55 protein-coding genes and 1 pseudogene (1 of these 56 cut by a window edge) are annotated in these 57,355 nt (G+C 67.5%); 44 read left to right on the top strand and 12 right to left on the bottom strand.

What is annotated here, in order from left to right:
• The 3 genes in view from RR49_RS04855 to RR49_RS04845 are tightly spaced (each overlapping or abutting the next) and all read left to right on the top strand, a layout consistent with a single transcriptional unit that may run on beyond the window.
• Positions 1-1,096: the 3' portion of an AAA family ATPase gene (locus RR49_RS04855; RefSeq protein WP_045246935.1), read on the top strand. 83 nt of this gene lie to the left of the window's left edge; 1,096 of the gene's 1,179 nt are visible here — the last part of the coding sequence; its start codon lies beyond the left edge, outside the window; its stop codon occupies positions 1,094-1,096.
• Positions 1,096-3,510, top strand: coding sequence for a TniQ family protein (locus tag RR49_RS04850; protein WP_048809251.1), 2,415 nt, complete (start codon positions 1,096-1,098; stop codon positions 3,508-3,510). Before RR49_RS04855 ends, RR49_RS04850 begins: the two co-directional genes overlap by 1 nt.
• Positions 3,507-3,704 (top strand): hypothetical protein, encoded by a 198-nt coding sequence (locus RR49_RS04845; protein ID WP_045246933.1) that lies wholly within the window; start codon positions 3,507-3,509, stop codon positions 3,702-3,704. Before RR49_RS04850 ends, RR49_RS04845 begins: the two co-directional genes overlap by 4 nt.
• Before the next feature lie 393 nt (positions 3,705-4,097).
• On the opposite strand, the gene RR49_RS04840 is transcribed toward RR49_RS04845, so the two are convergent.
• Together RR49_RS04840 and RR49_RS04835 are read right to left on the bottom strand one after the other, a co-directional pair.
• Positions 4,098-4,775 (bottom strand): hypothetical protein, encoded by a 678-nt coding sequence (locus tag RR49_RS04840; protein WP_052672001.1) that lies wholly within the window; start codon positions 4,773-4,775, stop codon positions 4,098-4,100.
• Between the two features lie 182 nt (positions 4,776-4,957).
• Entirely contained in the window at positions 4,958-5,473 is a 516-nt protein-coding gene (locus RR49_RS04835; protein ID WP_245610955.1) for a zinc ABC transporter ATPase, read from the bottom strand.
• A gap of 406 nt (positions 5,474-5,879) precedes the next feature.
• On the opposite strand from RR49_RS04835, the gene RR49_RS04830 reads away from it, so the two are divergent.
• The 6 genes from RR49_RS04830 to RR49_RS04805 are packed head-to-tail and all read left to right on the top strand — an operon-like array spanning position 5,880 to position 13,633.
• Complete coding sequence (locus RR49_RS04830) at positions 5,880-6,635, top strand: SDR family NAD(P)-dependent oxidoreductase (protein WP_045246931.1); 756 nt, start codon at positions 5,880-5,882, stop codon at positions 6,633-6,635.
• A gap of 41 nt (positions 6,636-6,676) precedes the next feature.
• Positions 6,677-7,447 (top strand): glucose 1-dehydrogenase, encoded by a 771-nt coding sequence (locus RR49_RS04825; protein ID WP_045246930.1) that lies wholly within the window; start codon positions 6,677-6,679, stop codon positions 7,445-7,447.
• Between the two features lie 18 nt (positions 7,448-7,465).
• Positions 7,466-9,052: a class I adenylate-forming enzyme family protein gene (locus RR49_RS04820; RefSeq protein ID WP_084603808.1), complete on the top strand. Its 1,587-nt coding sequence runs from the start codon at positions 7,466-7,468 to the stop codon at positions 9,050-9,052.
• 44 nt (positions 9,053-9,096) lie between these two features.
• Positions 9,097-10,932, top strand: coding sequence for a DUF3556 domain-containing protein (locus RR49_RS04815; protein ID WP_048809247.1), 1,836 nt, complete (start codon positions 9,097-9,099; stop codon positions 10,930-10,932).
• Entirely contained in the window at positions 10,929-12,362 is a 1,434-nt protein-coding gene (locus tag RR49_RS04810) for a phytoene desaturase family protein (protein ID WP_045246929.1), read from the top strand. Before RR49_RS04815 ends, RR49_RS04810 begins: the two co-directional genes overlap by 4 nt.
• Entirely contained in the window at positions 12,359-13,633 is a 1,275-nt protein-coding gene (locus tag RR49_RS04805) for a PucR family transcriptional regulator (RefSeq protein ID WP_045246928.1), read from the top strand. The genes RR49_RS04810 and RR49_RS04805 overlap by 4 nt, the downstream gene beginning before the upstream one ends.
• 171 nt (positions 13,634-13,804) lie before the next feature.
• Here the strand turns inward: RR49_RS04805 and RR49_RS04800 are convergent, their stop codons facing one another.
• From RR49_RS04800 to RR49_RS04790, 3 genes are all read right to left on the bottom strand, one after another.
• The gene (locus RR49_RS04800; RefSeq protein ID WP_045246927.1) at positions 13,805-14,341 is read right to left on the bottom strand and encodes a GNAT family N-acetyltransferase; all 537 of its coding nucleotides are present in this window, start codon (positions 14,339-14,341) and stop codon (positions 13,805-13,807) included.
• A gap of 71 nt (positions 14,342-14,412) precedes the next feature.
• The gene (locus RR49_RS04795) at positions 14,413-15,321 is read right to left on the bottom strand and encodes a Mom family adenine methylcarbamoylation protein (protein ID WP_048809245.1); all 909 of its coding nucleotides are present in this window, start codon (positions 15,319-15,321) and stop codon (positions 14,413-14,415) included.
• A gap of 54 nt (positions 15,322-15,375) precedes the next feature.
• On the bottom strand, positions 15,376-15,579 hold the full coding sequence (locus RR49_RS04790) for a hypothetical protein (protein WP_045246926.1): 204 nt from the start codon (positions 15,577-15,579) through the stop codon (positions 15,376-15,378).
• A gap of 70 nt (positions 15,580-15,649) precedes the next feature.
• Between RR49_RS04790 and RR49_RS04785 the strand changes: the two genes are divergently transcribed.
• The 3 genes from RR49_RS04785 to RR49_RS04775 all read left to right on the top strand — a co-directional run bounded on the left by RR49_RS04785 (position 15,650) and on the right by RR49_RS04775 (position 17,130).
• Entirely contained in the window at positions 15,650-15,877 is a 228-nt protein-coding gene (locus RR49_RS04785) for an alpha/beta fold hydrolase (RefSeq protein ID WP_211255140.1), read from the top strand.
• Positions 15,878-15,928: 51 nt separating this feature from the next.
• A complete protein-coding gene (locus RR49_RS04780) occupies positions 15,929-16,876 on the top strand; it encodes a 3-carboxyethylcatechol 2,3-dioxygenase (RefSeq protein WP_045246924.1) in 948 nt (315 codons plus the stop codon).
• Between the two features lie 62 nt (positions 16,877-16,938).
• Positions 16,939-17,130, top strand: a complete 192-nt coding sequence (locus tag RR49_RS04775; protein ID WP_048809244.1) for a hypothetical protein — start codon at positions 16,939-16,941, stop codon at positions 17,128-17,130.
• Positions 17,131-17,152: 22 nt separating this feature from the next.
• On the opposite strand, the pseudogene RR49_RS16095 reads toward RR49_RS04775, so the two are convergent.
• From RR49_RS16095 to istA, 3 genes and pseudogenes are all read right to left on the bottom strand, one after another.
• Positions 17,153-17,651: pseudogene (locus RR49_RS16095) on the bottom strand (hypothetical protein); the annotation flags it as partial.
• Positions 17,652-17,966: 315 nt separating this feature from the next.
• Positions 17,967-18,713, bottom strand: a complete 747-nt coding sequence (locus RR49_RS04765; protein WP_045246922.1) for an ATP-binding protein — start codon at positions 18,711-18,713, stop codon at positions 17,967-17,969.
• Positions 18,710-20,275 carry an IS21 family transposase gene (gene istA, locus RR49_RS04760; RefSeq protein WP_045246921.1) on the bottom strand — a complete coding sequence of 522 codons (1,566 nt, stop codon included), beginning with the start codon at positions 20,273-20,275 and terminating at the stop codon, positions 18,710-18,712. The genes RR49_RS04765 and istA overlap by 4 nt, the downstream gene beginning before the upstream one ends.
• A 493-nt stretch (positions 20,276-20,768) precedes the next feature.
• On the opposite strand from istA, the gene RR49_RS04755 reads away from it, so the two are divergent.
• The 10 genes from RR49_RS04755 (at position 20,769) to RR49_RS04710 (ending at position 31,339) form a co-directional block, all read left to right on the top strand.
• Positions 20,769-22,268 (top strand): APC family permease, encoded by a 1,500-nt coding sequence (locus RR49_RS04755; RefSeq protein WP_245610953.1) that lies wholly within the window; start codon positions 20,769-20,771, stop codon positions 22,266-22,268.
• A 107-nt stretch (positions 22,269-22,375) separates the two neighbouring features.
• Positions 22,376-23,758, top strand: coding sequence for a flavin monoamine oxidase family protein (locus RR49_RS04745; protein ID WP_048809242.1), 1,383 nt, complete (start codon positions 22,376-22,378; stop codon positions 23,756-23,758).
• A 74-nt stretch (positions 23,759-23,832) separates the two neighbouring features.
• On the top strand, positions 23,833-24,198 hold the full coding sequence (locus RR49_RS04740; protein WP_045246918.1) for a RidA family protein: 366 nt from the start codon (positions 23,833-23,835) through the stop codon (positions 24,196-24,198).
• Between the two features lie 82 nt (positions 24,199-24,280).
• Positions 24,281-24,865 carry an Lrp/AsnC family transcriptional regulator gene (locus tag RR49_RS04735; protein ID WP_045246941.1) on the top strand — a complete coding sequence of 195 codons (585 nt, stop codon included), beginning with the start codon at positions 24,281-24,283 and terminating at the stop codon, positions 24,863-24,865.
• A 223-nt stretch (positions 24,866-25,088) separates the two neighbouring features.
• Positions 25,089-25,277, top strand: coding sequence for an acyl-CoA dehydrogenase family protein (locus RR49_RS16215; RefSeq protein WP_245610952.1), 189 nt, complete (start codon positions 25,089-25,091; stop codon positions 25,275-25,277).
• Between the two features lie 78 nt (positions 25,278-25,355).
• Positions 25,356-25,991 (top strand): acyl-CoA dehydrogenase family protein, encoded by a 636-nt coding sequence (locus RR49_RS04730; protein WP_245610951.1) that lies wholly within the window; start codon positions 25,356-25,358, stop codon positions 25,989-25,991.
• A gap of 490 nt (positions 25,992-26,481) precedes the next feature.
• A complete protein-coding gene (locus RR49_RS04725) occupies positions 26,482-27,393 on the top strand; it encodes an alpha/beta hydrolase (protein ID WP_045246917.1) in 912 nt (303 codons plus the stop codon).
• 41 nt (positions 27,394-27,434) lie between these two features.
• Complete coding sequence (locus RR49_RS04720) at positions 27,435-29,048, top strand: flavin-containing monooxygenase (RefSeq protein WP_045246916.1); 1,614 nt, start codon at positions 27,435-27,437, stop codon at positions 29,046-29,048.
• 50 nt (positions 29,049-29,098) lie between these two features.
• Positions 29,099-29,554, top strand: a complete 456-nt coding sequence (locus RR49_RS04715) for an acyl-CoA thioesterase (RefSeq protein WP_230005328.1) — start codon at positions 29,099-29,101, stop codon at positions 29,552-29,554.
• Positions 29,555-29,623: 69 nt separating this feature from the next.
• Entirely contained in the window at positions 29,624-31,339 is a 1,716-nt protein-coding gene (locus tag RR49_RS04710) for a sigma-54-dependent Fis family transcriptional regulator (RefSeq protein ID WP_045246915.1), read from the top strand.
• An 82-nt stretch (positions 31,340-31,421) separates the two neighbouring features.
• Here the strand turns inward: RR49_RS04710 and RR49_RS04705 are convergent, their stop codons facing one another.
• Complete coding sequence (locus RR49_RS04705) at positions 31,422-32,792, bottom strand: NAD-dependent succinate-semialdehyde dehydrogenase (RefSeq protein ID WP_045246914.1); 1,371 nt, start codon at positions 32,790-32,792, stop codon at positions 31,422-31,424.
• Between the two features lie 212 nt (positions 32,793-33,004).
• Between RR49_RS04705 and RR49_RS04700 the strand changes: the two genes are divergently transcribed.
• Positions 33,005-33,757 carry an enoyl-CoA hydratase/isomerase family protein gene (locus RR49_RS04700; RefSeq protein WP_005054989.1) on the top strand — a complete coding sequence of 251 codons (753 nt, stop codon included), beginning with the start codon at positions 33,005-33,007 and terminating at the stop codon, positions 33,755-33,757.
• A complete protein-coding gene (locus RR49_RS04695; RefSeq protein ID WP_005054991.1) occupies positions 33,754-34,602 on the top strand; it encodes a 3-hydroxyacyl-CoA dehydrogenase family protein in 849 nt (282 codons plus the stop codon). The genes RR49_RS04700 and RR49_RS04695 overlap by 4 nt, the downstream gene beginning before the upstream one ends.
• A 28-nt stretch (positions 34,603-34,630) precedes the next feature.
• Here the strand turns inward: RR49_RS04695 and RR49_RS04690 are convergent, their stop codons facing one another.
• The 3 genes from RR49_RS04690 to RR49_RS04680 form a co-directional block, all read right to left on the bottom strand.
• Positions 34,631-35,644, bottom strand: a complete 1,014-nt coding sequence (locus RR49_RS04690) for an alcohol dehydrogenase (protein WP_245610949.1) — start codon at positions 35,642-35,644, stop codon at positions 34,631-34,633.
• A gap of 148 nt (positions 35,645-35,792) precedes the next feature.
• Positions 35,793-36,770, bottom strand: coding sequence for a LysR family transcriptional regulator (locus RR49_RS04685; RefSeq protein WP_245610948.1), 978 nt, complete (start codon positions 36,768-36,770; stop codon positions 35,793-35,795).
• Between the two features lie 22 nt (positions 36,771-36,792).
• The gene (locus tag RR49_RS04680) at positions 36,793-37,548 is read right to left on the bottom strand and encodes an SDR family NAD(P)-dependent oxidoreductase (protein ID WP_045246912.1); all 756 of its coding nucleotides are present in this window, start codon (positions 37,546-37,548) and stop codon (positions 36,793-36,795) included.
• Positions 37,549-37,701: 153 nt separating this feature from the next.
• Between RR49_RS04680 and RR49_RS04675 the strand changes: the two genes are divergently transcribed.
• The 20 genes from RR49_RS04675 to RR49_RS04580 all read left to right on the top strand — a co-directional run bounded on the left by RR49_RS04675 (position 37,702) and on the right by RR49_RS04580 (position 57,225).
• Positions 37,702-39,027 (top strand): CaiB/BaiF CoA transferase family protein, encoded by a 1,326-nt coding sequence (locus tag RR49_RS04675; RefSeq protein ID WP_245610947.1) that lies wholly within the window; start codon positions 37,702-37,704, stop codon positions 39,025-39,027.
• 1 nt (position 39,028) lies between these two features.
• On the top strand, positions 39,029-40,231 hold the full coding sequence (locus tag RR49_RS04670; protein WP_045246911.1) for an acyl-CoA dehydrogenase family protein: 1,203 nt from the start codon (positions 39,029-39,031) through the stop codon (positions 40,229-40,231).
• A 29-nt stretch (positions 40,232-40,260) separates the two neighbouring features.
• Positions 40,261-41,436, top strand: a complete 1,176-nt coding sequence (locus tag RR49_RS04665) for a thiolase family protein (RefSeq protein ID WP_045246910.1) — start codon at positions 40,261-40,263, stop codon at positions 41,434-41,436.
• A 673-nt stretch (positions 41,437-42,109) separates the two neighbouring features.
• Positions 42,110-43,054, top strand: coding sequence for a bile acid:sodium symporter (locus tag RR49_RS04660; RefSeq protein WP_425411854.1), 945 nt, complete (start codon positions 42,110-42,112; stop codon positions 43,052-43,054).
• Positions 43,055-43,061: 7 nt separating this feature from the next.
• Positions 43,062-43,397, top strand: a complete 336-nt coding sequence (cmtR, locus tag RR49_RS04655) for a Cd(II)/Pb(II)-sensing metalloregulatory transcriptional regulator CmtR (RefSeq protein ID WP_045246908.1) — start codon at positions 43,062-43,064, stop codon at positions 43,395-43,397.
• Positions 43,394-43,738 (top strand): hypothetical protein, encoded by a 345-nt coding sequence (locus tag RR49_RS04650; RefSeq protein ID WP_048809235.1) that lies wholly within the window; start codon positions 43,394-43,396, stop codon positions 43,736-43,738. Before cmtR ends, RR49_RS04650 begins: the two co-directional genes overlap by 4 nt.
• Positions 43,735-45,840: a heavy metal translocating P-type ATPase gene (locus RR49_RS04645; protein ID WP_048809234.1), complete on the top strand. Its 2,106-nt coding sequence runs from the start codon at positions 43,735-43,737 to the stop codon at positions 45,838-45,840. Before RR49_RS04650 ends, RR49_RS04645 begins: the two co-directional genes overlap by 4 nt.
• 215 nt (positions 45,841-46,055) lie before the next feature.
• Positions 46,056-46,508 (top strand): hypothetical protein, encoded by a 453-nt coding sequence (locus RR49_RS04640; RefSeq protein WP_045246905.1) that lies wholly within the window; start codon positions 46,056-46,058, stop codon positions 46,506-46,508.
• A 91-nt stretch (positions 46,509-46,599) separates the two neighbouring features.
• Complete coding sequence (locus RR49_RS04635; RefSeq protein WP_045246904.1) at positions 46,600-47,268, top strand: DsbA family protein; 669 nt, start codon at positions 46,600-46,602, stop codon at positions 47,266-47,268.
• The gene (locus tag RR49_RS04630) at positions 47,268-48,287 is read left to right on the top strand and encodes an NAD(P)-binding domain-containing protein (RefSeq protein ID WP_045246903.1); all 1,020 of its coding nucleotides are present in this window, start codon (positions 47,268-47,270) and stop codon (positions 48,285-48,287) included. Before RR49_RS04635 ends, RR49_RS04630 begins: the two co-directional genes overlap by 1 nt.
• 13 nt (positions 48,288-48,300) lie before the next feature.
• Positions 48,301-49,017: a copper resistance CopC family protein gene (locus tag RR49_RS04625; protein WP_048809232.1), complete on the top strand. Its 717-nt coding sequence runs from the start codon at positions 48,301-48,303 to the stop codon at positions 49,015-49,017.
• The gene (locus RR49_RS04620; RefSeq protein WP_045246902.1) at positions 49,014-49,289 is read left to right on the top strand and encodes a TFIIB-type zinc ribbon-containing protein; all 276 of its coding nucleotides are present in this window, start codon (positions 49,014-49,016) and stop codon (positions 49,287-49,289) included. Before RR49_RS04625 ends, RR49_RS04620 begins: the two co-directional genes overlap by 4 nt.
• A 77-nt stretch (positions 49,290-49,366) precedes the next feature.
• A complete protein-coding gene (locus RR49_RS04615) occupies positions 49,367-49,900 on the top strand; it encodes a signal peptidase II (protein WP_045246901.1) in 534 nt (177 codons plus the stop codon).
• The gene (locus RR49_RS04610; protein ID WP_045246900.1) at positions 49,897-50,232 is read left to right on the top strand and encodes a DUF6804 family protein; all 336 of its coding nucleotides are present in this window, start codon (positions 49,897-49,899) and stop codon (positions 50,230-50,232) included. The genes RR49_RS04615 and RR49_RS04610 overlap by 4 nt, the downstream gene beginning before the upstream one ends.
• A complete protein-coding gene (locus tag RR49_RS04605) occupies positions 50,229-50,828 on the top strand; it encodes a TlpA family protein disulfide reductase (protein WP_045246899.1) in 600 nt (199 codons plus the stop codon). The genes RR49_RS04610 and RR49_RS04605 overlap by 4 nt, the downstream gene beginning before the upstream one ends.
• The gene (locus RR49_RS04600; protein WP_045246898.1) at positions 50,825-51,592 is read left to right on the top strand and encodes a cytochrome c biogenesis CcdA family protein; all 768 of its coding nucleotides are present in this window, start codon (positions 50,825-50,827) and stop codon (positions 51,590-51,592) included. Before RR49_RS04605 ends, RR49_RS04600 begins: the two co-directional genes overlap by 4 nt.
• The gene (resB, locus tag RR49_RS04595; RefSeq protein WP_045246897.1) at positions 51,573-53,261 is read left to right on the top strand and encodes a cytochrome c biogenesis protein ResB; all 1,689 of its coding nucleotides are present in this window, start codon (positions 51,573-51,575) and stop codon (positions 53,259-53,261) included. Before RR49_RS04600 ends, resB begins: the two co-directional genes overlap by 20 nt.
• Positions 53,258-54,199, top strand: coding sequence for a cytochrome c oxidase assembly protein (locus RR49_RS04590; protein ID WP_045246896.1), 942 nt, complete (start codon positions 53,258-53,260; stop codon positions 54,197-54,199). The genes resB and RR49_RS04590 overlap by 4 nt, the downstream gene beginning before the upstream one ends.
• Before the next feature lie 3 nt (positions 54,200-54,202).
• Complete coding sequence (gene lnt / locus RR49_RS04585; protein WP_048809231.1) at positions 54,203-55,822, top strand: apolipoprotein N-acyltransferase; 1,620 nt, start codon at positions 54,203-54,205, stop codon at positions 55,820-55,822.
• Positions 55,819-57,225: a M23 family metallopeptidase gene (locus tag RR49_RS04580; RefSeq protein ID WP_048809230.1), complete on the top strand. Its 1,407-nt coding sequence runs from the start codon at positions 55,819-55,821 to the stop codon at positions 57,223-57,225. The genes lnt and RR49_RS04580 overlap by 4 nt, the downstream gene beginning before the upstream one ends.
• Positions 57,226-57,355: the final 130 nt, after the last annotated feature.

Below are 57,355 nucleotides of genomic sequence, written 5' to 3'. Positions count from 1 at the left end.
CGAGCGCCCCCCGCGCGAGAAGCCCGCGCTGCTCACCCCGGAGCAGCTCGGAGCGCTCGATCCGGATGCGTTCGCGCGGTACAACGCGGAGCGTCGGGCGTGGCACGCGAACATCCTGCTGCGGACCCGGCAGGTGCACGGTGTGCACCTGCAACTGGGTGACATTCTGGACAGTAACCTGCAGGACTCCGACCGGGTCAAATCCGCTGCTGCCCTCGACGCCCCGCCGGCTCTCGGGAAATCGACGGTCGTGAATACGTTTGGGCGCGACTTCCACCGTCAGCGGATCGCAGAGGTGGGTGAGTACCTCGACGAGGATCGCGACGTCCTCCACCTCCCGGTCTGTCACATCACCGTCCCAGGGCGGCTCACGATCAAGGGTCTGCACATGATGATCCTTGGGTTCTACGCGCACCCGGCGACCGCGGGGATCCTGCACCGTTCGATGGCTGGCCGGGATCTGGCGCGGGCGGCCGCGGACTGTATCGAACGGCACGACACTCGTCTGGTGATCATCGACGATCTGCACTTCATCCAGATGCGCACCCGTGACGGTGTCGAGGTCGCGAATCAGTTGAAGTGGCTGTCCAACGAGTACAGCGCCACGTTCCTGTTCGCCGGTGTCGCGCTCCGCGAACGGGGTCTCGTCGGTGAGGGCGCGACGGGGAAGGAGGCGGCGATGGCGCAGACGTTCCGGCGTTGGACCGTGCTCAGCCTCGACTCGTACAGTTTGCGCACCAAGCAGACCCGCCAGGAGTGGGACAGCCTGCTGTGGCACATCGAACAGGCCCTCGTGCTCGCGGATGCGCACGAGGGGATGCTCGTCGACATGTCGCGGTACCTGTTCGCCCGCACCACGGGCAACATCGGATCGCTCATGGACCTCATCCGTCGCGGCGCGTCCCGCGCCATCCGCACAGGCGTCGAGCGGATCGACCGGCAGCTCCTCGATGACATCCGCATCGACGAGGGAGCCGAAACGGAGCGCCCCGAGCTGCAGGCCAAGCACGACCGGGAGGATCGGGCCCGCCGTGAGCGGCGTCGGCGTCGCCTGAAGAGCGACGGCGCCGAAGAGACCGGTGAGGAGGCGGCCTGATGAGCGAGACGTCCGGTGCCGTGCGTGTCCTCCCGTTTCGGGTCCGCCCCTTGCCGGATGAGCCGTTCGACTCCTGGTTGGAGGCTTCGGCGGCCGCTACCCGTGCGACTGTCGCGGAGATGGCGTGTGCGCTCGGTCTAGTGGAGCAGGAGGGTGGCAGGGCGGTGTCGGCGACGTCGTGGATGGCCGCGCAGTGGGCGACCGAGCTCACGGACGCTCAGGCGGCACGGCTGGAGCGGTCCACGGGAATTCCGGCGGAGCAGTTCCAAGAGATGACGCGAATGCGGTTCGCACGGCACGCGATCCGCTACACCCGGCAGGGGAGGATCAGCTTCCGCTGCCCCGTCGGCGGGATGGCGGGACGGTACTGCCCCGAATGCCTCGCTGACTCCGGCGGCAGGTGGCGGATGTCGTGGCAGTTCCCGTTCACGTTCGCGTGCGTCAGGCACCGCCGCATTCTCGCCGACGAATGTCCGGTGTGCCGCCGCCCGCCGCGGCGCACCGGGCATCCGCTCGCCGGGATCCCGAACCCCGGGCACTGCCACAGTCCCGTCGCCGGTGCCGGGACAGGGCCGATCGCGAGCCGCTGCCGCGGCGACCTCACCGCGCACCCCGAACGCATCGCCGCACCCGACGCGGCGCTGCACGCGCAGCGCCGAATGATGCAGATCCTCTCCACCGGCGAGGGCCGGTTCGGGATCTACGCGGACGCCCCGCAACCTGCGATCACCGTCCTCGAAGACATCCGCCTCCTCACCCGCGCCGCAGGTGTCGCGCTCAGCGATGGCGGCGACCTCGAGATGCCGGAGCTGGGAACGAGACTCCTGGCGGTGGTGCCTCGGGATAAGCATGCGTGGACGTGGGCGGGACCGCCGACCGCGGCGGGCGGCGCGGTCGGTACGACGATCGCGATCGCCGCCCTCGAAGACCCCGACCGTGCCGTTCGGCTGTTGGCTGGGCGCCTCGCGGTGAGCACGTCGTACACCGGTCAGACGCCGCAGCTGCAGCGACTGATCGCCGCGTCCCTGGGCCGCACCCGACGTCCGACGCTTTTCCTGCAAGCTGCGCCCGCCTCGGACGTGGACCCCGAGGAGCGGGCGCGGAAGGTGCCGGCGCAACTCTGGGAGGAGTGGACGAACGCGCTCACCCCACGCCGCATCAACAGCGACGTCGCCGCGTCCGCGCTGGCCGCGGCCGTCGTGTTCACCGGCACACGGCTGACCCACTCCGCTGCCCTCGCCCTCTTGGACTCGACGGCACCCATCCGTCAGGTCACTCATGTGATGCGCGAGTTCGGGAGGCCGGGCGCGGAGACGCCTGCCCTCGCGGCGATCCTCAATCTCGCCGCCTACCTCGACGCGCACGAGACCCCGATCGATTACGCACGTCGCCGCAGACTCAACTGCACCGATCTCCTTCCCGACGAGGAATGGCATCGCATCTGCGCCCGGGTGAATGTCCAACCTGGCGCCGGCGCCAGGCATCGCCAGGCGCGCGCCCACCTCTACCGGGCCATCACAGGCAACTCGATTCGACGCGCGCCGGAAGGATGGGATGCCGCCGGACTGTCCCCGCGGACGGTGACGACCTTCACGATGGCGCTGCCGGACTCTGTGCGCCGTGAGCTGACCGAAGTCGGTCGTGCCTTCCTGCTCAGCCGAGGAATCGACGAGCCGCTCAGCTGGGCGCCGCCGCTGGCGACGCACATCGAACCCGCCGTCCGCAGCGACACCATCGGTGAGTGGGCGACGGCCAGACCCGCGCGGGGCGCACTCGACACCCCATCTCGCAGCCGCGAACTGATCGCCCAGTACCGTGACGGCGCAACCACCTATGAGCTCGCACGACGGACGGGAGTATCCCGGCAGACGGTGTCGCGTGTGCTCGCCGACGGCCACAGCACCCTCCGCCGCGGACGGCCCACCACGTTCGTCATCGACGAGGACTGGCTACGTGAGCGATACGAGAAAGAAGGGATGACGCTGCGACAGATCGCTGTGCTCGTCGGCTGCAGCGCCCCCACGATCGCGCACCGCATCCAAGCGGCAGGCATCGCGATGCGACCCGGCCCACACGACCGCACCCCTCATCCGCTGGCAGGCCGGTCACGACTCCTCCAGCGCGCCCTCATCGGCCGGAACCCCATCGAACGCGCGCGCCGATTCCTCATCGCCACACAGCACGCCAACGTGCGCGCCGCCGCGGCGACCATCCGCACGACCCAGAGCTCACTGAGCGCCCAGCTCGCCAGCCTCGGCGCCGACGTCGGCGGAGACCTGTTCGTCCCCGCGGCACGCAACAGGCCGATGCGTCTCACCCCACTCGGCGAACGGCTCGCTCGCGAACTCCACCGCGCCCTCGCCACTGACACTCATGCCCAAGCCACATCACGGACCGAAGAGGAGAAGTCATGATGACCGAGAAGAAGCGCACCTCCAGCCGTCTGCAACGAGCAGCGCGGGAGCGCATGAAGCTGACCGGGGAGAAGTACACGGCGGCGCTGATGGCCGTGATGGAGGACGCCGGGTCACAGACTGAGACCAGTTCGCCGCCGACCACGCCCGCCGGTTCACTGGGCGGGTCCGTCGACCGCGAGACGCGGCGGTGATCCCCAACGCTCCCGAGTACGGCGATCCGGTCCTCCAAAACGGCACGATGCAGTGGAACAACTCCGGGTGGACCGACAAACCGTGGTCGGCACCCCACCTGGCGCCGCTGTTCACCGAGCTCACGTCAGCGAAGACCGCTCCGAGCTGGGCGCGTCGTGCGGTGAAGATCATCCACCGGCACACGCGTGAGCACGGCGAGCCGCCGACGTTCCGCGAGCTGTTCACCGAACTCGCCACCCAAGACCCCCACTTCGATGACCACGCCGAGGCGTGGTCGTCACGAGCGATCCGGGGCCTCGTTATAGTGCATTGGCGCAGGCAAGGATGGATGCGCTACCGCACCGAGATCCGCACCCTCCGGTCCGGCCCTACCGCGAACGCCCTCTTCCCGACTACCCGTTCGGCTCGTCGTGAGGGAGCGCGTCGAGAAGCTCCTCGAGAACGATGACGAGCTCGTTGTATCCCTGCATGTAGAACAGCGCATCCGATCCCGGCGCTTCACCGCCGACGACATCGGCGAGCACCGCGCGCGCTTCCCGGCTCGCGGCCTGCAGTCGCGTCTCGATCCCCGGCAGGCTGCGGATCCATTCGTCGATGACCGCGAAGCGGATGGGCGCGAAGTCGTGCGCGTCGACGCCGACGTGGAACTCGTGGCCGTGGGGGCCGTGATCAAGGGCATGCGTGTGACCGTGCAGCAGCGGAACACCCTCGTCCCCGCGCGGCCGGTGCGTCGTGTGCCGGTCGGTGCCGTGTGAGTCGCCGCTGTAGAGGTAGTGGGATGCCAGGATCCTGTACCCGCCGCGGGTGCCCTCGATGACCTCGGGGAGGATGCTCCACCCGGCCGCCTCGTACAGCGGGGCGAACCGTTCGATCGCGCGCCTTGACTGTGTTGCCGGCGAAATCCGGTCGTGGTTGCCGGGCACGAGGAACCGTCGCCCATTCAGCTGCGCGGTCAGCCCGACGGATTCCTCGATCGGACCGAGCGCGAGATCACCGAGATGGAGGACGGTGTCGTCCGTCCCCACCGCCTCGTTCCACCGTCGCACCAGCTCCGCGTTCATCTCTTCCACGGACGTGAACGGACGCTCAGCGAGTTCGCTGATCCGTGCGTGACTGAATGCGTGTCCGAGGTGACGAAGTCCACCTGGTCGAAGTCGAACCATGGATACTGGCTCACTGCGGCCTCCTTCGATAAGCGGCCCTCGAGAAACCTAGGGATATCTATCGTTTCGCTAGACGGGTGTAGATGTTCCTAGAGATCATCGAGGTCGACCCCGAAGCGCGCAGTCGTATTCTCGAGCGGTTCACTGCTCATGCCGTCGCGCTCACGCAGGACGCGCTCGACCTCACGGTCGTTGATCGCTTCGACCAGCTCCTTGAGCACCCGGTCGATGTCGCCACCGTTCGCGGCTGCGAGTCTCGCCAGTTCCCTTGCCGCGTCGGCGAGCGTGTAGAGACGCTCCCACGGGTGGTCTCCGTGACGGGCGATCGCGACGGTCTTACGAGTGTAGGAGCGGTCGTCCCCGGCGACGAGCCAGCGTTCCTCGCCCTCAGCGGTGATGAAGAAGTCGACCACACACTCACCGCACGGCATCTTGTAGACGCCCGGTTCGGTGGGCGCCGTCTCCGTCGCACGCGCGATCATCTCGCGGATGACGCCTTCCCAATCGACCGCCGGTTCATCGTCGCCCATGCTGACCTCCCGAAGCAGAACAGAGAAGTCTCTCATCACAAGGAAGCAGAGTCCACAGGAGCTATTGAGGGGCACCCCTAACTCCCTGTTCAGGGTTATCTTGATTCAAGCTGGAGCAGCACGGCATGCAACGAACACCCCGAGGGATTGCGGGCCTCCTGCGCTAGAGGCGCTTTGGGTGGGAACCTACATCAGCCCGGCGGGGGTGGCTGAACTCGAGAACGAGATTCGATACGGGCGCGATCACGAGCACCTTCGCTTCTTCGTGAGCTCGCCACCGTTGTCGCCGTCTGCGGAGACAAGAATCGCGGCGTGGCGGTCAGACGCCGTTGGCCCGGTCACCGCCTCGTGCCTCGATCTCGAACAGTGGGCGGTGTGCACCATCTGGCCGTGGCGATGGTGCACACCGTCACTGAGTTCGGGCTCTTCACGCGTCTAGCGTTTCCCAGGTCGGCAACGAGGCCGATCTGAAAGGGAGCCCATGTCTGATCTGAACGGCAAACGAGTATTCATCACAGGATCGGGGCAGGGGATCGGCGCAGCCATCGCCGAGCTTGCGATCGCGCGCGGCGCCTCCGTCATCATCAGCGACATCGACACCGAGCTGGCGGCAGAGACGGCCGCGCGCCTGGGTGCCGCAGGCACTGCCAATGCAGATGTCACCGATGAGGGCAGCATCACCTCCGCGATTCAGAGCGCCATCGAGCAGCTCGGCGGACTCGATGTCCTCGTCAACAATGCGGGAATCGAGGTCGCCTCGCCGCTCCTGCTGCAGTCCACCGAGAGCTTCGATCAGATCTTCGCCGTCAACGTGCGGGGCACGTTCCTCGGGATGAAGGCGGCCGCACCTGCGCTCGTCGCGAGCGGCGGAAACATCGTGAACATAGCTTCCATCGCCGGTATCGGAGGCAGCCCGCTGCTCGGGTCGTACTGCGCTACGAAGGCCGCAGTGATCCAACTCACCCGGGTCGCTGCAGTCGAGATGCGCGCCCAGGGCGTCCGCGTGAATGCGGTCTGCCCTGGGTTCGCCGACACGTCGATGGTCGATCGCTTGCGTCCGGACTTCGAGGCTGCGACCCAGGTGCCGTTCAGCGATCTGGTTGCGCAGAAGCAGGGTCGACTGGGAACCCCCGAGGACATCGCCGAGGTGGCGCTGTTCCTCGCTTCCGACCGGGCCTCGTGGGTGACGGGGAGCGCGTACGTTCTCGACGGCGGCCTCACCGCATCGCTCGTCTGAGCACCCCCGATATCCATCACCATTCGAAAGAGAAGCCACTCATGAACATTTCCCTCGCACCGAAGGTCGCCATCGTGACGGGCGCGGGCGCCGGGATCGGCGAAGCCATCGCGCGCGCACTCGCAGAGGCGGGCGCGACGGTCGTCGTTTCGGACATCGATGCCGGCGCCGCTGAGCGTGTCGCGGCATCGATCCCCGGTTCGCTCGCCGTCGCCGCCGATGTCACCGACGAGGCGGCGGTGCAGAACCTCATCGCACGGACCGTCGAGACGTTCGGGCATCTGGATGTCGTGGTTCCCAACGCGGGAATCGCGGTCACTTCGCCCCTCGCAGCGACGTCCTTCGAGGACTGGCGCAAGGTCCTCGCCGTCAACCTGGACGGCGTGTTCCTCACGATCCGTCACGCTCTCCCCGCTCTCGTCAGCAGTGGCGGCGGGGCGATCGTCAACATCTCCTCCATCACCTCGCTGCGAGGTTCGGCGCTCATCGCCAGCTATGCCGCGGCGAAGGCGGCCGTGACGAACCTGACGGCGACGGTCGCCGCCGAGATGCGCGGATATGGGATCAGAGCGAACGCCGTGCAACCGGGCTTCATCGACACGACCCTCGTGACGAGCCATCAGGGCGACTTCGAGGCGGCGTTGGGTCTCGAGCCTGGCGGCTTCGATGACCTCATCGCGGCGAAGCAGACCCGCTATGGGACGGTCGAGGAGGTCGCCGCGGCCGTCACCTTCCTCGCCAGCGACGCCTCGAGCTGGTGCAACGGCTCGACGCTCGTCCTCGACGGCGGCTTCACGTCGTCTCTGCTCTGACTGCTCATGTGGGACGTGATGGTGCAGATCGCGCCATCACGTCCCGCCGGTGGTGCGGATCGAACCGTATGCCCGAGGCGGCCCCTGCATAGCCTGACGCTGTCTTCACCCGAGACCTTCGATGAGGAAGGAAAGAATGTGACCGAGTCGCCTTCGCTCCCCCACCTGCCGTGGAACAGCCCGAGCGCCAGGTCGGACCGCCCGTGCGTTCAGGACGTGTCGCGCGCTCTCTCGTACGCGGAGCTCGAAGCGCAGTCGCGCGCGTTCGCCGAGCAGCTCGACGACCTCGGCATCCAGCGTGGCGACGTGATCGCGATCATGCTCCCGAACTCGGTGGAGCTGATCGTCGCGATGCTCGGCGCATGGATCGCCGGCGTCGTCGCGACCCCTGTGAATCCTACGCTGACGGCACGCGAGGTCACGTACCAGCTGGAAGACTCCCGCGCTCGACTGCTCGTCGGGAACGCCGTCGAGGGTGTGGAAGTGCCCGCGTTGGGTGCGGACGAGATGCGCAGGACGCCGGCAGCACCGACCACTCGGTCGATCGCCATCGACCCGAGCCGGCTCGCCCTGCTCGTCTATACGAGCGGCTCGACGGGCGCCCCCAAGGGCGTCATGCTCGACCATCGCAACCTCGAGGCCATGGCTACAGGGATGGCTCAGCACTTCGAGCTCACGGAGAACGACCATGCGCTGCTCGTCCTGCCCCTGTTCCACGTCAATTCGATCTGCGTCACCTTCCTTGCCCCGATGAGCGTGGGTGCGCGGGTGACGGTTCTGGAGCGTTTTGCGCCTCGGACGTTCGTGGATGCCATGGCGCGCTTCCGCCCCACCTATTTCTCGGCGGTCCCGGCGATCTTCGCCCATCTGGCTGCCCTCCCCGACGACGAAGCGATCGACACCGGCAGCCTCCGGTTCGCCGTCTGCGGCGCCGCCCCGGTCTCACCCGAACTGCTCGCGCGCTGCGAAACCCGATTCGGCATGTCGATCACGGAGGGCTACGGGCTGACCGAGGCCACCTGCGCGTCCGCGTGCAACCCCGTGTCGGGTGTCCGCAAGCCCGGCACTGTCGGTCCGGCGCTTCCCGGTCAGCGTATCCGCATCGTCGATGTTCGCGGGGAGGACGTCGCGTCGGGCGAGCGCGGCGAGATCGTGATTTCCGGTCCCACGGTCATGCGCGGGTACCTCAACCGCATCGAGGCGACCGCCGAGACGATCGAGGACGGATGGCTGCACACCGGCGACGTCGGGATCTTGGACGCGGATGGCTATCTGCGTGTCGTCGATCGCATCAAGGACATGATCATCCGCGGCGGCGAGAACATCTATCCGAAGGAGATCGAGGGTGTCCTGGCGACGCATCCCGCGGTTCTGGAGGCGGCCGTCGTCGGCCGGCCAGACCCGGTGCTGGGCGAAGTGCCCGTCGCGTTCGTCGTTCTCGCTCCCGGGTTCGAGACGGATGCCGAGGAGCTGATCGCGCACTGCCGCGTCGGCCTGGCCAAGATCAAGGTGCCCGTCGCCCTCGACATCATCGACGCGCTGCCGCGCAACCCCGTCGGCAAGATCGACAAACCCGCGCTGCGACACGCTCTCGCCGCAGCCTGACCCGTCCACCCGCCACCGTTCCATCCCGCACCGAAGGAGTTGTCATGGGATTCAAGACAGGGGACTTCCCGCCCGTCGATCTGGAGACGTTCCTCCACCAACCGTTGCGCGACCGCATCCGTGCGCTCTCGCTGCACTGGGTCGAGTACGGTTTCGGTTCGCCGCGCCTGATCGCGACCACCTACATCGTGAAGGTGGTCGTGCTGTGGCTGTTCATCGGCACGGTCATCATCACCGCGACGAGCGGGGTGGGCTGGTTCTGGCAGGTGGACCTGTGGTGGAACGAGCCGATCGTTTATCAGAAGGCCATCGTCTGGACGATGCTGCTCGAAGCGATCGGCGTCGCGGGATCGTGGGGCGCGATCGCCGGCAAGTTCAAGCCGATGATCGGCGGCATCCTGTTCTGGGCCCGCCCGGGCACGATCCGTCTGCGCCCGTGGAAGTGGGTGCCCGGCACCGCCGGCGACACGCGCACGGTGTTCGACGTCGTCCTCTACCTCGGATTCCTCCTCGCGCTGACCGCCGCGCTCGTGCTGCCCGGACGGGCCACCCCCTCGCTCACGGCGGCGCTGCCCGACAGCGTCGGCGGGCTCATCCAGCCCGCCCCGGTGATCGCGGCCATCGTGCTGATCGTCCTCGTGGGTGTCCGTGACAAGACGATCGCGCTCGCCGCCCGCATCGAGCAGTACCTCCCGGCGCTCGTGTTCTTCGTGGCGCTGCCGTTCGTCGACATGATCATCGCGCTCAAGATGCTGATCGTGCTCGTCTGGGCCGGCGCCGCTCTCTCGAAGATCGGCCGCCACTTCCCCTTCGTCATCCCGGCGATGATCTCGAACACACCCTTCTGGCCTCCGATGTGGCTGAAGCGGTCGATGTACCGGAACTTCCCCGAAGACATCCGCCCCTCGCGGTTCGCGCACTTCATGGCGCACGGCATGGGTGCGGGCGTCGAACTCGTGGTGCCGCTGATCCTGCTGTTCTCGACGAACCAGTGGGTCACGATCGCGGCGGTCGTCATCATGGTGGGCTACTGCCTGTTCATCGTGTCGACGTTCCCCCTCGCCGTTCCGCTCGAGTGGAACCTGCTGTTCGCGTTCGGTGCGATCACGCTCTTCCTCGGCTTCCCGTCGTGGCAGGGGTTCAGCGTGCTCGACTTCTCGAACGCCTGGGTCGGGATCGGCATCGCGGTCGCGCTGCTGTTCTTCCCGGTGCTGGGCAACATCCGACCCGACAAGGTGTCGTTCCTGCCGTCGCTGCGTCAGTACGCCGGTAACTGGGCTTCGGCGATCTGGACCTTCACTCCGGGTGCGGAGAAGAAGCTGGATGCCGTCATCCGGCCCACGTCGAACCAGGTCGACCAGCTGCAGCAGATGGGCTACCCGTTCGTCGCGGCGGAGATCACGATGCAGCAGACGATCGCCTGGCGGTCGATGCACAGTCAGGGTCGCGGTCTGTTCTCGCTCGCGTACCGCACGTTACCTGACATCGACACCCGAACCGTCCGCGAGGGCGAGTTCGCGTGCAACTCGGTGATCGGGTTCAACTTCGGAGACGGCCACCTGCACAACGCTGACCTCATTCGAGCGCTGCAGACGCGTTGCCACTTCCTGCCGGGTGAGTTCGTCGTATTCTGGGTCGAATCGCAACCCGTCACCCGGGGTACGCAGTCGTACCAGATCATCGACGCCGCGCTCGGTGTGATCGAGAGAGGAACGTGGAAGGTGGCCGACGCCGTCAAGGAGCAGCCGTGGCTGCCGAACGGTCCCATCCCCATCAACGTGACCTGGCGCGCCGACGTGCAACCGCCGACCTCCGCGACGAACACGGTGCATGTGCCCGGGGAGACCTCGGTGTCGGCGCCGGTGAAAGAGGAGGCGTGACCAGAGCAGTCGTGGTCGGCAGCGGGCCCAATGGACTCGCTGCCGCCACCGTGCTCGCGCGCGCGGGCGTGGACGTCACGGTCTTCGAGGCGCACGCTGAGCTCGGCGGAGGCGCCCGCACCATCCACAGTCCTCTCCCGGGGCTGATCCAAGACCATTGCGCGGCGGTGCATCCCATGGCCGCCGGATCCGAGTACATGGCGTCGTGGGGGTTGGAGTCGCGGGGCGTGCGGTGGCGGCGCGCCCCGATCGACGCTGCCCATCCTCTCGATGACGGCACGATTGCGCTGCTGCATCAGAGCATCGACGAGACCGCCGATGGACTCGGGAAAGACGGATGGCGGTGGCGGGAGATGTTCGGGCCCGCTGCGCGGCGCTTCGCCGCTCTGAGCGACGACATCTTCCAGCCGATGCTGCGGATGCCGCGGCATCCCCTCCTCCTCGCCAGATTCGGTCTCGTGGCCGGGCCCCCGCCGACGTGGACCCGCGCACTCCTGCGCACCCCGCAGGGGCGCGCCCTGTTCTCCGGGGTCGCCGCCCATGCGATCAACCGGATCGATAGGCCGCTCGTCGGAGGTATCGGGGCAGGGATCATCGCCGCCGGCCATGCCGTGGGGTGGCCCGTCGTCGAAGGCGGAACCGGCCGGCTCACGGACGCCATCGTGGCCGGATTGCGCGACCTCGGAGTGCGGTTCGAAACGTCGACGCCGATCCGAATGCGGCGAGAACTCCCTCCGCACGACATCGCCATGCTCGATCTGCATCCGCGCAACGTCGTGCCGCTCTACGGCGACGTCCTGCCGCGCCGGATCCGCGACGCGCTCGCCCGGTTCCGCTCGGGGCCGGCCGCGTTCAAGCTGGATCTCGCCGTTGAAGGAGGGATACCGTGGCGGAACCCGGAGGCGGCGTCCGCGGGGACCGTGCACCTCGGCGGCGGAGCTGAGGAGATCGCCGCTACGGAGCGTGGCATCTCCCTCGGCCGGATGCCGGAGCGTCCCTTCGTCCTCGTCGGTCAGCAGTACGTCGCCGACCCCTCCCGAGCAGATGGCGAGATCAAACCCGTCTACGCCTACGCGCATGTCCCGGCGGGGTACGCGGGGGATGCCTCGGGGGCGATCCTGGCGCAGCTGGAGCGGTTCGCCCCCGGCACGCGGGAACGGATCGTCGCTCAGGCTGCGCAGTCGCCGCGCGACCTCGCGGCGACCAACGCCAACTTCATCGGCGGTGACATCCTTACCGGCGCGAAGTCGCCGATCCAGTTCATGTTCGGCCCGCGGGTGACATCCGATCCGTACCACCTCGGTCTGCCGGGGGTGTACCTGTGTTCGGCTGCGACCGCCCCGGGACCAGGCATTCACGGACAGAGCGGCGTGAATGCTGCGCACCGTGCTCTGCGCGCGCTCCGTCGAGGCCGAGCGAGCGCGTCGTGAGCGTCGACACCGCCTCGCCCCTTGAGCCTGCAGCCAAGCGTCGGCTGCTCGTCGACGTGGCGCGGGCGCTCGACACCCGTCTCACCGAGATCGTCGACGAGATGACCGATCTCCTCGCGGAGAGCATCCGTGAGTTGCGCCCGGACCCGCAGATGATCGAAATGCTGCGCGCGAGCGTCGAAGGAAACGTCGCCACGATCTGCCACATCCTCGCGAACGACATCGCACTGTCGAACCTGCAGCCCACCACCGCTGCGGTCGAGTACGCGCAGCGTCTCGCACAGCGCGACGTGCCGATCAGTGCACTGACTCGCGCGTATTACCTCGGGCAGAGCATGTTCCTGCGACTGGGGATCGATGCCGTCGAGGGGATGGCGGTGCGGGAGGAAGAGCGGATCGAGCTGGTCCGCGCTGTTGCAGATGTCGTCCACCGCTACATCGACTGGATCCTCCAGTACGTCTCGGAAGTACACGAGCTCGAACGACGCCGCTGGAACGGCGGCCGGGGCGCCGTTCTCGCGAACACCGTCGACCGCCTCCTTCGTGGAGAGAGCCGCGACCCCGCAAGATTCGAATCCGACACGGGGTTCTCGCTCGGCTCGGCTCCGTTCGTCGCGCTCGTGGTCTGGAGCGAAGAGGCCGCGGGGAGCACGGCGGCGGCCGTCAGATCACTGGCACAACGGTTGGCGACACGCTGGCGCGCCCCCCGGCCTCCCCTCATCGTCGCGGAGGATTCGTCGACGACATGGGTGTGGGTGCCCACCGCGCCCGGAGTTGCACCGTCCGCCGCCGACGTCGACGCCGAGATCGACGTCGACGGCGAACTCCGCGTCTCGCTCGGCGATGTCGGCGTCGGCGTCGAAGGGTTCCGCACGTCGCACGCGCAGGCGTTGGACGCGCGAATGGTCGCGCTCGTCTCCTTGCAGCATCAAGGGCGAACGGTCGTGGGGTACACGGAGCCGGCCGTCTCACTGCTCGCGATGTTCGCTCGTGACCTACCCGCCACGCAACGCTGGGTGCGCAGCGTGCTGGGCCCCCTCGCGCGCACGGACGAGCACGCCCACACCCTACGGGCCACGTTCCGCGCTTACTACGCCGCCGGCTCCAACATCACGCAGACGGCCAGCGATCTCGGCATCCACCGCAACACCGTCCGCCGCCGCGTCGCCTCCGCGAATCCGAACCAGCAACCGCGCGACGCCCTCGAGATGTCGATGGCGCTTCGCCTCTACGACGCATTCGGAGCGGGAACGCCTCCTCGACCGCTGTAGCCGGAACCGACGTCGCGGGGAATCCGCCATTTCGCGTGGAATCCTGCCCCCGAAACCGCTGCCAAATAACGTGGAATCCCGGCATCCTCCGCCATCTCGAGCGAGAACCTACACGGATCTCAGATTGGGGATCTCGGGCGAGCATCGAACAGGGGATGCCTGCCCGGAATGTCACCGGAGGGTGCGGATGAACCAACAGGGGTAGTGCCTGTTGGACGATTTGAGGTTGAGTCCGTCGCCGAGGTTGAAGGGGAGCGATTCTCCGGCCTGCAGCACGTCATAGCCGCCGCGCTGGTAGAACGCTGCAGCGTCGGCAGCGCACCCGCCGTAGATGAACTTGATCCCGGTGGCGAAGCCGGGCACCATCCCGAGCAGGACGGTTCCCAGGCCGCGGCCCTCCCAGGTCGGGGTCACGGCGAGCGCGGTCACTCGGACGGCGATTCCGTCGCCGGGGACTTCGATTCCTTCGAGCACGACGACGCCGGCGAGCTCTCCGTTCAGCGTGGCCTTGATGCCGCCTGCCGCGGCCGCCAGGGTGAAGGGGTTGTCACTGGTGATCCTTCCGTTCAGCAGCTGCTCGATCTCTGGGCGAGCCTCCGCTGCGAAAGCGCGGAACTCGAGGCCGGCGGCGACGGCTGCCTGCGCGTGCTCGAGGTATCTGTCTCGCACGCGGCTCTCGGGCCATCCCTTCCTCAGCAGCTGGGGCATCGTGTGGTTCCTTTCGTCGATCGCTCGAGGTCTGTCCTCGTGTCGTGGTGTCGGTGGCCAGCATCGCGCACTCAGAGAGTGAGCAGCTGTGTCGCGGCTTTGGGGTATGGGGTCCGCTCGAGCGCGATCGCTTGGCGGCTGCGCTGCCGGACACTGCCGAGGGGCCAGGCGTAGCGGTGATTGCCGGGGTGGCGGATCTTGCGCACGCCGATCTCCTCGAGCGCGTCGCGCAGCCACGACCGCGGCTCCTCACCCGCACGTCTGGCGCGCGCACCGAGAGCGATCAGGTGCCGCTCTCCGGCATCGGCGCCTTGTTCGCCGGTGCGGATCTTCGACAATGTGCGCTCCGAGAGGACGATGCCGGCCGAGGGGACGTAGTTCAGCGTCCGTGCCGTCGACCGGCCGAGCGCGATCGCGTTGGTGGCCTGATAGATCACTCCGACATGGCCGGGCGTGATTGTCTCGGTGCGCGTGCTCAGCTGCCCGAGCTCGTCGACGTCGGTGACCGTTCTCTGTCGCGGCATCGGGTCGGCGAAAGAGACGACGCCACGGATGCCGGCCGCTGCCGCTTGCCTCCAGACCTGGCCGAGGAACCATGACTCGGCATTGGCCGGCACAGCGTCGACGAGCACGAAGCGGCCGAGCTCGAGCGATTCGGTGAACGGGTCGAGCTCGGGGAAGACGTTCGTCAGCACTGCTGCACTCATGGGCACCGACAGGACGGCGACGCCGACGAGACCAACTCCGTCGACGATGAGCCGAGGGTCATCGGTGAACAGCCCCCAGGCGAAACGCGCTGCGGGGTATGAGGCCGCGTAGTGATGCGTGCAGACGAACGCTCTGGCCTGGGCCTCGGGGATCTGATCGACGTGGAACCTGCGGGCATCGAAGCCGCCTTCGGAGACCCGCCGCCAGGATGAGCGGCCGAGCGTCCACCGCTGGCAAGCGGTGGACGCCGGCGTGAGTGTGGAGCTCGTCATCCGCGGGTCAGCTGTCGGATGCTGTCGGCGAGATCCTCGTCGACGTCCACGAACTCACCCGTGGAGGCCTGGAAGCCGATGAGAGAGCATCGGCAACGCGCCCGTCGAGGCGAGCACGCCTCCTCGACTGATGGCAAGCACGCGGTGGCGGGCGGTGCCGTCCGCGAACCGGGCCAGCAGCGCCTGCAACTCCAGCGGTGCGGTGTTCAGGAGCGCGTCCTGGAGGTCACGAGCGGCCTGCTTCGCGATCGCGAGCATCGCGGGATGGGATGCCCCGACTGGAGAGGCGAGGGCGAGCGAGCCGATGACCCGCTGCGATCGTTCCCAGTTGCCGCTGGACCTCGAGGTCCTCGCGAAGCTCGACCTGCCGGTGCTGCTCATCCACGGGACCCAGGATGTCGTCATCCCGGTATCCCGCACATGGGAGCTGCTGAACGTGATCCCGAACGCGGATGCGCACGTCTTCAGCCAGTGCGGACACTGGTCCCAGGTCGAGCGGGCCACCGAGTTCAACCGGCTCATCACCGAATACCTCCGCGCACGCGGAGTCGCCTAACCCGTAACGTCGCGCAGGGGCCGACCCCTCGCACACGCAAAGGAGCAGATCATGCCGGTAGCACTCGTGACGATGTCGCACAGTCCTCTGTTGGACTACGTCGACCCTCCCGCCGACGTCAAGGAAGAAGTCGATGCTGCCTTCGCGGCGGTCTGTCAGTTCGTCAGCGACTTCAACCCCGACGTGATCGTGAACTTCGCCCCTGATCACTACAACGGCTTCTTCTACGAGCTGATGCCGCCGTTCTGCATCGGCTACGCGGCCGAGTCGATCGGTGATTACGGCAGCCAAGCCGGACTTCTCGACGTGCCGGCCGACCTCGCAAAAGAGATGGCCGAGTACGTTCTGAGTCAAGGCGTCGGCTCGGCGATCTCGCTGCGAATGGAGGTCGACCACGGCGCCGTGCAGCCGATGGAAGTCATCTACGGCGATATCACCGCGAAACCCGTCATCCCAGTGTTCATCAACTCCGTCGCCCCCCCATTCGTCCCCCTGCGCAGCATCCGCGAGCTCGGCCGGGCGATCGGCGAGTTTTTCCGCGACCGCGACGAGCGGGTGCTCTTCATCTCCTCCGGCGGACTCTCCCACGACCCTCCTGTTCCCCGCATCGCCACCGCCACACCCGATCAGCGTCAAGCGCTCCTCGGCGGAGGCCGCCACCTCACCCCCGAGGCGCGCGACGCCCGGCAGCAACGCGTCATCAACACCGCGAAGGCGTTTGTACTCGGCGAGGCCGAGATCATGGAACTCGCCCCCGAATGGGACCAGGAACTGATGGCCATCCTCGCCTCCGGTGACCTGAGCCCACTGGACGCCTGGACATCCGACTGGATGACGGAGATAGCCGGGAACAGCTCACACGAGGTGCGCACCTGGATTGCCGGGTACGAGGCACTCGCCGCGTCTGGTGATTACAGCGTGGGGTACTCGTTCTACAAGCCGATCAAAGAGTACATCGCCGGCTTCGGCGTGACCACGGCACGCCCGACCGGCCGCTGATCACACCTCGTCGGGACTGCCTGATCACGGTGGATCTGGTGTCCTGACCGAGAGGAAAGGCGATGACGGATGTCATAGGAATGATTGATCCTGTGACGGGAGAGATCATCAACGAGCAGCAGCTTGCGGAGCAGCTTCTGAAGCAATCGAAGGAACACGGTGTTGACCTCATCGGCTCCGACGGGCTGCCGAACGGGTCGACTAGCGTCGACCTCTCGATGCATTCCGGACGAAAGCACGGGCTACTCTTCTAGGCCGGTCACCGCGACTGCGGTGACCGGCCTCGGGCTCGATGACGACGTGCGCTTTGAATCCGTCCCGGCGGTGCTCGACGGTCTTGTCCGCGTGCCGCGTGTGGGGGTCGACGGTGGAGATCACCCGGTCCGCAGTGACCTTCTGGGCGACCTTCCACCGCCCGTCGGTGCCGTCCGACCCGTCCGCGGGCTCCACGTCCTAACCGGCAACCAGGGCCAGCAACGCGATCGCGTTCGCCGGCTTGCCTTCGGCAGCAGTGAGCGCCTCGACCTCCAGCACGCCCAGCATAGCGATCGCGTCACCGACCAGCGCGGAGACCAGCAGCACGCTCGTGGCAACATCACCCGGCAGCGATGGACGCCCCCGCCCCGACGGGATCAAGTCCGCGAACATGTCATCCGGGAACAACTGGTGACGGTGCTCGGCGAGGAACGCGAACACGCTCCACACCGGCAACAGATGCCCCCGCGAACGAAGACACATCCAGAAGATCCCGCGACCCATCATCGCGAACCTGCATCACCCGCGTCGCGGAACGACATGGGCGCATCGGGTTGCAGGTGTTCGGGTCAGTCAGCTCCTGCCAGCGGGCATGAATGCTGTCCTGTGCGACGGCCCACGCGTCATATGCGCAGTTGTAGACCAGGTCGGTCATCCACCGCTCGGTGTTCGGGCCTCCGGGATCGGCAGCAATGAGCGCGCGCAGGGTGAGTATTTGGAGGCTTGAGGGCCACTGAGTATTGGGGTTCAGGGCCACTCGATATTGGGGTTCGAGGCCACTCGGAATCGCCGGTGAGCGCCACTATGGCGGACGCGACGCTCACCGGCTCGTGGGTCAGCTGGCGGTCGCGGTGTGTTCGCGCATGTTGGTGCTGCCGGTGTTGATCCAGAGGGTGTTGTGGACGATGCGGTCCATGATCGCGTCGGCGTGGACCCCGCCGCCGAGGCGTTGGTGCCAGTCCTTCTTCGCGTACTGGGTGCAGAACACCGTCGACGTGGAGTCGTAGCGGCGTTCGAGGAGCTCGAGCAGCATGCCGCGGACGCTGTCGTCGGGACTGTCGAGGAGCCATTCGTCGATCACGAGGAGGATGAACGCGGCGTATTTGCGGAGCCACTTCTCCTTCCCGCCTGGCCGGTCTCGTGCCGCGGCCCAGGCCTCTTCGAGGTCGGGCATGCGGATGTAGTGCGCCCGGTAGCGGTGCTGACACGCCTGCTTGGCCAGCGCCGAGCCGAGGTAGGACTTCCCGGAGCCGGTGAACCCTTGGAACACGACGTTCTGCTGCCGGGTGATGAAATGGCAGGTGCCGAGTTGCGCGATCACGCCCCGGTCCAGGCCGCGCTGCTCGAGCAGGTCGAGGCGGCGCAGGTCCGCGTTCGGGTAGCGCAGCCCTGCCCGGCGGATCAGCCCCTCGACCTTGGAGTGGGTGAACGTCGCGTGGGCGTCGTCGACGGCGAGTTTGACGCGCTCTTCGAACACCATCCCGAGGGTGAGGGTGTCGTCCTGGACCTCGAGCGCGTCGACCAGCGACGTGACCCCCATCTCCCGCAGCTTCCGCTTCGTCTCCGAGTCGAGCCGGCTCATCGGACCCCTCCCGCGTAGTAGTCCGCGCCGCGGACATATCCCGCCGGCTCGCTCGCCGTCGCCGGCGTCGACCAGACGTCGCGGCCACCAGGATCGTCTTGGTTCGTCTCCAGGATGGGTCGCAGGTGCGCGTAGCGGGGCGATCTCACTCGGGAGGCCAGCGCGATGCCGGCGGCGGCTTCGACCCGGGCCGCGGAGTAGCGGCGGGTCATCCGCAGCACCGCCAGCGCGGCGTCCAGACCCTGCTCGTCGACCGGGACGGACTCGAAGATCCGATTCACGACCGTCGTGGTGTCCTCCCCGATCCGCCCCGCCCACTCCCTGACCCGCTCGGCGTCCCATTGCCGGTAGCGGAGACCGTCGGGCAGGTCCGCGTCGTGGGTGCGATACGCGTTGACCACCCCGACAGGGGCGAGGAGGTGACTGGTCAGCCGCTGGTCGCCGGCGAACACCTCGAGCGTGCTGTCGGTGACTCTCAGGTCGACGCTGCGGCCGATGTGAGGGTAGGGGACGGAGTAGAAGTTGCGCTCGAACACGACGTGCCCGTTCTTCTGCACCCGACGGCCGTAGGCCCACCGGCTGATCTCGAACGGCACGGCGGGCAGCGGCCGCAGCAGCGGCTTCTCCTCCGCCTCGAACACGCCCAGACGGGAGCCCTGTCGCTTCTGGAACGGCTCCGCGTTGTAAGCGGCAACGCGCTCATAGACTGCCGCCCGCAGCTCCGGCAGGCTCGCGAACTGACGGTCGCGGAGCGACGCGATCACCCAGGTCGCGATGTTCCCGACGGTGCCCTCGACGCTCGCCTTGTCCTTCGGCTTCTTCACCCGCCCCGGGAGCACCGCCGGGCAGTAGTGCGCCGCGAGCTCCCGATACGCGTCGTTGAGCACCACCTCACCCTCCGCGGGATGACTGATGACCCCGGTCTTCAAATTGTCCGGAACGACCCGCGGGACACTGCCGGAGAACCAGTCGAACATCGACACATGCGCGCGCAGCCAGGAGTCCTGCCGCATGTCCAGCGTCGGCTCGACGAACGCGTACCTCGAGAACGGCAGCGTCCCGACGAACAAGAACACCCGCGTCCGCTGCCCGGTGGCCGGGTCGGTCAGCTGCATCGTCTTGCCCGACCAGTCGACCTCGACGCTCTGTGCGGCCTTGTGCCCAACCCGCGACGCAGCCCCAGCGATCAGGACATGCCGCTGGTAGGTCTTGCAGAACCGGTCATAGCCCATCGCCGTCGATCCCGCCGCACGGCAGGCGTCGACATACTCGCCGTGCAGCAGCTTGAGCGTCACCCCGACCCGCGCGAGCTCCCGATGCACCCCGTCCCAGTCCGGCTGCGCATGCACGCTCTCATGCTCACCACGACCCGGGAACAACCGCGCATACACATCGGCTTCCTCGAGCTCCGCGACGTCGTCCCAGCCGATGCCCTCCCTGTCGGCGGCTTCGATGACCGCGGCCACGCTCGTCCGGGACATGCCCTGCGCCGCGATCTGCCGCCCCGTGAACCCCTCCGCACGAAGCCTCAGCACCAGCTTCGCCTTGATCTTGCGTACCATCCGAATCACTCCTTCTGCCGCGCGATAGGTCCGCACGGCAGAAGGAGCCTAAGAACAGTGGCCCTCAACCCGAATATCGACTGGCCCCCACCGACGCGATCACGGCCAAGAGCAAGTGGCCCCAAACCGCAACATCAGTGGCCCTCAGAAGAGCGAATACTCACGCAGGGTGTCGGCGCGTACGACTGGGCCATCGTCGCTCTCGATCGGCTCCCGACGGTCTCGAGTAGTTATGGCAGGTACCCATCTTCACTGCGCCAAGTCGGAGCATTTTTGATCTGACACCCGAATCTCACGAATCATTCGCCATTAACGTCACGGAAACACAACATCCCCGATACTCCTGGAAAGTGCTTCGGCTTCCGTGGCCGACGTCCCTGCAACGGCTTTGGCGCACCACGGGTGACATTCCGTCGCCGACCGCATGTGCCGTGATGGCACGACCTGCAGCATCTGGCTGCTCCGTGAAGAAGAGTGAGGATGGCGCCCCGCCATGAACGAAGAAAACGCGCAAGTCGACGAGCTAGGCGCTGCAGATTCGGGTGCTGTCCCCTTCCTCGCCGTCGATGGAGGGTTGCACGGTACACCGCACACCCTCCTGCATCGAAGACTCGGCGTGGGATCGATTGTCTTCATGGTCGTCGCTGCGGCCGCGCCTCTGACCGTTGCAGCCGCCATCACCCCGGTTGTGTTCGCGGCGAGCGGGAACGTCGGGGCACCTGTCTACTTCCTGATCGCTGCTGGAATCCTGACTCTGTTCGCCGTTGGGTTCACGTCGATGAGCAAGTACGTCAAGAACGCGGGTGCCTTCTACTCCTACGTGAAGGCAGGGCTTGGCCGGATCGCCGGAGTAGGCGCTGCCATTCTTGCGCTCGTGTCGTACTTCATCATGCTCGTGGCCGTGTATGCACTCGTGGGCATGCTGGTGGGCAACGTCGTTGCGACGTACACGGGAGCGGCCCCTCCGTGGTGGCTTTGGAGCATATTTGGCTGGTTGATCGTCGGATTCCTGGGCTATCGCGATATCGAGCTGAGCGCCAAGGTGCTCGCGATAGCGCTCATACTCGAGGCGCTCGTGGTGATCGTGCTGGATGTCGCCATCATCGTCCAGGGTGGCGAGGCCGGGCTCAACCTGAGTCCCTTCGCACCGTCGGAGTTCCTGAGCGGTGCCGTTGGTCTGGGCGTCATGTTCGCTCTGCTCGGCTTCATCGGCTTCGAGGCGACCGCAGTCTTCCGGAACGAGGCTAGAGATCCAGACCGAACGATCCCCAAGGCCACATACATCGCGGTCATCGGAATAGGTCTGTTCTACGCTTTCGCCGCGTGGGCTGCTGCTATGGGAACGGGGGTCGACAACGCTGTGGAGGTCGCTTCCACTGATCCGGACAATATGGTCCTCGGACTTGCAAAGACTTTCGTCGCGCCGGTCTTCTTCGACATCATGCAGATCCTCGTTGCGACGAGCATCTTCGCGTGTGCTCTGTCCTTCCACAACGTGGTCACGCGGTATCAGTTCACCCTCGCGAATTTCCGCGTTCTGCCACGAATGCTCGGGGCGGTCAGCGAGAAGCACCGAGCCCCGTCGACGTCCTCAATCGTGCTGAGCCTCCTGACGGGAGTCAGCATCGCCATTGTCATTACGACAGGTCTGGATCCCTATACAGCCATCTATACCTGGCTCTCTGGTGCAGCGACCTTGGGGATCATCGCGCTCATGGCGCTCACCAGCCTCGCCGTGATTGTGTTCTTCCGTCGGCATTCCTTCGACAAGAGGCTGTGGCACACGATGATCGCCCCGGTCGGGGCGCTGCTCGGACTCGGCACGGTTCTCGTTCTCGTGCTGTCCAATTTCCCCCTGTTGGTCGGCGGGGTAGTCGAGTCTGCCGTCATCGTGTCCGTGCTCGTCGCGGCCTTCGTAGGCGGAGTGTTCATCGCGTTGCACATGCGAGCGAGACGTCCGGACGACTACCTCGCGTTGAGTGAGTTCGAGTAGTACGGCCGCGCCTCCGGGCGGCACCGATTGCGCATCAGCGGTTCGGCCCGTCAGGTACATCGCACCAGAACCATGCAAGCAAGAACGAAGCAAGTGGGAGAGAGACTGTGACGCACACCAACACTGAATCAACGGCGCTCGATGCCGATGTCATCATCATCGGAGCGGGGATATCCGGCAGCGCTGCCGCCAAGGCCTTGCATGATCGGGGCGATCGCGTTCTCGTCGTCGAAGCGAACGACCGGATCGGGGGCCGGACCTGGACCGAGCCAGAGGGGGCACCAGGTGGGCCGATCGACAACGGCGGAATGTTCATCGGTGAGACCCATACGCACTTGATCGAACTCGGCACGAGCCTCGGCCTGGAGATGACGCCATCCGGAAAGCCGGGCGCGGACACGTATGTCGTTAGGGGCGATGTGCTGCGGGCACCCGACGAGCAACTGGATCCCGACATCTCCTTTGTCCCGGAGTTCCTGTCTTCGCTCGAGGCTCTCGACGCACTCGCTGAGAGTGTCGGCTGGGACCGGCCCTGGGAGTCACCTGACGCAGCTTCGCTGGACAGCAAGACGGTCGCCACGTGGCTCGAGGAAACCGTGGAGAGTGTCGAGGTCAGACGCCTGCACGCGCTCATCGTGAATGCGATTCTCGGGGCGGATCCGTACGAAGTCTCGCTTCTCTACTGGGCCTACTATGTGAGCGAGTGCGAAGGGATCCAGTCCCTGATGGGCACACGGGACGGAGCCCAGTGGGCGTGGTGGGTCGGAGGCGCCGCTCAGGTCAGCTGGCGCATCGCGGACGCGATCGGGCGCGAGAAGGTGCTTCTTGACTGGGCGGTCACCCGTGTTGAGCAGGACGATTCCAGAGTCGTCGTGTACTCCGGTCAACGAAGTCTGCGGGCACGGCACGTCATCGTCGCCATGTCGCCGCTGGCGGCAAACCAGATCCGGTTCCAACCAGCGTTGCCAACTGCTCGTGCGCAACTCCAGACCCGCGCCCCGATGGGCCGCTATTACAAACTTCAGGTACGCTACCCATCCACGTTCTGGGTCGACCAAGGCTTCTCCGGTGCATTGGTCGACACTGACGATGTCGGTGTCTTCCTCCTCGACGGCACGAAGCCGACCGATTCGCTCGCAACGCTGATCGGCTTTGTCGGAGGGTCGAACTACGATCGGTGGGCAGTTCGCACCGCTGAAGAGCGCCAGGGTGCGTTCATCGATCTCCTCATCAAGGCATTCGGTCCCGAGGCTGCAGAGCCCAGCTACTTCCATGAGACTGACTGGACACAGCAGACATGGGCACAAGGAGGTCCTGTCACCTACATGCCTCCAGGTGTCTTGGCTCACTTTGGTTCGGCGTTGCGGGAGCCGGTAGGTCGGATCCACTTCGCCGGTACTGAGGCATCGTTCCAGTGGTCCGGCTACATGGAAGGCGGAGTGCGAGCAGGGCAGAAGGCTGCTGCCGCGATCGCCGAGGCCCTGCAGTGAGCCGGCGACCGAGAACGGGATCGGGTGAGATGGCCGTTGAGCGTGCAGGAGGCCGATCGATCACTCCGCACACCATGACGGAGGATTACCTTCAGTATCACTTCTCGCCGGGATTCGAAGCCGGCGGATTCCTATTCGTATCGGGACAGATCGGGCTTCATCCCTCTGGACTCGCTCCTTCAGACCCATCAGAGCAGGCGCGCATCGCCTTCGAGAGGCTCGGTGCGGTACTCGCTGAGGCGCAGCTGAGCTATGACGACATCGTCAGCATCACCAGCCATCATGTGGGCGATGTCGCGGGTATCTTCGATTGGTTTCCAGCGGTGAAGGACGTGTTCCTTGCGCCCCCGTACCCCGCGTGGACAGCGATCGGGGTCAGTGGGCTCGCTATCCCCGAACTCGTTATCGAGATCAGTGCGATAGCGAGGTCTTCCGCCTGACCTGCAGCGAGAGCTCGCCCGGAACGGCATGATTGTCGCAGCGAGTCGTAGAAACCCAACAGCACTGCTGAATGTGAGCGAGATGGGCGAAAGGCCACACGGCAGCCGCGAGCGCACACACGTGGCCGGCTCGGAGCCCTCGCGCGTCGACGAACTCGACGAGAGGATCCTCTGGGAGTTGATCAGAGACGGCCGGACGACGATGACTGCGTTGGCCGACCTGCTCGGCATCTCTCCGTCGACTGCATCCGCTCGAGTCTCTTCACTGAAGCAAGCCGGAGCGCTCAAATCGGTGCACGCTGAAGTCGACTACCAAAGGGTCGGACTGCCGGTTCAGGCGATGGTGTTCGTGCGGCTGCGTGCCCAGGCGCGCCCTCACGTGCACGAGTACGCGAGACTGATGGCCAAGTTGCCCAGTGTGCTGAACCTCTTCTTCATCGGAGGGAACGAGGACTTCCTCATCCACTTGGTCTGCACCTCGACCGACCAGCTGAGGGACATCGTCTCCACGCAGGTGAGCATGCACCCGGTTGTTGCCTCGACGCGTACGCATATCGTCTTCGAGCACGCGCTCGGTTCGGACCACATGCACCATCTGTCCGGCTTCGATGAGGTGAGACGGCCGATCGACCAGTCGGTAAACTCTCCGGGAATGTTCGACGGATGAGAGCTCCCTAGCCGTTTCTTGACGTCCTCGCCCACGTGCGGGGAGACAGATGCCTGCTCTGGACCGCACTATGCCGATGCCTGGACCGCAATTCATATCGATGCAGCAATAGTCACCGCGACGCTGAGTATTTGTCCGCGCCAGTCCTGTCGTTGCGAGCAAAGATACAGGCGCAGGAAGCTCCGACGTCCCCGCTGATATCTTCGACGATGTCCTGGCTACCGTGCGCGACTTCGTCCGGAACCGAGTCGCGCCCCGGGAGCTCGAGATCATGGCGTCCGACGCCATCCCGGACGATCTGCGCCAGCAGGCGGCGGACATGGCACTGTTCGGCGACGCGATCTCTCAAGACTGGGGTGGTCTCGGCCTGGATCTGGTGCAGGACGTCGAGCTCGCCATGGAACTCGGATAAAGTTCGCTCGCGGTGCCGTCCATGTTCGGCACGAACAACGGCATCGCCGGTCAGGTTCTCGTCGGGTTCGGCACCGACGTGCAGAAGCAGCAATGGCTGCCTCGCCCCGCTGAGGGCGATGTGGCCTCGTTCGCGCTCATGGAGCCCGGCGCCGGCTCTGACCCCGCCGGACTGCGCACGACCGCGACTCGGGACGGCGACGACTGGTCATCTCGGGGCCAAGCTTTCGTCGGCGACGAGAGGACCGGGTATCGCGCCGCGATGACGTCTCTCGCGCGAGGCCGGGTCCATATCGAAGCGCTCGCTGTCGGGTCGGCGCAACGGGCGCTCGACGAGTCCGTCTCGTACGCGGCGACCGCCACACAAGGCGGCACCCCTATCGGAGACTTCCAACTGGTGCAGGCGATGCTCGCCGACCAGCAGACCGGGGTGATGGCAGGTCGAGCCCTCGTCCGCGAAGCGCCGCGCCTGTATGTCACCGGAGAAGACCAGCGTATCGCACCGTCAGTCGCGAAACTGTTCTGCACCGAAATGGTCGGGAAAGTTGCCGACCTCGCGGTCCAGGTGCACGGCGGAGCCGGATACATGCGCGAGGTTGCTGTGGAGCGGATCTACCGCGATGTGCGCCTGCTGCGGCTCCACGGAGGCACAAGCGAGATCCAGCGACTCATCATCGGCGGCGGCCTCATCCGCTCGGCCAAGCGGACAGTCTGACCACGCCGCCAAGACACAGCCCCGCCACGCCGCCGCCCGGCGGTCGCCACCACGCTCGGGATGGCGGCCGGCGTTATCCCCCTCATCCCACGCTGCCGATAGGGATCGGGGCGCGCCCAGACGATGAGCCTGACCACCGCGCTGCAAACACTGATCCTCGCGCTGCGCCCCGGGGTCGGCCAACATGCACTGAGCATCCTGCTCTGAGCATCCGTCGAGGCTGAATCGGACGCCGCTGCGGCCCACCTGCGCGTGGTCATCGTCGTGCCACCCTGGTCGACACCCGGTGTCCGCCATTCTCTGCTGCGTGCCCGAGCGTCCGGTGGGCTCTCAACCACCCCGACCAGTTCGCCTCTCCGGCCCAGCCGCGGCACTGTTCCACATCGGCACAGTGCCCCGTCCGATGATTCCCCGAAAGTAGGGCTTGACCCACCGAGCGCACCGCCTCCGTTCCGTAGGCGACCGCGAGCATCAACGAAGGAGTTATGCGATGTCCTCGTCATCCACCGCGACAGCAGTCGTCCCGAGCGCTTTGCGCAACCTGTATCTGGACTGGTCCGAGCTCATGGCCACCCACGAGCTGGACATTCGGCTGTTCCGCAGCGTCTTCGATGAATGGCACCAGCCGACCATCGAACCGGAAGATGTCACGTACAAGGAGGAGACGGTCGGCGGCGTGCCCGGCATCTGGGCGTTCCCGGCCGGAGCCGATCGCTCCAAGGTCCTCCTCTACACGCACGGCGGCGGGTTCGCCGTCGGCTCTGCGGCCAGCCACCGGAAGCTCGCCGCGCACGTCGCGAAGGCAGCGGGCGCGACCGCGTTCGTGCTGGACTACCGTCGCGCGCCCGAGCACCCGCACCCCGCCCAGGTAGACGACGGGGTCGCGGCGTTCGAGGCCCTGCTGGAGCGGGGGGTCCACCCCGAGGACGTCACCACCATCGGCGACTCGGCGGGAGGCAATCTCGCCATCGCCATCCCGTTGGCGTTGAAGGCGAAGGGGCGGCCGCTGCCCGGGCATGTCATCGCGTTTTCCCCGTGGTTGGACATGGAGAACCGCGGCGCGACGCTGGTCACCAACGATGCGACCGACGCGCTGATCTCCGTGCCGCTCCTGGAGGGCATGATCGCCGGCGTGCTGGGGGAGACCACCAGCCCGTCGGCGCCGCTCGCGAACCCGCTCTACGCGGATTTCACCGGGTTCCCCCCGCTGTACGTCAACGCCGGTTCGGTCGAGTCGCTGGTCGACAACGCGACGCGCGTGGCCGAGCGCGCCAAGAGCGCCGGCGTCGACGTCACCCTGCATATCGCCGAAGGACAGCAGCACGTCTACCCGTTCCTGGCTGGCCGCGACGCGGACGTCGACGCGGAGCTTGCGGCGATCGGCCAGTGGCTTCGCCACTGACCTGCAACACACCCCCGCTTATTCAACGAAGGAGTTGCACCATGACATCCACACAGACCACGGACTTCGACGCGATCGTCGTCGGCGCCGGTTTCGGCGGCATCTACCAGCTACACACCCTGCGCGACAAGCTCGGCCTGCGCGTCCGCGGCTTCGAAAAGGGCGCCGGCATCGGAGGCACCTGGTACTGGAACCGGTATCCCGGCGCCATGTCCGACACGGAGAGCCCCTTCTACCGATACTCGTTCGATGACGAACTGCTGCAGGAGTGGGACTGGGCGCGAAAGTACATCGACCAGCCCGACATCCTCCGCTACCTTGAGACCGTCGTCGACCGGTACGACCTCCGCAAGGACTTCCGGCTGAACACCGAAGTCACGTCGATCGTCTTCGACGAAGCCACCAACACCTGGACGGTCGGCACCTCCGCCGGAGAGTCCTTCACGGCCCGATACGTGGTGACGGCGCTGGGACTGCTCGCAGCAACCAACATCCCCGACATCCCCGGGATCGACTCGTTCGAAGGCCGCCTCGTGCACACCGCGGAGTGGCCGGACGACCTGTCGATCGAGGGCAAGCGGGTGGGCGTCATCGGCACCGGCTCGACCGGAACACAGTTCATCGTCGCCGCAGCCAAGCAGGTGTCGCACCTGACCGTGTTCCAGCGCTCGGCGCAGTACAGCGTCCCCTCCGGCAACGGACCGGTCGGCCCGGGGGAGGTGGACGGATACAAGTCCCGGTTCCCGGAGATCTGGGAGCAGGTCCGAAACTCCGGCGTCGCCTTCGGGTTCGAGGAGTCCACCGTCGCGGCCACCGATGTCGACGAGGCCGAGCGGGAGCGCGTGTTCCAGGCGGCATGGGACCGAGGCAACGGATTCTATTTCATGTTCGGCACGTTCAACGACATCGCTATCAACCCGGAGTCGAACGAGGCAGCCGCTGCGTTCATCCGCCGCAAGATCGCTGAGACGGTCAAGGACCCGGAGACGGCGCGATTGCTCACCCCGACCCAGCCGTATGCGAAGCGGCCCCTGTGCAACCAGGGCTACTACGACGTGTACAACCAGGACAACGTGAAGCTGGTGTCGATCAAGGAGAACCCAATCGTTGAGATCACCCCACGAGGGGTGAAGACCGCGGACGGTGTTGAGCACGAGCTGGATGTGCTCGTGCTGGCTACCGGGTTCGACGCGGTCGACGGCAACTACCGCCGCATCGACATCCGCGGGCGCGGAGGGGTGAGCGTCGACGAGCACTGGGCCGACGCCCCGACCAGCTTCCTCGGCATCATGACGGCCGGATTCCCGAACATGTTCATGATCCTCGGCCCCAACGGGCCGTTCACCAACCTGGTGCCCAGCATCGAGGCGCAGGTCGAGTTCATCACGACTCTGGTGACCGAGGCGGAGCGGAGAGGCGGGCTCATCGAGGTGTCGCAGCAGGTCGAGGACGAATGGACCGAGACCTGCACGACGATCGCGAACTACACGCTGTTCCCCAAGACCGACTCGTGGATCTTCGGGGCGAACATTCCCGGCAAGAAGCACGCCGTGATGTTCTACCTCGGCGGCCTAGGCGCCTACCGCGGCCTCCTCTCGGAGATCCAGGCGAAGGACTTCGAAGGATTCAGCATCGGACAGCCCATCCCGGCCTGATCGACGGTAACCGTAGGCCGGGAGTGTGCTTCCCGGCCTACGGTCGTCCTATGAGCGACAACATGTCAGAAGACGTCACCTTCCGATCACGCCGCTGGGTCCGTCCCGAGGACCTGAACGCGTACGGCACCCTGTTCGGCGGCAGCCTGCTGCGCTGGATCGATGAAGAGGCCGCGATTTACGCCATCATCCAGCTCGGAAACCCTCGGGCGGTCACCAAGTACATATCCGAGATCGACTTCGTCAGCTCCGCACGACAAGGTGACCTGATCGAGATGGGACTGCGCGCCACCGCGTTCGGGCGCACCTCCCTCACGATGCGCGCCGAGGTGCGCAACATGATCACCCGTGACCGCATTCTGACGATCGAGAAGATCGTCTTCGTCGGCCTCGACGACCACGGCCAGCCCATTCCTCACGGCTACACCGACATCACCTACGAACGCGACCGGCTTCCCCACCACCATGGACTCATGCGCACAGAGGATGGATCCACAGCGGACTAGGTATTGGCGGGTCCTAATAGGGAGGCGGATACTGGGTGGGACCACTTGCAGTGACGCGAGGTCCCAGCTATGTCCACCGATACCTATTCCGCCGCGAGCGTGCGGCAGGCTCGTGAACGCCTTCTCGAAGCTGGCGTCGGCGCGCACGGTCTCACTCCCCGAACACTGAACGTCCCCCCGGTGATCGAGCGCAGTTGGCGTCGCTCGTTCACCACCGGTGGCGGCTACGATCCGACGGCGACTCCTGCCTACCACCCGTTCTCCGAACCGGCGGGACGCTTTCAGGACACCGCTGAGATCGTCCTGGCGCGATGGGCGGAATCACTCGCGGACATGCGTGTCGCGCTGCTGGTCAGCGACCGATCCGGACGGATCCTCGCCCGAAAGGTGGGCGACCCGAGCCACGCGAGACGGCTCGACAAGGTGTCCGCCGCCGAAGGATTCGAATTCTCGGAGTCCGCGCTGGGCACGAACGGACTCGGAACGGCGATCGAGGAAAGATCCGCAGTGTTCGTGCGCGGCGCCGAGCACGTCAACGACCGGCTGCAGACCCTCGCCTGCGCCGGCGCCCCCATCCACGACCCCCTCTCGCAGCGGGTCATCGGCTCGCTCGCCCTCGCCTCTCCCGTCGGGGCATCCCACCCCGCGATGCTCGCGATCGCGAAGCAGGCCGCTCGTGACCTCCAGGACGCGCTCCTGAACACCGCACCGCTGGAGCTGCAGGCGCTGCTGGCCCGGTTCGCGGACGGTACCGCCCGCCACCGCGTGCTTGCCATCGGCCGTGGCGGCGTGCTCGCCTCGACGGGCGCGTTGCCGATGCTCTCGGCCGAGCGGCACGTGACCCTGTGGGACGAGCTCCAGGCCCACCACTGGCAGGGGGATGTCGCATCCGTCCTGCTCGCGGATCGGCCGAGCACTGCCCGCCGCATCGTGAATCGGGCAGGCGAGAGCATCTACCTCGTGGAACTGCCCGAGGACGAGCCGACCGCAGCGCCGGAACCCACCCGACTCTCCCGCCTTGCCGCGCACCTCGACGTGCTCGGCCGCACCAGCGGGTGCATCGCGATCCACGGTCCGCGCGACAGTGGGAAGACGCTTCTCGCCCAGCTCTGGCTGCGCGAACGCGACCGCCACGACCCGGTCGTCATCGACGCCCCGGCATTTCGGGAACCGGAGGCCGTGGCCACGGCGGCGCAGGCGCTGAGCACAGGTACATCGGTGGTCGTCCGCAGCATCGAGTCTTTGACCGACGCTGACTTCCCGGTCCTGCAGCAATTGGCCGGCGCGGCAGATCCCGTCCGGTCCGCCCGGGTCGTGTTCTGTGTCGCAGACGACCTGACTGGCGTCGTCGTCGATTTCCTGGGCCGCCAAGGGCCGCGACTCGACCTCCCAGCGCTGCGCGATGACCCAGACCGTGTCATCGGCCTGGCCGTGAGACTCGCTCAGGAGCACTCGGTGACACTGAGCCCTGCTCTGCTGCAGGCGCTTTCCCGGTGGGACTGGCCTGGTGGCGCCTCGGAGCTGCGGGTTCTGATTGCCGCGATGGTGGTGCAGCGTCCCGGCGGCACCGTCCTGGACGTCGACCTTCTGCCCGCCGAGATGCGCACACGTGCCCGCCAGCTGCGCGGCATCGCCGCATCCGAGTACCGGGCGATCGATGCGGCGCTGCGGGAGGCGGACGGAAACCGTTCGCGTGCAGCGGAGATCCTCGGTATCGGGCGCACGACGCTGTACCGGAAACTGCGCGCGTACGGTCTCGACGGGCAGAACACCCTGATCTCCTGAAAACAGCGCCCCCGCCTGCCGACCAGGGAGGCCTGGATTCGCAGTTGCGTACTCGGCGCGGCGGAGGCGTTACACGGGGATATCAGGCGGGGGTTCGGATGAGCTTCTTGTTCGCGAACTCGTCCATGCCGTACCGGGCGAGCTCGCGTCCGACGCCGGAGCGCTTCACGCCGCCGAAGGGGAGGTCCGGTGCGCTGCGGCTGGTGCTGTTGATCCACACCATCCCGACCTCCAGTTCGCGGGCGATCTGCGCGGCCGCCACAGGGTCCTGCGTGAAGACGCTGCTGGACAGCCCGAAGGGCGACTCGTTGGCCAGGGCGACCGCGGCCTGCGGGGAAGGCACCCGGTACACGACCGCGGTCGGTCCGAACAGCTCCTCCTCATAGGCGCGCATCAGCGGGGTGACCCCGGTGAGCACGCTGGGCGGGTAGAAGGCGCCCTCTCGGCGTGCACCGGGGGCGATGTGCAGGGTGGCGCCCTTGGCGACCGCGTCCTCGACGAGCTCCTCGAGCTCCTTGCCGGCATCCGCGGACGCCAACGGGCCGAGGAACGTGTCGGGGTCCGTGGGGTCGTCGGGGGTGATCTTCGTGATCGCGTCGATGAACTTCCGGGAGAACTCGTCGTAGACGGCATCCACGACGATGAACCGCTTGGATGCCGTGCACGCCTGGCCGCCGTTGGCGATACGGCCGCGCACGCCGGCTGCCACGGCCGCGTCGACGTCAGCATCCTCCAGGACGATGAACGGGTCCGAGCCGCCCAGCTCGAGGACGACCTTCTTCATATGCCTGCCGGCCACCTCGCCGACAGCCGAGCCCGCCTTCTCGGAGCCGGTCAGCGACACCCCTTGCACGCGCGGGTCGGCGATGATGCCGGCAATCTGGCGGCTGTCTACGAACGCGTTGATGTACGCGTCGGCCGGAAGCCCGGCATCGTGGAGCACGCGTTCGATGGCGAGGGCGGACTGCGGGCAGTTGCGGGCGTGTTTGAGGATGATCGTGTTGCCCAGTGCGAGGTTGGGGGCGACAAACCGGGCCACCTGGTAGTACGGGAAGTTCCACGGCATGATCCCCAACAGCGGCCCGATCGGCTCGGTGCGGACGAGCGCTTCCCCTCCGCCGACGATGTCGAGGGTCTCGTCGGCGAGGAACGCTTCGGCGTGGTCGGCGTAGTACTGGTAGATCGAGGCGACCAGCTCGACTTCCCCGCGGGCCTGCGTGACGGGTTTGCCGACCTCGAGTGTCAGCAGCGCGCTCAGTTCATCAATGCGGTCCCGGTGCAGCTGCGCCGCGCGTGCCAGGATCCCCGTCCGTTCGGCGAGCGGCAGCTCCCGGTACCTGCGGTAGGCCGTGTGCGAGCGGGCGACGATGTCGGCCACGTCCGCATCGCCGATCACGGCGTACTCGGCGACCGTCTGACCGGTGGCTGGGTTGATGGTCCGGTATGCACCCATCGTGGTCTCCTCGCTTCATTGCTGTCGTGCGTCTCACGGGCCACGCCCGCCCAGATCGGCGGTCGTCTGGCGCGATACTGCCCACTCAGCCTGTCGCGCCGTGGCCGAGTTCGTCCAATACTGATCCCGGTCCAGATTGATGACGATGGCGCATCAGATGTACGTGGATCGGGTATTGGACGCGCATTGATCGGTGATGGGAGGCTGGGACGGTGACCACTCTGATACTCCGCGAGGGCGCGGACCGGCTTCACGTCGAACTGAACCGTCCTGACGTGCGAAACGCGATCAACGACGACATGGTCGACGAACTTCACGCGGTATGCACGAGCCTGGAGCGAGAGCCCCGCATCCTGATTCTCACCGGAACCTCTACGCCCGAACGGGGTGTGTTCGCGGCTGGCGCAGACATCCGGCAGCTGCTCGAGCGCGGCCGCGACGAAGCGCTGGCCGGCATCAACTCCGGGCTGTTCATCCGTATCGCGCGGCTGCCGATGCCGGTGATCGCTGCGGTCGACGGGTTCGCGATCGGGGGCGGTGCGGAACTCGCGTACGCGGCCGACATCCGGATCGCGTCCACCCGCGCCGTGTTCGGCAACCCCGAGACGGCGATCGGAATCCTGGCCGCGGCCGGGGCGACCTGGCGGCTCGCCGAGCTGGTGGGGGAGCCGCTGGCCAAGGAGATCCTGTTCACGGGGCGCCGGCTGGACGCCGAGGAGGCGCTGCGGTGTGGGTTGGTGGCCTCGGTGCATGAACCCGACCAGTTAGCGGCGGCGGCGGATACCGTCGCCGATCGGATCGCTGGCCAGGATCCGCTCGCCCTCCGCGTCTCGAAGCGCGTGCTCGCTGCGCCGCGGGACGCCCACCCCCTTGTCGACGAACTCGCGCAGGCGATCCTGTTCGAGTCGGACGCCAAGACGCAGCTGATGACCCGATTCCTCAACCGTTCTCAGGAGACCCGATGATCACTGTTCCCTCCACCGTCGGCGTGATCGGGGGCGGCCGCATGGGCGCCGGTATCGCGCAGGTATTCGCTCAGGCGGGCGCGCAGGTCACCGTGATCGAACGCGACCCGGCAGCGGCGGGCGCGGCCGCCGCGCGGTTGGCCGATGGGATCCGCAAGGCCGCGGAGCGGGATGCCTCGGTCGACGTCGACGCAATCGCCGGCCGCGTCGCGGCCAGCGCCGACTACGAGGCGCTGCGGAATGCCGAGCTCGTGATCGAAGCGGTCCCAGAGACATTCGCACTCAAGGTCGAGGCGATGCAGAGAGCAGAGGGGATCGTGGAGGAGTCGGCGTGGCTGGCCACGAATACCTCATCGTTGTCGGTGACAAGGCTCGCGGCGCAGCTGGCGAGGCCGGAGCGCGTGTGCGGACTGCACTTCTTCAATCCGGTGCCGCCCTCGTCACTCGTCGAGATCGTGCTGACGCCGTCGACCGACCCGGACCTGCGGCAACGGGCGGAGCAGTGGGTGACATCGCTGGGGAAGACCCCGATCGTCGTCAACGACGCGCCCGGCTTCGCGAGCTCCCGCCTGGGCGCGGCAATCGCGCTGGAAGCGATGCGGATGCTCGAAGAGGGGGTGGCCAGCGCTGAGGACATCGACACGGCGATGGTGCTGGGATACCGTCACGCGACAGGTCCGTTGCGCACCTCCGATCTTGTCGGGCTGGACGTGCGTCTCGGGATCGCCGAATACCTCTATGAGACGCTCGGCGAGCGGTTCGCCCCGCCGCAGATCCTCCGCGACAAGGTCGCGGCCGGGGAGCTGGGACGCAAGACGGGACGCGGCTTCTTCGACTACGCGTGAGTCGTGGCCGGCTGGACGCCCGGCGCGGTCACGCGCTGAGCACGATCCGGCCGGGCACGCCGCCCGCGGCGAGCCGGTCCAGCGCATCCTGCACCGCCGTCGCAGACAACTCCCCGTCGATGATCGGGAGATGCGGGAGCGCGCCGCGCCGCGCGAGCCCGACGAGCTCCTCGAGCTCGCCGAGGGACCCGACGAAGCTTCCGCGGATGGTGATGATCTTCAGAGTGAGCAACGCGGTGGGGATGACCAGCTCTCCGCCGAACAGCCCGACCTGAACCATCGTTCCGCCCTTGCGGAGCGCGGCGAACGCAGCGGGAGCTGTTGTGGAGTTGTTGACGAAGTCCACGATCGCCGCGACCGGCCCACCGGCGCCGGCGACGATGGCGGCGGCAAGGTCTTCCTGGCGGGCGGAGATCGTCGTGGTCGCTCCGAGCTGCCGCGCCAGTTCCAGATTGCGCTCCTGCAGGTCCACCGCGAGGACTGCTTCGTGGCCGAGCGCGCGCAGCGTGGCGATCGCCATCAACCCGACACCGCCGGCGCCTATCACCACGACCGGATCGGACGCGGTGGCCGGAAGGGCCTTGCGCGCGGCACTGTAGGCGGTCAGGCCGGAGCAGGCGAGAGTTGCGGCCCACCGCTCTTCGATCCCGGTGACGTCGAGGAGGTAACGGGGGTGCGGGACGAGGATAAACTCGGCATACCCGCCGTGGCGGGCGACGCCGAGGTTACGGGGCGAGGGGCACAGGTTCTCGTGACCTGCCTGGCATGCGTCGCAGGAGCCGTCGCCGATCCATGGGTAGACAAGGCGATGCTCACCCGGCGAGACCCCGTCGGCGTCGGGGCCGGCCGCTTCGACGACGCCGACGACCTCATGGCCGAGGACAAGCGGGTAGGTGACGCCCCGGTCGATCAGATTCAGACGCCCCCGGCTGCCGAGATCGTAGTACCCCTCACGCAGGTGCATGTCGGTGTGGCACACCCCGGACCGAACGACGCGCAGGAGCACTTCGGTGCCTTCGGGGGTTGGTGTCGGCAGTTCCACATCGGTCACCGTGTGGTCGTCTTGGAAGATCGCGAATGCGTGCATTGGTTGTCCTCGCCGTTGATGTACGCCCAGTGGACTCCACGCTTCCACTTCGTTCTGATTCTCTCCAATACCAAATGGCAGGCGGATTGATACCTGGCGCCCGTTAGCCCTGCGGCGTCGGGAGGACGGACTCGGACAATCGGAGCACGGCGTGCAGGGCACGGTCGTCGCTGTCGCGCAGCCACGCCATCCGCAGCTCGACAGGTGCGACGTCGTCGGTCAGGCGCAGGAAGCGCAAGTGCGGGTCGGCGATGCTGTCGATCACCGAGGACAGGGTCAATGAGCAGCCGATCTCGGCGGAGACGAGGGACATCAGCGTCCACGAGTCAGGTGCGTGCTGGACGACATCGGCGTTGAACCCAGCGGCTCTGCTCATCTGTCGCAGTCGCTCCAGCAGCAACGTTCCGGTCTGCGGTTGGAGCGACACGAACGGCTCGCCCTCGAACTGCGCGATCGACACGGCACCGGCGTCGGCTAGACGGTGGGTCTCCGGGACGGCGATGACGAGTTCCTCGACAGCGATCACGCGGGTGCGCACGGCGGCGGGAATGTGGTCCCACCTGCCGAGGGCGATGTCGATGTCCCCACGGGTCAGCAGCTGCATCGCGGGTTGCGCGAAATGCTGGCTGAGCAGCTCGAGGTGAATGCCCGGGTGGTTCTGGTTGACCGCGCGGGCGAGCAATCCGACCATCACGTTGGAGGACGCACCCGCGTACGCCAGACGGACGTGACCGATCTCGCCCGTCCCGGCTGCGCGGGCGACCCTGCTCACCCGATCAAGCGCGTCCAGGACCTCCTGAGCGGGTGCGACGAGGGCCTCGCCCACCGAGGTCAGCGTTACCTTGCGGGTGCTCCGCTCGAACAGCCGCGCACCCAACTCCCGCTCCAGCTGCTGGATGCCGCGGCTGATCGGTGGCTGCGCCATATGCAGGCGCTCGGCTGCCCGGCCGAAGTGCAGTTCCTCGGCGACGGCGAGGAAGGCGCGCAGCTGCTGCAGATCCATCCAGGGATTATTGCAGATCCCGTACCGATCGAAGGTGGATTGGCGCGCATGACTGGATGAATCGGCCGGGGTCGACACAACAGACCCCGGCCGACCGGGATCACTGCGCGGTATAGCCGCCGTCCACGACATACTCGGCGCCGGTGACGAAGGAAGCCTCGTCCGAGGCGAGGAAGAGTACGACGTTCGAGACTTCCTCGGGCTGGCCGGGCCGGTCGAGGATCGTCGTGGACAGCACCGCCTTCGTCGACTCCGGCGTCGCCAGCAGCCCCGTGGTCATGGGGGTGGCGATGACACCGGGATGCACAGAGTTCACCCGGATGCCGTACTTGGCCAGGTCCACCGCGCTGGCCTTGGTCAGCAGCCGGACGGCGCCCTTTGACGCCTCATACGCGGCGGCGCTCGGTGCGCCGACGATGCCGTAGATGGACGAGATGTTCACGATCGATCCGCCGCCTGCGCGGACCAGAGCAGGCACCGCGGCCTTCGTGCCGAGGAAGACACCCTTGGCATTGATGCGGAAGATGAGGTCCCATTCCTCCTCTGTGGTCGCCTCGACGGGCTTGAGGATGAGCACCCCCGCGTTGTTGACCAGGATGTCGAGCCGACCGAAACGCTGCTCGGCTTCTACCACGATCTCGTCCCACCTCGCCGCGATCGCGACGTCCTGCTCCAGCCCCACGACCGTCCCGCCGTCACGGTTCGCTTCGGCGACGGTCTGCTCGAGCCCGGCGGAGTCGACGTCGGTGGCGAGGACGCTCGCCCCTTCCTGGGCGAGGCGGCGCACATGCGCGCGCCCCATCCCGTTCGCCGCGCCGGTGACGATCGCGACCTTGCCTGCAAGCCTGCTACCCATGGGTTCTCCTTAGCCTCATTGCTGATCACGCCCAGGCGCAGGCCGCTGCCGGCCCCGTCGCCTCGACGCTCCCCAGGCGTGATGTCCAAACGGGAGTCTCGAGTGTGCCGTTCTGGAACAGCCCCTCGTTTCATGAGATCACAGCATCAATACGTGTCCGATCAGGTATTGGACGGACATAAACGGCTGCTGGGAGTCTGGATGGACATGACGACGACTGAGGTGTTCCCGATGATGAAGAGCTCGCTCCCGGATGACCGGACGGTGCAGGACGTTCCCGGCGGCCCTTTCGACGGCCTCCTAGTCGCCGATTTCGGCCGGGTACTTGCCGGCCCTTACTGCACGATGCTGCTCGCGGACCTCGGCGCGACGGTCATCAAGGTGGAGAGCCCGCTGGGGGATGAGACACGCAGCTACCGGCCACCGGAGTACCGAGGCGAGTCGACCTACTTCCTCTCCATCAACAGGAACAAGCAGTCTGTGGTGCTGGACTTCCGCAACCCCGATGACCTTGTCCTCGCACAGCGTCTCGCGGCCCGAGCCGATGTGGTCACAGAGAACTTCAAACCCGGCGGGCTCCGGCGATTCGGCCTGGACTACGAGTCCGTCAAGCGGGAGAACCCCAATGTGATCTACGCGTCGATCACCGGCTTCGGCACCGCGGGAGGCGCAGGGCTCGCCGGCTACGACCTGCTCGCACAGGCGCTGTCCGGACTGATGAGCGTGACCGGCGCGCCGAACACGGAAGGATTCCGCGCGGGCGTTGCGGTGTTCGATGTGATCACCGGATTGCACACCTGCATCGCGATCACCTCCGCCCTTTACCACCGACAGCGCTCGGGAGAGGGACAGCACGTCGAACTGAACCTGCTGTCCTCCGCACTGTCGGGCATGGTCAACCAGACCGGCGGGTTCCTGCTCAGCGGGCAGTCTCCTACCCGGATGGCCAACGACCACCCCAGTATCTACCCCTACGCACCGTTCCCCACCCGTGACGGGGAACTGGTCCTCGCGATCGGCAACGATGTGCAGTTCGCCACGTTCTGCGACACCATCGGGCTGCCGCAGCTGGCCGCAGACACCCGCTTCGCGTCCAATGCGGACCGCAGCGCGCACCGAGACGCCCTGCGCCCGTTGCTGACAGCACGGCTGGCGTCCAAGACCGCATGGGAATGGTTCGACATCCTCAGCCCGTTGCAGGTCCCATGCGCGCCGGTCCTGGATGTTCGCGGAGGCGTCGAGTTCGCCGCCAAGATCGGGCTGGACCCGAGCGTTCCGGCCGGCACCGACGACCAGGCGGTGCCCACCATTCGCAACCCGATCACGTTCTCCCGCACCCCCGCGACCTACCGCACCGCGCCTCCTGCACTCGACCAGGATGGCGAGGCGGTCCGACGGTGGCTGCAAGACGCGGAAGGCGATGAAGACCACGTCGGCGGCCGGGTCACCGTCCCGGCGATTCGGGAAGAGGGACACTAAGATGACGATCACGACGACAGCACACCCGGTCGACACAGACTTCTACCAGATCGGCGATCTTCTCGGCGACGACGACCGCAACCTCATCACACGTGTGCGCGGATTCGTGGACTCCGAGGTCCTCCCTGTCATCAACGAACACTGGGAGTTGGCGGACTTCCCCTACCAGATCCTCCCCGCCCTGGGCGAGCTGGGAATCGTGGGCACCGCGATCCAGGGCTACGGCTGCCCGGGACTGACCCGACTGCAGACCGGCCTCGTCGCGATGGAACTGTCACGCGGCGACGGCAGTGTGAACACGCTCAATGCCGTGCACTCGGGACTCGCGATGGGCAGCATCGCACTGCTCGGCGACGACGAGCAGAAGCAGCGCTGGCTGCCCGAAATGGCAGCCCTCCGCAAGCTCGGCGCGTTCGCGCTGACCGAGCCCGAGCACGGATCAGACTCCGTCGCCCTGGAGACCACTGCCCGCCGCGACGGGAACGCGTATGTCATAGACGGTGCCAAGCGGTGGATCGGCCTCGGCCATGTCGCCGACATCGTCATCATCTGGGCACGCGACACCGCAGACTCGAAGGTGAAGGCATTCGTCCTTGAGAAGAATGCCGATGGAGGATACCCCGACGGATATGAGGCCGAGGCGATCACCGGGAAGATCGCCAAACGCGCGATCCAGCAGGCGCACATCGAGATCTCCGGACTGAGGATCCCTGCCGGGAACAAGCTCGCGAAGTCGAGCTCCTTTCGGGACGTCTCCGCGATCCTCAACCGCACCCGCAGCACCGTCGCGTGGGAGGCGCTCGGGCACGCACTCGCCGCGTACGAGGCGGCAGCGGCCTACGTCCAGGAGCGCGTCCAGTTCGGCAAGCCCATCGCGAGCTACCAGCTGGTGCAGAACAAGCTGGCCAACATGCTCGCCGATCTCACGGCGATGCAGCTGCTGTGCTTCCGCACAGCCACCCTGCAGGATGAAGGCCGACTGACGAACGAACAGGCCTCGCTCGCGAAGATGTTCACGGGCCAGCACGCGCGTGCACTCTGCCGGGATGCCCGTGACCTGCTCGGCGGCAACGGACTCCTTCTGGAGAACCACGTCGCCCGCCACCTCACCGACATGGAAGTCGTCCACACGTATGAGGGAACCGACTTCATCCAGTCGCTCATCATCGGCCGCCAGATCACCGGGATCTCAGCGTTCGTCTGACCCTCGGCCGACCACGAAGGGAGCCCGCCATGACCGCGAGCTTTGTCTACGATGCTGTCCGCACCCCGTTCGGGCGGGCGGGTGGCGCGCTCAGCGGCATTCGGCCCGACGATCTCGCCGCAGTCGTCATGAAGGCGACCGTCGAGCGCATGGGCCTCGACCCCGCGCGCATCGATGACGTGATCTTCGGCGATGCGAACCAAGCAGGAGAGGACAACCGCGACGTCGCCCGTTTCGGGGCGCTGCTGGCAGGATTCCCCACCAGTGTCACCGGCGTGACCGTCAACCGACTCTGCTCGTCGTCGCTGGAAGCGGTGATCCAGGCCGCCCGCGCTGTCGAGACCGGCGACGCCGGTCTCGTGCTCGCCGGCGGAGTGGAGTCGATGAGCCGGGCCCCGTTCATCGTGGAGAAGTCGCCGAGGCCTTGGCCGGCGGTCGGTAACCAGACGCTGTGGAACACCTCCATCGGGTGGCGGATGACCAACCCGAAGCTGCCGAAGCAGTGGACCATCTCCAATGGAGAATCGGCCGAGAAGATCGCCCGAGAGTGGGGACTCTCCCGAGATGCCCAGGACGAGTTCGCCGTGCGCTCTCACCGGCTGGCAGCTAAAGCGTGGGCTGACGGGGTCTACGATGGCGAGATCGTGCACGTGCCAGGAGCCGACCTGGCACGCGACGAGGGCATCCGGGACGACACTTCCGTGGACAAGCTCGCCGGGCTTACTCCGTTGTTCGCGCGCGACGGCGAAGGCACCGTCACCGCCGGGAACTCCTCGCCGATCAACGACGGCGCTTCCGCCGTTCTGATCGCCGCGGAGGGTGCGCTGCCCGGCGAGCCACTCGCGCGGATCGCGGGACGCGGAGCGCATGGCGTCGATCCGCATCTGTTCCCGATCGCGCCGATCGAGGCGGCGAACAAGGCGCTGGCACGCGCCGGCCGGTCCTGGGCCGATGTCGACGTGGTCGAGCTCAACGAGGCGTTCGCTTCACAGTCGCTCGCATGCGTCGCCGGCTGGCCTGAACTTGATCCTGAGAGGGTCAACATCCACGGCGGAGCGCTGGCCATCGGCCATCCGCTGGGCGCTTCGGGGGGCCGCATTCTCGGGCATGCCGCGCATGAGCTTGCGCGACGCGGAGGCGGCGTCGCCGTCGTGGCGATCTGCATCGGCGTGGGTCAAGGCCTCGCCGTCGTGCTGGAACGGTGACAGTGAGACCGCGAGCATCCGTTCGTGGTGAGGTCACTGGCAGTCCCAGAGTCAACCGAAGGCTCAGCATTCCCCTCCGACGTTCTTCCTCGACGGTGAGATGCTCGAGCTCGGCCAGCTGCAGTGACCTCCAGCGCTCTCGCCGCCGTGACAGGCCGCTGACCAGACAGGGTCGGCGCGTCAGAGAGCGGTGTAGGAATCCGCCATTTCCCGTGGAATCCTGAGTCCGGTACCACCGCCAACTAGCGTGGAATCCCTGGGGTTATCCGCCATCTCGAGCGGGAACCTACAGGAGCTTGTAGGTTCTCGGCGATGATGGCGGATTCTCAACTGAAGTGGCGGGTATATGGCGGTTCCGCCATCTTCCTGAGAACGCGGCGTGGCGCGGTGGCTGCCGTCGTAGGTGTAGGTTCTCGGCGAAGATGGCGGATTCTTAGATGAAGTGGCGGACAAGTGGCGGATCCGAAAGATTGGTGAGAACGATGCGTGTAAGTGCCGTGTCGGTTCCTATCCGAAATGACAGATTCCGCGGGTAGTTGGCATGCACCTAGCAGTCCTGCCATTGGCTGGGGGTGAAGGGTTACTCGCTCACTCGATTAGGGGCGAACCGGCTACATTCGACAGGCTTGTGCTCGTGTGCACAGCTGTGGAGTGGTGGGAGCGGCATCAGGTAGTGCTCTACCTCGCAGCGATCGCCGTGGGTGCGGTGGTCGGTCTACTCGTGCCGGCGGTGGCGGATCCGCTCGAGTCGGCGATCAATCCCGTGCTCGGGTTGTTGCTGTACGCGACGTTCCTGGGGGTGCCGTTCACGGCGATCGGCCGGGCCTTCACGGATTGGCGGTTCCTGGGCGTCGTGCTCGTCCTGAACTTCGTCGTCGTGCCGGTGGTCGTGTTCGGGTTGAGTCGCGCCGTGGCGGCTGATCAGGCGGTGCTCGTTGGGGTGTTGTTCGTGCTGCTGACGCCGTGTGTGGATTACGTGATTGTGTTCACTGGCCTGGCTGGCGGTGCACGTGCGCGGCTGCTTGCTGCCACGCCCCTGCTGATGCTTCTGCAGATCGTGTTGCTGCCGGTGTACCTGTGGCTGATGGCCGGCGCCGAGGTGGTGGGTGCGTTCGACCCGCATCCGTTCGTGGAGGCATTTCTGTTGTTGATCGTGCTGCCGCTCGTTCTCGCCGCCGCCACGCAGCTGCTGGCGAAACGGTTCCGTGCCGGCCGCGCGATCGAGGGCGTGGTGCTGGCGGCAATGGTGCCGCTGATGATGCTGACTCTCGCCGTGGTGATCGGCTCGCAGGTCTTCGGCGTGAGCAGCGCTCTCGCCCAGCTGCTAATCGCGGTTCCCGTGTTCGTCGTGTTCGTCCTAATCGTGGCACCACTCGGTGCGCTCCTCGGGAGCGCGGCACGCTTGGATGTTCCCAGCCGCCGGGCGGCCACGTTCAGCGGGGTCACCCGCAACTCGCTGGTCGTGCTCCCGCTCGCTCTCGCGCTGCCGGCATCTTTCGCTCTGACGCCGTTGGTTGTAGTGACTCAGACCTTGGTGGAGCTCGTCGCAATGGTGGTCATGGTCGCCGGGGTACCGCGACTCATCCGCCCTCGCATTAGTACAGCGGAGAATGTATAGTCAGCCTGTGCTGACTCTTACTTCTCGCCTCGATGTGATGAACCGGCTGGGTCGGGCGATGGCCGACCCGACCCGTTCCCGGATCCTCCTCACACTGCTGGACGCTCCCGGCCACCCGGCTGAGCTGGCACGAGATCTCGAGCTGACCCGCACGAACGTCTCGAATCATCTGACGTGCCTGCGGGGCTGCGGGTTGATCGTCGCCACACCGGAAGGTCGGCGCACCCGGTATGAGATCGCCGACCCGCATCTGACCCAGGGGTTGCGACAGCTGCTCGAGGCGGTCGTCGCCGTCGACGAGGGCGCCCCGTGCATGGACGATCAGTGCGAGTGCTGCGCATGAGCCTCATCGACCGTGACCTGCTGCCGGTGGCCTGCACGCTGACGCCCGGCGCTGGTGCTGCACAGCTAGCCGCGTGGCAGGAATTCAACGACGACTACCTCCTCGACATCGACAGGACGGCCGCCCAGATCACCGTCCACTACCCAAAGATCGACGACGCGACCGCCCGGCTGACGGAGCTGGTCCGCACCGAGCAGTCCTGCTGCGCGTTCGCGACTTGGGCGATCGACACGACCCACCCCGACCTGCGCCTTTCCGTTACCGGCACCGATGACGCACTGGCCGCGCTCACGTTCCTAGAGCAGACGCCCGCCCCCGCAACGAAGGAGAGCGTGCAGTGAGCGAAGAGTGTTGCGGCCCCAACGAGCCGCGCAAGCCCGGTACGGTCCGGCGCATCGAACTGTCCCGGCCGCTCTCGACCGGTGACGCCTGCTGCGCCGCGGAACCCTCCTCCAAGACCGCGGCGCCAAGCGCGGTGCACGATGCGGGCGATGCCTGCTGCGGCCCCGACCTCGCCACCACCCCCACCGAGGCGGACGAGGAGCCGGAGGTCCGCCCGCCCTGGTGGCGCGACTTCGCGTTGCTTCCCTCCGCGCTGTCCGGGCTGTTCCTCCTCGCCGGATACACGTTCGAGTGGACTGGTCTGCACATCCCGGCGCTGGTGCTGCAGTGGGCGGCGCTGCTCGCCGGCGCCTACACCTTCGTCCCCGGCGCGATCCGCCGCCTCATCCGCGGTCGCCTCGGGGTCGGGCTGCTGATGACCATCGCCGCGATCGGCGCGGTCCTGCTCGGCCACGTTGGCGAGGCCGCGACCCTGGCGTTCCTGTTCTCCCTGGCCGAGGCGCTTGAAGACCGGGCGATGGACCGCGCCAAGGAAGGCTTGCGCGCCCTTCTGTCCCTCATCCCCGACACTGTCCGCGTCTCCCGCCTAACCAGCGACGTCACGATCCCCGCCGCGGACGTGCGTGAGCTGGACATCCTCGTCATCGGTGCCGGCGATCGCATCGCCACAGACGGCGTGGTCGTGGAGGGTAGGTCGAGCCTGGACACGTCGGCGATCACGGGCGAGTCGATCCCGGTCGAGGTCGGCCCCGGCGATCCGGTCGCCGCCGGTTCGGTCAACGGGGCGGCGACGTTGCGGATCGAGGCAACTGCGGACGGCCGCGACAACTCCCTCACCCAGATCGTCGCCCTCGTGGAGCAGGCCCACGCCCGCAAGGGCAACCGGGCACGCCTCGCCGACCGGATCGCGAAGCCGCTCGTTCCCGTCGTCCTGATCGCCGCTGCCGTGGTCGCCCTGTTCGGGCTGCTGGTCGGCGACCCGTGGACCTGGATCGAACGCGCCCTCGTCGTCCTGGTTGCGGCATCCCCGTGCGCGCTGGCCATCGCGGTGCCCGTGACGGTGATCAGCGCGATCGGAGCGGCGTCAAAGTTCGGCGTCGTCATCAAGTCAGGTGAAGCGTTCGAGCAGCTCGGCACGATCCGCGCCGTCGCCCTCGACAAGACCGGCACCCTCACCCGCAACGAGCCCACCGTCGTCGACGTCCAGCCCGCACCCGGTATCACCCGCGACGACCTGCTCGCCTGGGCCGCCGCCGTGGAGGCCACCAGCACCCACCCCCTCGCCGCGGCCATCATCGCGGCCGCACCCGTCGCCAGCCCCGCAACGGAGGTGGTCGAGGAGGCCGGGCATGGCATCACCGGGACCGTCGACGGCCGGGCGATCCGGGTCGGCAATGTCCGCTGGCTCCATCCCGCCGGCCAGCAGTTGAACGCGGAGGCGATTGCCGCGCAGGGCATGACCGTCGTCGTGGTCGAGGCGGACGGGCAGATCGCCGGCCTGATCGGCGTGCGGGACGAGCTGCGCCCGGAGTCGGCCGAGACGGTCCGGATGCTGCAGTCGCAGGGCATTGAGACCATCATGCTCACCGGCGACAACACCCGCACCGCCCACGCCATCGCCGCCGAGGCGGGCGTAACCGACGTTCGCGCCGAGCAGCTGCCCGCCGACAAGGCCGCCGCGATTGAGGCGCTCGTCACGCAGCAACCGACCGCGATGGTCGGCGACGGCATCAACGACGCCCCGGCACTGGCGACGGCGACGGTCGGGATCGCGATGGGTGTGAAAGGCTCCGCGGCGGCGATCGAGTCCGCCGACGTCGCCTTCATCGGCCACGACCTCCGCCTCATCCCCGGCGCCCTCGCCCACGCCCGCCGCGGCCGACGCATCATGACCGCCAACATCGGTCTGGCTCTGGCGATCATCGTCGCGCTGTTCCCGCTCGCCCTGTTCGGCATCCTCGGGCTCGCCGGCGTCGTGCTGGTGCATGAGATCGCCGAGGTCGTCGTCATCCTCAATGGCGTCCGCGCCGCCCGTCGCCCCGCTGCGCTACGGCAACTCGCCACGGTGCCCGCTCGCCAGCCCGAACCCGCCCACGCCTGACCACCGACCCCTCGCCCCGCGGTGGCAGAACACCGCCCGACTTGGAACCGGCCCTTGTGAAGACCCCCATCAAAGCCACCTTCGCCACCGTTGCCGTCGTCATCGTCCTGGTTGACCGGCTAGCCGCGCCGGACCCGGCCGGCGCTGCCGGCGCTCCCGTGCTCGGGTGAACCGGGCTCCGAATGGGTTTAGGTGCGCACGGTAGGCTGTGGGCGATGGTCTCTTCGGCCCGGACTCCGCGCTCCACGACGCTGAATGAGCAATTGTTGATAATGAGGCTCATTACCAGCGTCGGTTTGGCGCTGCTGCTGATGTTGGGTCTGGCAGCGACGGGTCACACAGAGGCGGACGGTTCGACTCCTGTTCCGCTGGTGATTTCTGGGTTCATGGACCCCCACGTCGAGCCCGTGGCAGACGCCCCAGTCGAGCATGAGGCGGTCGCCGGTGGCGTCGTTTCTGGGCCGAACGCGTTGGTGGGCGCTGCGCTGTGCATGTTGGGCGTGTTGTGCGGGCTGACGTTCATGGTGGTGCTGCGGGGGTTGTGGCGTCGGCGGATGCCTCCGGTTCTCGGTGACGGGCCACGGATGCCTTCGCTGCTTCCGGCGCCGGCTGCCCGTGCTCACCCGATTGTCTTTTCGTTGACGCAGTTGGGTCTTTCCCGAACCTGACATTTGGCACGCCACCCTTTCCGGGTGGCGCTTCGTCCCGGGCTGCGTGCCCGGGTTCTGTCCTGTGCCGTGTCTTGGTTTGGAGTACCCGATGAAAACCCCTGTGAAGGCGACGCTCGTCACCATTGCCGTTGTGGTGGTGATGGTGATCGCCGCGTTGATCTATGTCCTTGTCAATCAGAGCCAGTCCGCTCCACCTTCATCTGGGGGCGGTGACGCATCCCCGCAGGTGGTGCGGGAGAGCTCGCATGTCCTCGACGACGGCGGGGAGGGCGCTGTCACCCTGGTGGAGTTCCTCGACTTCGAGTGCGAGGCGTGTGGCGCGTTCTTCCCGATCGTGGAGGATATGCGGGAGCAGTTCGCTGGGGAGATCACGTATGTGGTCCGCTACTTCCCGCTGCCCGGTCACTTCAATTCGAAGAACGCGGCGGTCGCGGCGGAAGCGGCCGCGCAGCAGGACCGGTTCGAGGACATGTATGTCCGGTTGTTCGAGACGCAGGCGGAGTGGGGTGAGGCGCAGGAGTCTCGCGCCGACCTGTTCCGTGGCTTCGCGGAGGAGATCGGTCTGGACATGGCCGCCTATGACGCCGCCGTGGCGGACCCGGCTACGGCGGAGCGGGTGGAGCTGGATTTCGAGGAGGGCCAGGCGCTCGGGGTGAGCAGCACGCCGACGTTCTTCCTCGACGGTGAGCTGCTCGAGCTGCAGGAGTGGGACGACCTCGAGAACGCCATCCAGGCTGCGGTGAACGGTGGCCGGTGATGCGGGCGGGTTTGACGCATCGGCGGGCGATCATCGTCGGCGCCGGGCAGTCTGGGCTCGCGGTTGCCGCGGCTCTGGCCGCGGAAGGGCTGCGGCCGCAGCACGAGTTTGTGGTGATCGACGCCGCCAGCACGGGGCAGCGTTCCTGGTCCTCACGGTGGCATTCGATGGAGCTTCTCAGCGACGCCCGGCATAGCGCGCTGTCTCCGCGGCGGCTGCTGGGTGACCAGCGCCGGCATCCGCGAGTGGACGAGATGGCGGACTACCTCACCTTCGTGGAAGCCGGGCTGGGCGTGGAGACGGTCTGGGGCATCCAGGCGACCGGGGTGGAGCATCGCGGGAACGGCTCGACTCTGCTGCTGTCGACGACGGCAGGGGAGGTGCAGACCCGCAACGTGATCTGCGCGACGGGCGCGGCCGCGCACCCGCGGATTCCGGAGTGGGCGTCTCTGCTGACGATGCCCGGGGTGGTGCTGCACAGCAGCGAGTACCTGTACCCGAAGCAGATCCCCGTCGGCGACGTGCTCATCGTGGGCGGCGGGAACAGCGGTGTGCAGCTGGCCCGCGAACTGTCCGCGTCGCACACCGTGACGCTGTCCGTGCGAACCCGGCGGCAGCATCGCCCCGCGATGAGCTATCCCGCCGCGGCGGGGGAGAGGGTGCCGCTGTTCTCGCGGGAGCGTCGCCCCGAGCCGATCTTCGGCGACAGCTATGAGCAGCTGCGCCGCGTCGGGGTCACGATCGCAGCTGCGGTGCAGGACGCGGCCGGCGCCGGGGTGACCTTCGCCGATGGCACGCAGGCATCCCCCCGCTCGGTGATCCTCGCCACCGGCTACACCCCTGGCGACGACTGGCTCCCGGAACCGGCCCGCGTCGACCGGCCGCGGCGCACCCTGACCGGCCTGCCCGGGCTGTTCGTGGCGGGGATGCCGCAGTACGGCGGCCGCGGCTCCGACACCCTCGCCGGGGTCTGGAAAGACGCGACGACGATCGCCCAGCACATCATCAACCGGCCCTGAAAGGACCACCGCCTTGACCACCGTCACCGACCACGAACACCCGCACCGATCCGGCTCACGGAGACGCATCCTCCTCCTGTCCACTCTGACGACGCTGCTGCTGGCCGCCGGGCTCCTGTTCGCCACCGCGGCGCCCGCAGCCGCGCACGATGAGATCGTCTCCTCCTCCCCGGAAGCCGGATCCACGGTCAGCGTGGTCCCGGAGGAGATTTCGCTGACGTTCAGCGGCGAGATCCTCACCGATTTCAGCGCCGTGATCATTGAGGTGGTCGCCCCGGACGGGCAGAACATCGCATCGGGGGATCCGGTCATCGACGGGACCACGGTCACCCAGGCGGTGACGCCTGGTCAGGCGGGCGTGTACACGGTGCGGTGGCGGGTCGTGTCCAGCGACGGGCACCCGATCAGCAACGAGTACCAGTACACCGTCGAAGCGGTCACCGTCCCCACCAGCGCCCCTACCCCCGAAGCGACCGAGGAGCAGACACCCGACCCGTCTCCCACATCTGCCGCCAATACGTCCGGAGAGGTTCACAACGGGCCATCCGGAGGTGGGGAACTCCTCCCCGTCCTTGCGGTCCTGAGTGGCGTAATCGTGCTGGGCGGCGCGCTGGTGGTCGTGCTCATGGTGGCCAGAGAGCGTCGTCGCCGCGACCGAGCAGCCGCGGCCGCGGCCGCCGCGGATGGTGGAACCGCCGACGACCAGCAACAGAAGGAGAACCCCTCATGAAATGTCCGGTCGACGGGACCGCCCTGCTGATCACGGAACGCTCCGGGGTCGAGATCGACTACTGCCCGCAGTGCCGGGGCGTCTGGCTGGACCGTGGCGAGCTCGACAAGATCATCGACCGCGCCGCCGACCTTGCCGGCGGCGGCCGGCAAACCAGCACCGCCCCCTATCCGCGCGAGGGCGACCACCGTTCTGACCGCGACAGGGATCATCACGGTCGCTCCGGGCGTCGGCGGAAGGAAGGGTTCCTCGGTGACCTCTTCGACTTCTGACACCAAAAACCTCTTCCTGATAGCCGGTCTGATGACCGGGTTATCAGCGGCCCTCGCGAACGCAGGAGGAGCCGCTGATGGTTCGTGAGCAGACCCGGCGGTTCGCGGTCGCGTGCCTGGCCGCCGCTGTGGTGGTCCTGGTCGACCAGGCGACGAAGGCGGCCGCACTGGGAGGGTTGAGTCAGGAGGAGCGGATCCCGCTGCTGGGGGATCTGCTTGGGCTGCAGCTCGCGTTCAACCCCGGCGCGATCCTCTCCCTCGGAGCCGGGGTCACCGGGCTGCTCACTCTCCTCGGGGTCGGTGCCGTGGTGCTGCTGGTCGTCGCCGCCGCGCGGGCGCGGACCGGATGGTGGGCGATGGGGATCGGCCTGATCCTCGGGGGCGCGATCGGGAACCTGATCGACCGGCTGTTCTCCCCCCCTGGGTTCGGGGTCGGGCACGTCACCGACTTCCTCGCCTACGGGAACCTGTTCATCGGCAACCTCGCCGACGTCGCCCTCGGTGCCGGCGTCATCGTCCTCGGCCTGAGCCTGTGGACCCGACACCGCCGCTCCCGCGTCAGCGCGGACAGCGCGGCGCCTGCGACGGGCTCCGTGGTGAGCGGGTCATGATGGCGAAGCAGCGGACCTCGTCCGTATACCAGCGCAACGCGTTCGCGCCGGGGCTGCTCGCGGCGGCGGTGTTGTTCCTCGCGCCGGTACTGATGGGCGGGGACTGGTTCACCGTTGTGCTGTTCGTCGCCGCGATCTTCGCGGTCATCGTGGGGTGGTTCGCGATCCAGGCGCGGCAGTGGTGGTGGTTGCCTGTGTTCGTCGTGATCGCCGTGATTTGGAACCCGGTGTTCCCGTTCCCGTTCACCGGCCCGGTGTGGACTGCGGCGCAGCCGGTCGCCGCGGTCGTGTTCCTGGTCGCCGGCGCCCTGATCAAGGTCAAGCGCGCATGATCCGCCGCCGCGTCCTTGCCGCCATGACGCTGGTCGCGGCGCTGCTGCTGGCCGGGTGCACGTCCAGCGACTCGCTCGCGCAGCAGTACCGGGACGGAAGCGAGAAGGGCTACATCGCCGGTGACTTCCAGATCGTCGAGATCCCGGATGCCGACCGCGGGGAGCCGGTGGTGTTCGAGGGCGTCACCGAGACCGGGGAGACGGTGTCCAGTGACGACTACCGCGGCGGGGTGCTGGTGGTGAACTTCTGGTACGCCGCGTGCGGGCCGTGCATCGTCGAAGCCCCGATGCTCGAGGAGGTCTGGCAGGAGTATCAGGACCAGGGCGTCGCGTTCCTCGGGGTGAACACCTACGACCAGCCAGCCACCGCACTGTCGTTCGCCCGTGACAACAACGTCACCTACCCGAGCGTGATCGACGTGAACGACGGACGGGTCAAGCTCGCGTTCGCGCAGGTCACTCCGATCCAGGCCACCCCCACCACCTTGGTCATCGACCAGGAGGGGCGGGTCGCGGCGCGGATCATCGGGCAGTTGGCCAGCGCGTCGATCCTGTCCACCCTGGTCGCCGACACCCTCGCCGAGGACACCTCATGAATCCGGGAGCGGTGATCGTCGACGGCGCCCTGTGGGTCGCGATCCCGGTCGCGATCCTCGCCGGGCTGGTGTCGTTCGTGTCCCCGTGCGTGCTGCCGCTGGTGCCTGGCTACCTCGGCTACCTCGGCAGCACCACCACGACGACCGCGGCCCCCACGCTGGACGGGGGGCGCACGGTGACGGCGGAGCGCGCGCGGCTGCTGCTGGGCGTGACATTGTTCATCGCCGGGTTCACCGTGGTGTTCGTCGCCGTCACGATCCTCGGCGGCACCTTCGGGTACCTGCTGCTGCAATACGCCAATGTGCTCACTCGCGTCTTCGGGGTCGTCATCATCGCCCTCGGCCTGGTGTTCCTCGGCTTCTTCGGCATTGCCCAGCGCACCCTCCGCCCTCGCGCCCAGGGTAGGACCGGGCTGATCGGGGCGCCGCTTCTCGGGTTCGCGCTCGGCGTCGGCTGGACCCCCTGTATCGGCCCGACGCTCGCAGCGATCATCTCTATGTCGTGGAACCTCGGTGACCCCGCCCGCGCGGGCCTGCTCGGGCTCGCGTACTCGCTGGGCCTGGGCATCCCGTTCCTGATCCTCGCGGCCGGATGGGGGTGGGCGTCCCGATCGGTGACGTTCCTGCGCCGCCACATCCGCGCCCTGAACATCATCGGCGGGGCCATGCTCATCGCCCTCGGCCTGCTGATGGTGACCGGGCTGTGGACGGCACTGATGTCGCAGCTGCAACAGGTGGTGATCAATGTCCCCCTCCCGCTCTGACACCGGCATCGACGTCACCGCCGACCCGCTACGCCCCGGCGACCACGCCGACAGCGAATCCGCGACGGAGATCACCCAGCCGGCGCTGGGCATCACCGGGTGGTTGCGGTGGGCATGGCGGCAGCTGACCAGCATGCGCACCGCATTGGTCCTGCTGCTGTTCCTCGCGATCGCCGCCGTCCCCGGGTCCCTGTTCCCGCAGCGCAGCGCCGACCCCAACGGTGTCATCCAGTGGGAGCGGGACAACCCTGACGTGTTCCCCCTCGCCGATGCGGTCGGCCTGTTCGACGTGTACCTGTCGCCGTGGTTCTCCGCGATCTATCTGCTGCTGTTCACCTCCCTGATCGGCTGCGTGATCCCGCGCGCCAAGCACCACTACAAGGCGCTCCGCTCCCGCCCCCCTCGCACCCCGGCCCGGCTGTCGCGGCTCTCGGAGTACCGGGAACTGACCTTGCCGAGAGAGGAAGGGAGGACCGACCCGGCCGCGCACGCGATCGACGTCGCGGCAGAGCAGCTGCGCAAGGCCGGATACCGGGTGGAGCGATACGACGCCCGCGGAGCCGCGTCGGTGTCGGCCGAGCGCGGCTACCTGCGCGAGACCGGCAACCTGATCTTCCACGTCGCCCTCGTCGGCGTGCTGGTCTCGGTCGCGATCGGCGGGTCGTTCGCGTATACCGGGCAGCGGGTGGTGGTGGAGGGCACCACGTTCGTGAACGCGCTCAGCGACTACTCCTCGTTCAACCCCGGCCGTTTCGTCGACGGCACGGGCCTTGCCCCCTACTCGCTCACCCTCGACGACTTCCAGGTCTCCTACCGGCTGCCCGGCACCCCCGGCGCAGGCCAGGCCGGAGACTTCTCCGCCGACATCACCATCCGCCAACCCGGGCAGGACGATCGGGCGCAGAGCGTGATCGTGAACTACCCGATCACCGTCGACGGCGATCGCATCTACCTGCTCGGCAACGGCTACGCCCCCACCCTCACGATCCGCGACGCCGCCGGCGAGGTGGTGTACAGCGAGTCGCAGCCGTTCCTGCCGCAGGACTCCAACATGACCTCGCTGGGCATCATCAAGATCCCGGACGGGCTGCCCGAACAGGTCGGGCTGGTCGGGTTCTTCTACCCCACCCAGGGGGTGTTGCCCTCCGGCGCGTTCACCTCCGTCTACCCGGACGTGGTCAATCCGGTGCTGACTCTCAACGTGTTCAGCGGGGATCTCGGCATCGACGACGGCACTCCGAGGTCGGTGTACACGCTCGAGGTCGACGGGCTCACCCAGCACACCGGCGGCGACACCGCCGCCGACTCCCTTGAGCTCACCCCCGGCGCCACCGTCGACCTGCCGAACGGGTGGGGCACGATCACCTGGGAGGAGGTCACGGCGGAGGAGCCGGTGAAGCGGTTCGCGTCGCTGCAGATCCAACGCGACCCCAGCAGCGGCTGGGTGCTCGCGTTCTCCGTGCTCGCCACCCTCGGCCTGTTCGCCGGCCTGTTCGTGCCCCGCCGCCGGCTCTGGGTGAAAGCCCGCACCACCCCGGATGGTGTGCACGTCGAGTACGCGGGACTGGCCCGCGGCGAAGACCCCGCTTTGGCGCGCGCCGTCGACGAGTTCGCGACCCGCCACGCGCACGCCCTCGGCGTAGACCAGCCTGCGAAGGACACACCGTGACGACCGTGTGGATCCCGGACGCCCCGCCGACCCTCGGCGGGTTCCTCACCCCGGCCCCGCTTCCGGCTCCGGTGCTACCGCTCCTCGCGGGACTCCTCGCGGTCGCCTACCTGGCCGGTGCGATCCGGATGTGGGTCCGCGGCCGCGGCTGGCCGGTGTGGCGGACGGTCAGCTTCCTGCTCGGCTGCGTCGCCCTCGCCGCGGTCACCGGCCTGGCGGTGGAGAACTTCGGGTACGCCCTGTTCTCGGTGTTCATGTTCCAGCAGCTCACCCTGATGATGGCGATCCCGCCGCTGCTGGTCCTCGGCTCTCCCGGCACCCTGCTGCTGCGCGCCACCCCGCACCACGGCCCAGGTCTCCTGGTGCTCCGCGCCGCGCACGCCGGGCTACGCAGTCGCACCGCACGGTGGCTGCTCAGCCCGTGGCTGGCGGTGCCGCTATACCTGGCCGCGTTTTACGGTCTGTACCTGGCGAACTTCGCCGATCCGATCCTGTCCACCGTCACCGGCCATACCCTCCTCGAGGTCGGGTTCCTGGTCGCCGGGATGCTGTTCACCATCCCGATCCTGTCGTCGGACCCGCTGCCGGTGCGGATGAGCCACGGCGGCCGCGCCCTGGACGTGTTCGCCGAGGCCGCCCTGCACGCCTTCTTCGGCGTCTTCCTGATGATGGCCACCACTACCCTCATCGACGGGTTCGCCGGCCCGACGAGCGCGCTGGGCATCGACCCGATCGAAGACCAGCGCCTCGCCGGCGGGCTGGCCTGGTCCTACGGCGAGGCCCCCACCTTGCTGATGCTCATCTACGTCATGCACCGCTGGTTCCGCGACGACACCGCCCAAGCGGTCGCCGCCGACCGTCGCGCCGACGCACACGGCGACCCTGAGCTCGACGCGTACAACGACTACCTCACCCGACTCCACCAGAAAGACACCTGACCGATGCGCACGCCTTTGCCGACACCCGCCCCGGCCGCCGCGCCGGAGCAGGAGACGCCGCGCCGCACCGTGGCGGCATGGTCGCTGCCGGTGTGGGCGGCGGTGCTGGCATCCGCGGCCGCCGGCCTGCTGCTGGATCTCGCCTCCGCACCGGTGGGGTGGTGGCCGTTGACGTTCGTGAGTGTCACGGTCGCCCTGGTGGCCCTGATCGGCCGCAGCATCGGCGGGGCGCTGCTGGTCGGCACTGTGTTCGGCGCCGTGTTCTACACGACCCATCTGGTGTGGGTGGGGGAGTTCCTCGGCCCGGTGCCGTGGCTTGCCCTCGCCGGGCTGGAAGCGGTCCTGTTCGGCGCGGGCGCGGTGCCGATCGCGCTCGCCTACCGGTGGACCGCCCGCTATCCGGCCCGCGGCCTCGTGCAGCTGCTCGCGGTACCGCCGCTGATCGGGGTTCTGTGGACGGCCCGTGAGGTGGTGATGGGTGCGTGGCCGTACTCCGGGTTCCCGTGGGCGCGCCTCGGGATGACCCAGGTGGGCGGCCCGCTCGCGGAGGCCGTGTCGTGGACGAGCGTGACCGGCCTGTCCCTGCTGATCGTCATTCTGTGCGCCTCTGTGGTGCAGTGGATCCGCGCCGGCGGCATCCGCTTCATGCTCGGGTTGCACCCTGCTGTGAGCGTCGCCGCTCTCCTGGTGATAGCGCCGCAGTTCCCCACCGCGCCGGCCGGGGAGTTCCGCGTGGGATGGGTGCAGGGCAACGGCCCCACCGGGTACTTCGACGACAAGGTGCCCGGCGACGTCCTGGCCGCGCAGACCGCCGCCACGGTGCCGCTGTACGGGCAGCCGATGGATCTGCTGGCCTGGCCGGAGGGCGGCGTCGACGCCGACCCGCTCAGTGATCCCGCCGCCGCCGAGGCGTTGGACCGGGTCGTGCGCTCGGCCGGGGCGCCGTTGCTGATGAACGCCGCCACCACCCGCGGCGACGATGTCTTCAACACGTCCCTGCTGTGGACCGCGGATCCCACGGGCCGGCAGTGGCACGACAAGGTCAACCCGGTCCCGTTCGGCGAGTACGTGCCGGACCGGTGGTTCTACGAGCTGATCGTCCCCGACCTGGTGGGCTTGATCCAACGCGAATACACCCCCGGCAGCAGCCCGCCGCTCGTGCAGGTCGGCGACGTCGGGGTGGGGTTGGCGATCTGCTTCGACGTGATCTACGACGCCGTGATCTGGGACGGTGCCCGCGCCGGCGCAGAGGTGTTCGTGTTCCAGACCAACAACGCCGACTTCCGCGGCACCGACGAGAACCTGCAGCAGCTCGCGTTCGCCCGGATGCGCGCCATCGAAACCGGCCGCGCGGTCGTCAACGTCTCCACGGTGGGCACCAGCCAGGTCATCACCCCGGACGGCACCACCGTCGACAGCATCGGCGTCGACACCGTTGACGCGTCGATCACCACCGTCCCGCTGCGCACCGGACTCACCCCGGCGGTGATCCTCGGTCCCTGGCTCACCGCTCTCATCGTCCTCGCTGCCGCCGGCGCTCTCACCGCGGCGGGGTTCTCCCACCGTGCCCGCACGCGTGCGGCCGCCGCAGATCGTTCGACTGATCCGGGGAGGCACCCATGAACACGCCACGGATGAGGCCTGCCGGAGGTCGACTGGCCTGGTCGCTGCGAACGCTGGCGACGGGCAGCGATCTCACCCTTCCTGGTGACCTGACGGCGGAGGAGTGTGGGTGCGCGCCCACGCCCGCGGAGAGCCGCGCATTCCGGGCCGGGGTGAGCCGGCGCACTCTGCTGACGGCGGGAACATTGAGCGCGGCAGCCGTCCTGGTCGCCGGCCCGCTGTTGCCGGCAGCGTTCGCGGCGACCTATCCGTCCTGGGAGGACGTGCAGGCCGCGAAAGCGAACGAGGCCACCAAAGCTGCCGAGGTGCAGCGGATCCAGGGCCTCATCCAAAGCCTGACCGGCGAGGTGGCGCGCACCCGCACCGCCGCCGAGCAGGCCGCCGGCGCGTTCTACACCGCCCAGCAGGAGTACTTCGACGCATCCATCCGCGCCGACACGTTGCAGTCCCAAGCCGACCTGGAAGCGCAGAACGCGACCGACGCGGCGAACAAGGCCGGCCGCATCGCCGCGCAGCTGTACCGCGACGGGGGCGACACCACCTCCCTCGAGCTGTTCCTCTCCGGGTCGGCCGCGACCGCGGACGATCTCCTGTCCCGGCTGGGCGTGATGGACAAGCTGCTGGAACGCAACCAGGCCGTCTACGCTGCGGCGCTCACCGCCCGCGATGCCGCGCAGAGCCTGACCGATCAGGCGGTGGTGGCCCGGGATGAGCGCGACCGGCTGCAGCAGGTCGCCGAGCAGAAGATGCTCGAGTCGCAGCAGGCCGCCGATGCTGCGCAGGCCGCGCTGGACGCGCAGACCCTCCACCTCGGCGAGCTGCAGGCCCAGCTCGCCGCCCTCGAGGACACCACCGCGAAGACCATCGCCGACTATCAGGCCGGGGTGGAGGCTGCCCGCATCGCCGAGGAGCAGCGGCGAGCGGCGGAGCGCGCCGAAGCGGAACGGCTCGCCGCCTCGGGAGGTGCTGGTGGGGGTGTGGTCAGCTCCGGGTGGGCACGGCCGACCTCCGGGCACCGCACCTCGGGGTTCGGGCCGCGCAGCTCCCAGTGTGGCAACGGGTACTGCTCGACCAGCTACCACTACGGCGTCGACCTCAGCGGCGGATGCGGCGCGGGGATCTACGCCGCCGCGGCCGGCACCGTCGTCTACGCCGGGTACAACGGCGGCTACGGCAACTACATCAAGATCGACCACGGCGGCGGGATCGGCACCGGATACGCCCACATCCGCCCCGGCGGCTTCTACGTCGGATACGGCCAACGCGTGAACGCCGGCGACCTGATCGGCAGCGAAGGCAACACCGGCAACGCGTTCGGCTGCAACCTGCACTTCGAGGCCTACGTGAACGGCTCCCCGGTCAACCCCATCCCCTTCCTCGCCGACCGCGGCGTGTCCATCTGATCCGAAACGAACCAGGACATCATGACTGACCAGACCACCCCACCCGGCGGCGGCGACCAGCCCCAGACGCCCCCCACGCGCCGCAGCCTCCGCCGCGCCGCAACCCCGCCAGTCACCAGCATCACCACCC

Origin of the sequence: Microbacterium ginsengisoli (assembly GCF_000956535.1) — a bacterium.
Lineage (GTDB): Bacteria > Actinomycetota > Actinomycetes > Actinomycetales > Microbacteriaceae > Microbacterium > Microbacterium ginsengisoli.
This window is presented reverse-complemented; position numbering and strand designations above follow the sequence as displayed.

What these genes read in the sequence shown, in the direction of transcription:
- RR49_RS04850 (WP_048809251.1), top strand. Translation starts at nt 1,096, where the DNA reads ATGAGCGAGACGTCCGGTGCCGTGCGTGTCCTCCCGTTTCGGGTCCGC.
- RR49_RS04845 (WP_045246933.1), top strand. Translation starts at nt 3,507, where the DNA reads ATGATGACCGAGAAGAAGCGCACCTCCAGCCGTCTGCAACGAGCAGCG.
- RR49_RS04830 (WP_045246931.1), top strand. Translation starts at nt 5,880, where the DNA reads ATGTCTGATCTGAACGGCAAACGAGTATTCATCACAGGATCGGGGCAG.
- RR49_RS04825 (WP_045246930.1), top strand. Translation starts at nt 6,677, where the DNA reads ATGAACATTTCCCTCGCACCGAAGGTCGCCATCGTGACGGGCGCGGGC.
- RR49_RS04820 (WP_084603808.1), top strand. Translation starts at nt 7,466, where the DNA reads ATGGTGCAGATCGCGCCATCACGTCCCGCCGGTGGTGCGGATCGAACC.
- RR49_RS04815 (WP_048809247.1), top strand. Translation starts at nt 9,097, where the DNA reads ATGGGATTCAAGACAGGGGACTTCCCGCCCGTCGATCTGGAGACGTTC.
- RR49_RS04800 (WP_045246927.1), bottom strand. Translation starts at nt 14,341, where the DNA reads ATGCCCCAGCTGCTGAGGAAGGGATGGCCCGAGAGCCGCGTGCGAGAC.
- RR49_RS04795 (WP_048809245.1), bottom strand. Translation starts at nt 15,321, where the DNA reads ATGACGAGCTCCACACTCACGCCGGCGTCCACCGCTTGCCAGCGGTGG.
- RR49_RS04790 (WP_045246926.1), bottom strand. Translation starts at nt 15,579, where the DNA reads ATGCTCGCGATCGCGAAGCAGGCCGCTCGTGACCTCCAGGACGCGCTC.
- RR49_RS04780 (WP_045246924.1), top strand. Translation starts at nt 15,929, where the DNA reads ATGCCGGTAGCACTCGTGACGATGTCGCACAGTCCTCTGTTGGACTAC.
- RR49_RS04775 (WP_048809244.1), top strand. Translation starts at nt 16,939, where the DNA reads ATGACGGATGTCATAGGAATGATTGATCCTGTGACGGGAGAGATCATC.
- RR49_RS04765 (WP_045246922.1), bottom strand. Translation starts at nt 18,713, where the DNA reads ATGAGCCGGCTCGACTCGGAGACGAAGCGGAAGCTGCGGGAGATGGGG.
- istA (WP_045246921.1), bottom strand. Translation starts at nt 20,275, where the DNA reads ATGGTACGCAAGATCAAGGCGAAGCTGGTGCTGAGGCTTCGTGCGGAG.
- RR49_RS04755 (WP_245610953.1), top strand. Translation starts at nt 20,769, where the DNA reads ATGAACGAAGAAAACGCGCAAGTCGACGAGCTAGGCGCTGCAGATTCG.
- RR49_RS04740 (WP_045246918.1), top strand. Translation starts at nt 23,833, where the DNA reads ATGACGGAGGATTACCTTCAGTATCACTTCTCGCCGGGATTCGAAGCC.
- RR49_RS04735 (WP_045246941.1), top strand. Translation starts at nt 24,281, where the DNA reads ATGGGCGAAAGGCCACACGGCAGCCGCGAGCGCACACACGTGGCCGGC.
- RR49_RS04725 (WP_045246917.1), top strand. Translation starts at nt 26,482, where the DNA reads ATGTCCTCGTCATCCACCGCGACAGCAGTCGTCCCGAGCGCTTTGCGC.
- RR49_RS04720 (WP_045246916.1), top strand. Translation starts at nt 27,435, where the DNA reads ATGACATCCACACAGACCACGGACTTCGACGCGATCGTCGTCGGCGCC.
- RR49_RS04715 (WP_230005328.1), top strand. Translation starts at nt 29,099, where the DNA reads ATGAGCGACAACATGTCAGAAGACGTCACCTTCCGATCACGCCGCTGG.
- RR49_RS04710 (WP_045246915.1), top strand. Translation starts at nt 29,624, where the DNA reads ATGTCCACCGATACCTATTCCGCCGCGAGCGTGCGGCAGGCTCGTGAA.
- RR49_RS04705 (WP_045246914.1), bottom strand. Translation starts at nt 32,792, where the DNA reads ATGGGTGCATACCGGACCATCAACCCAGCCACCGGTCAGACGGTCGCC.
- RR49_RS04695 (WP_005054991.1), top strand. Translation starts at nt 33,754, where the DNA reads ATGATCACTGTTCCCTCCACCGTCGGCGTGATCGGGGGCGGCCGCATG.
- RR49_RS04680 (WP_045246912.1), bottom strand. Translation starts at nt 37,548, where the DNA reads ATGGGTAGCAGGCTTGCAGGCAAGGTCGCGATCGTCACCGGCGCGGCG.
- RR49_RS04670 (WP_045246911.1), top strand. Translation starts at nt 39,029, where the DNA reads ATGACGATCACGACGACAGCACACCCGGTCGACACAGACTTCTACCAG.
- RR49_RS04665 (WP_045246910.1), top strand. Translation starts at nt 40,261, where the DNA reads ATGACCGCGAGCTTTGTCTACGATGCTGTCCGCACCCCGTTCGGGCGG.
- RR49_RS04650 (WP_048809235.1), top strand. Translation starts at nt 43,394, where the DNA reads ATGAGCCTCATCGACCGTGACCTGCTGCCGGTGGCCTGCACGCTGACG.
- RR49_RS04640 (WP_045246905.1), top strand. Translation starts at nt 46,056, where the DNA reads ATGGTCTCTTCGGCCCGGACTCCGCGCTCCACGACGCTGAATGAGCAA.
- RR49_RS04635 (WP_045246904.1), top strand. Translation starts at nt 46,600, where the DNA reads ATGAAAACCCCTGTGAAGGCGACGCTCGTCACCATTGCCGTTGTGGTG.
- RR49_RS04630 (WP_045246903.1), top strand. Translation starts at nt 47,268, where the DNA reads ATGCGGGCGGGTTTGACGCATCGGCGGGCGATCATCGTCGGCGCCGGG.
- RR49_RS04620 (WP_045246902.1), top strand. Translation starts at nt 49,014, where the DNA reads ATGAAATGTCCGGTCGACGGGACCGCCCTGCTGATCACGGAACGCTCC.
- RR49_RS04615 (WP_045246901.1), top strand. Translation starts at nt 49,367, where the DNA reads ATGGTTCGTGAGCAGACCCGGCGGTTCGCGGTCGCGTGCCTGGCCGCC.
- RR49_RS04610 (WP_045246900.1), top strand. Translation starts at nt 49,897, where the DNA reads ATGATGGCGAAGCAGCGGACCTCGTCCGTATACCAGCGCAACGCGTTC.
- RR49_RS04605 (WP_045246899.1), top strand. Translation starts at nt 50,229, where the DNA reads ATGATCCGCCGCCGCGTCCTTGCCGCCATGACGCTGGTCGCGGCGCTG.
- RR49_RS04600 (WP_045246898.1), top strand. Translation starts at nt 50,825, where the DNA reads ATGAATCCGGGAGCGGTGATCGTCGACGGCGCCCTGTGGGTCGCGATC.
- resB (WP_045246897.1), top strand. Translation starts at nt 51,573, where the DNA reads ATGTCCCCCTCCCGCTCTGACACCGGCATCGACGTCACCGCCGACCCG.
- lnt (WP_048809231.1), top strand. Translation starts at nt 54,203, where the DNA reads ATGCGCACGCCTTTGCCGACACCCGCCCCGGCCGCCGCGCCGGAGCAG.
- RR49_RS04580 (WP_048809230.1), top strand. Translation starts at nt 55,819, where the DNA reads ATGAACACGCCACGGATGAGGCCTGCCGGAGGTCGACTGGCCTGGTCG.